Origin of the sequence: Paenibacillus sp. FSL R5-0517 (assembly GCF_037974355.1) — a bacterium.
Taxonomy (GTDB): domain Bacteria; phylum Bacillota; class Bacilli; order Paenibacillales; family Paenibacillaceae; genus Paenibacillus.
Genome location: NZ_CP150235.1, coordinates 749,728 through 807,398 on the forward strand (window position 1 = coordinate 749,728; position 57,671 = coordinate 807,398).

The window sequence follows — 57,671 nt, forward strand, 5'->3', positions numbered from 1 at the left end:
GATCGGCGTCAGCATTTCACTGCTTCCTCCTATTGTATTCAAACCATGCATAACTCCCCAGATAAGAGCGCACATAAGAATAATCAAAATGACCCGGATGGGGGTCTGAAGATAGATCTGTGTGGTCATGAAGTCGCCAACTTCACGGATACATATGGCAGCACCTATGGCGAAATAGAACAGATAAGCAGATGACAAAACAGCTCCTACCCATCGGCCAAGTATTTTTTGGCAGATTTCAATAAGAGACAGATCAGGATGTGTCTGATGAAGTTTGTAAAGAACCCATATAATGAGTAAGCCGATCGGCTGACCGATAAGAGAACAGAACCATGCATCCTGCTTACCGGAAGCAGTAACCACGGAGGGATAGAGCAGAATCATGTCTCCGACCATGACCAGGAAGGTGAGCAGTGTAAATTGCCTAATGGTGATTTTCTCCTTAATTAACATAGACCGTATACTCCTTCACTAAATTCAGCATGGATGACATTCGTTGATGAACTTCAATTATTCATCTATTCCAGGCTCCTTCCCGTAAAAAGTATTCATTCCTGTGAGGAGTTGTTGTGAGTAACCGATGATTTTCTGTTCGACTTGAGCAACTGGATCAGCAGGAGACAGCCGGGCAGAATGATCCCCAGCGTAGTATCCCAATCTACCCAATAGGGAACAACGGTAATTACGATAAAGGTTACGCTTGGTGAGACAAGATTGGCTAATCCAAAAACGAGTAGCGACGCTGGGAGCACAAGCATCCGATACTGCTTAAGCTTGAACAGTTCCGCACAACCAACAATAAAGGCGTATAAGTATATCATCGCTTTGAAGTAAGTGGAGATCAGCCAGGAAGAGGCCATAACAGCTTCAATACGTTCAAAGAAGCTTCCAATACTAATTTTCTGGGATAAAACAAAAGAAGCATATATGTTGTGTTGTGTGAGAAAGGCACCCAAGACCAGCAGGGATATGGTAACAAGTGTTGCCAATACCAGATTGCCTAGGCCTGCTGCGATAAGTACGTCCCTTGTTCGATGAGCCTGCTTGGCAACGTAGGGCAGAATCATCATGATGGGGACGACTTCACCAATTGGATATATAATGCTTACCAGAATGCCCTGTGAAATAGAGACCATATTCGTATCACTTACTGGTTTCAGATTGCTGGCATCAATCTGGGGAAGCAGGCAGAATGCAAGGACGACAATAAACACAATAACGACAGGCATCAGTAGTTCACTGCTTCGACCCATCGCCTCTAATCCGTGGAATACTCCCCAGCCGATCACGATGACAAACATCAGAATGATGATACGAATGGGAGTGTACTGGAAGATTTGAGAGGTCATGAAATCGCCGACTTCTCTCGTATGAGTGGAAGCACCAATAATAAAAAAGAACAGGTAGAAGCAGGAAAAGAGAGTACCTGGCCAGAACCCCAGAATGCTTCGTGCCATTTGTACCAGATTCTTTTCTGGGTGCAAACTGCACAACTTCAGGATCATGGCCAGTAGTGCCATTCCCAGAGGAATGCCTATGAAAGCACAGATCCAGGCGTCTTGTTTTGCGTAGGATGTGATGACTGAGGGGTAGATCAGCATCATATCTCCTACCACCATCAAAAAAGTGAGAGTGGTCAATTGTCTTGTTCCAAGGCGCCCGTGTTCAAGCATAATCGTCCTCTCCTTTTTCTAGGTTCCCGTCAGATGCGCCAAGAATTGATTAACAGGTTCATAGATCCACATGATGATATAGAGCGGACTCGGAAAATCCCACAGGTTTGCTGCGATTATACTAAACCCTGTGGCAATGATGAGCATGCCGCTATACACAGCTGTTTCCCTCCATTCCTTACGGCGGATAAGACCTGGCAGATCAAACAAGCCTATAAGGCCCGCTATGACAATGACAGTAATTGTAATCAACATCCGAGCTCACTCCTTCAAATCCTCCTTGAATGAATCATCCAGTGTACCTACCCGTTTGATCTGAACATTGGCTTCATACGTGACATCCAGGTTCTCAAAATATTGATCCCAATCCTTCTCAATCTTTTTGAAAAATCCAGGATCGGCATGATATACTTCCTGACCAAATCCAAAAATATCGGTATGGAATTTTCGCCGAACCGATTTCACTGATTTTTCCATCAGCTCGATCAGCCGCTCCTCACTGTCTTTTTCCAACTCTTTGAGCGTTTTCATTGAACCAATTCGGATTCCGCACTCAACTGCACCAATGGAAGACACATTTTTTATTTTGATATGAATTATTGGCTGGTCATGGATAACCTTCGCTTTTCGTTTCGTCTTGGTACGAAGGGTTTTGAAAGTCACATTACCGCCTTTTTGGCAAGGTAAGTGACCTATGGTAGATACCACGTTGTTGCGAATATAGTTGTATCCTTTGGATTCATCTTCAGTTAACCAGCCGATTAGTTTGTCCTTCTTGAAGACACTTAATCCCGTCGAATTGAGACGAGCGGGGGACGTGATTGTTGAGATATTATCTTTGCTTCCGCTTCTCGTAGTATTGCCTACAACCTCTACACCGGTGATTACGGGCTGTATTCCGGGAGCCAGCATATACTCCATCAACTGATCGCCAGTGACCGTAGTTGTGGGTGACCAGGTTTTGGCGGAGACGTCGAGGGAATTAAATATCTTCTCTGCAGGTAAATTCTCCAATGGAGTAAGTGTATCCAGTACCTTGGAAGCTGTTGTATTTCGAGCAACGATAACGTAATAATCGGGTCTCGCAGTAGGTTCTCTCATTAATGCTTCAATGACATCGTAGATGCCTTCTTTGCGGGCATATTCCTCACCGAACACCAGTATACGGATATGGGCCATGAATATGCGGCGCGGACTTGTCTCAGTCAGCTTTTGAATTGCTTCAAACAGTGTGGATGCGGAGGCTTCATACTGTGTGACAGGAGTGCCATTCCCTCCGCCCGATTTGGAGGATACTTCATTCGGTACAACGACCTGAGCGCTCACTTTAATCAGATCACCATCCTTATCTACACCAAGACCCAGCATAATGCCAAGTTCATTCAATTCCTGGCGGTCCCAGCATCCGGTAAGGAGAGGGAGCAGGAATGTAATGCATAGGATTAATCGGAAGCACTTGTTCATACATTATTCTCCTTACCGTATTAACGCTTCGTTTTTTTGCTGGCTTGTCTGGTTTTGTTCGGTGTACCTGTAGAGAGTGGACGTGTTTTCATATGGGACCAAGGTACACGAAACAGAGTATCCTTCAGATCTTTCTGAATGAAAGGTGCAAAGGGAGACATATAAGGTACGCCAAAAGAACGCAAGCTGCATAGATGGGTAACCGTAATGAGCAGAACAATGAGAATACCGTAGAAACCAAATGCTGCCGCAAGTATCATCAATACAAATCGCAGAATTCGAACAGAGATGGATAGTCCATTCTCTGGAATGACATAACTGGATATAGCCGTAATGGAAACGATAATAACCATCGCAGCGGAGACAACCCCTGCATCAACGGCGGCTTGGCCGATAACCAGCGTCCCGACGATGGAGACGGCTTGACCAACGGTTTTCGGAATTCGAATGCCTGCTTCCCGCAAAATTTCATAGGTCAATTCCATAAGTATAGCTTCAATGAATGCGGGAAAAGGCACGCCTTCACGTTGAGCTGCCAGACTAATAAGCAGATTGGTGGGCAGCATCTCCTGGTGAAATGTGGTAATAGCGATATAGAAGGATGGGGCCAGCAGAGCGATGAAAAAGGACAGATAACGAATCATCCGAATCAATGTGCTAATATCGGCCCGTTGGTAGTAATCCTCTGGTGACTGGAAGAAATGTACGAACAATGCCGGAACCAGGAGCACAAAAGGCGTTCCGTCTACAATGATGGCTACTCTCCCCTCAAGCAAGGCAGCACAAACCGTATCCGGACGTTCACTGTTGTACACGGTAGGGAATAGCGTACCTGTTTCATCTTGAACAAGTTCTTCGATATACCCGCTTTCCAGAATCCCATCAATATCGATCTCATCGAGCCTTCGCCTTAGTTCCTCCACCACACCTGCATCAACGGTATGTTTCAGATATAAGACAGCAACTCTTGTTTTGGTGATGCGACCAATCTCTCTTTCTTCGATCCAGAGATGAGGGTCCCGAATCCGTTTGCGGATCAAGGCTGTATTCGTACGCAGATTTTCATTGAATCCCTCCATGGGACCCCGGACAACGGTCTGTGAGATGGGTTCACCCACAGCACGGTCTTCCCAACCGGCGGCAGCAATTTTCAATCCACGTACACAACCTTCGATCAGCAGAATGGCCGATCCTGACAGGAGAGCATTGAGCACATCCTCCATGTCATCCACCAGAATGACATTGCTCGCGGCTAAAATATCATTCTGGATGTAGCTTAGATGCTCTTCATCTGCCGAGAACTCCGGGAGTTCATGTGTCTTTAACAGGGACTCCAGGATGGAATGATTCAGGATCTGCACATCCACTAATCCATCAATGTACAACATGACGGCAGGCCATTTATGGAGGCACTGGAGAGGACGCATCATTAAGTCATTGCTGTTCCCCATCACTTGCTTGCAGTAATCCATATTTTCGCTGAGATTCGGTGAGATTTGCCTCTGATCTTGATGCTCCACGTTTGGTTCACTCATACCTTCACCCCCTATACATCCTATATTTGCAAGTTAGTATGACCTGGATGATTTCGGATTATCACAAAAAATGAATGATAGTTCATCATTGTGTTTGAGGAAGTGTGTATTTTGGAGGGAGGAAGTGTTTACAGCGTTTTTTTGAAAAAAGCGATAAAAAAAGAGCTGCGATTATTCGCAACTCCTTGATAACTTATTATCGATGGACGTTTGTCCCAATTTACTTTTGTCTTTGTCGTACAGGGGCTGGCTTGGATACGGCGGATCTTGATGCCCATGCTTTGCGGTAGCGGTAAAGCACGGCAACAATAAGCAATAAGCCAACTCCTCCCACGATATATGCTGCATATTGATGAGCCAGATGGAATACGGCATTCCACTGGGGCCCGAATATTTTGCCAATGCCCAGAAACAGCACAACCCAGAACAGCGCACCTGAGTAGGCGTAGAGAGCGAACTTGCGAAAAGGAACGGCGGCTATACCCGCAAAATATCCGGTGAAATGCCGAACTCCCGGAATGAAATATCCGATGAAGATTAAAGCATTACCATATTTGGCGAACCACTTTTGCGTTTTATCGAGCTTGTCCTGCTTCAGCAGAAACCATTTTCCGTATCGTGTTATAAAGGGCAGTCCTGCTTTGGCTCCAATAAAATAAGTAATTGTCATGCCGATCGTTGTTCCCAGAAAAGCCAGTATGGTGAGGATTCCGAAGTCGAGATGACCCTTGTAGGAGAGAAACCCTGCGTAAGCCATCGTTGTTTCACCAGGAAAGGGAAGTGCGATGAATTCAAGCAACAAGCCAAAAAACAATACGCTGTATCCGTAGGACCCAAACAGATGTTGGACCTTCTCAAGCAATTCCAATAGATTTCACTCTCCTGAAGACGGGGTGGGAGCATGAATCTCTCCAAGGTGTTGTGTATACGTTATACCTGTCCATTATGCTACCTAATCTGAAGCGAAGAATCAATCACACACCATACCAAATTGTGAAAAAATATTAAACAAAAATGCGTCTTTTTTCAAGAAAGCCTCCATATAATTCTAACAAATCTGCTGAAGTCTATCAGCAAATTCACTAGAGACGGTGGAGGGCGATTCGTAAATGGTACAGAGACCGGAATTAAGAATCAAGGGAGAAGGGGAAATTCCCGTAACATCCATACATACGTTTTTATCTGGACAATGGTCTGTCATTCTCGTGCGAATTGCGATATTGCTATGTGTGTTCGCTGTATACGCTGGCACCGCGTATGCATCTTCTGCTTCTGGCTCAGATGATTCGATCAGGGAAGATAAGAATACGCAAGACAAGGTCGTCTATCTGAGTTTTGACGACGGACCGGGTAACCATACCCGAGAAGTATTGGATATTTTGCGCAAAGAGCAGGTTCTGGCCACTTTTTTTGTGCTGGGTGAGCAGGCAGAGCGTTATCCCGAGTTAATCCGGTCGCTGGTGGAGGATGGACATGCTCTGGGCAATCATACGTTTAATCATCAATACAAACAGCTGTACAGTGATTTTAAAGTGTTCTGGAACCAGATCAAGCAGACAGAAGACGTGCTGGAGCGTATAACTGGTTTCCGTCCGAATCTGGTGCGAGCGCCAGGAGGTACCTACGGACATTTTGACCAGAGTTATTTTGATCTGCTGCAATTGGGTGGATACACCGTCATGGACTGGAACGTCGATAGTGGGGATTCCAAACGAAAAGGTGTTCCGGCCACAGAAATCCTTAAAAATTCCACCAAAGTACCTGAAGGAACACGTTCGGTGATTGTCCTGATGCATGATGGAGGTGCGCACGCTGAAACGGTAAAAGCACTTCCGGGTATTATCAAATATTATCGTGATCACGGATACCGTTTTGACATCATAAAGAGTTCGGATCAGCCGGTTCAATTCCGAGTTCATCCCGATGCCAAGTATAAGTCCCGCAAGGCTCCGGGAAAGGCATGGATCGCAGAGCATGTAGAAGGTAATGCTGCGTTGTGGCTCACAAGCAAGAAGCTGAAGATAGAGGTAGGATTGGCTGCGGCAACCTTACAACCTGGAGAATTCCGAATGGATGGGCAGCGAATCATGGTGCCTTTGCGTACATTCATGAAAAAGTTCGGGGGCAGCACGCGCTGGGACCCAGAGACAAGGACAGCCACAGCAGTATGGAAGGAAAGAACGATTCATGCAGACAGTGTGAGCGGAACACTGAGCTCAACAGGGGTAATTGAAACAGGAGCAGTACAGAGTCAGGGGGGAACCATCTGGGTTCCGTTACGTGAGTTACTGGAGCAGATGGGGTTAAAAGTGAATTCCTTAACCAGTAATAAGGCAGAGTGGACGGTAAAGGCGGGCGCTTCCAGGTCCATTTCGGCAATGAATCTCATATTTAAGTATAAAATGATCTGAAGAAAGTCATGCTTGCAGGACTATTCTCTCTACTTCCGGGCAACACTGAATCATAGATTACTATGGTTCAGAAATGCCGATGGACGGAAGGAGATCAGGAGAAATGTCTTATATCCGAATGGAACATGAACATGCGGTTGAATTGTTAAACAGGGTCATGAAACGTGTTGAAAGTGTGATTGTTGGCAAAAAAACAGAGATTCGTTATGTTCTCACTGCAATGCTCAGTGGGGGGCATGTACTTCTGGAAGATGTACCGGGTACCGGGAAAACCATGCTGGTTCGTGCCGTTGCTTCCGCGTTGGACTGCTCCATGGGCCGGATTCAATTCACGTCCGATGTCATGCCGGCAGATGTTACGGGCACTTTAATCTATCATCCACATACAGCTGAATTCAAGTTTCGCCCCGGACCTGTCATGTCCAACGTTGTCTTGGCGGATGAAATAAACCGGGCTTCACCCCGGACTCAGTCTGCCCTGCTGGAGGCAATGGAGGAACGACGTATTACGGTTGATGGAACAACCTATGCCTTGCCACGCCCCTTCTTTCTGCTGGCGACACAGAATCCGTTACAGTTTGAGGGTACGTACCGGCTGCCTGAAGCGCAGCTGGATCGATTTATCATGAGGATTGGACTGGGGTATCCCGATCCGGAACAGGAATTGGAATTGTTAAGTCGGATGCAAGGTAGAGAAGAGCTTGATGAACTTCGCCCTGTCCTGCTTACTGAAGAAGTCGTAGCCATGCAGCGTGAAGTCAAACAGGTACATGTTGACCCGGTCGTCAAACAGTATCTGGTGGCCGTTGCTGTAGCCTCTCGCAGCCTTCCGGCGGTCAGATTGGGCATCAGCCCGCGTGGAACACTGGCCTGGATGGCTGCGGCGCAGTCGTTTGCCTACCTTCAAGGACGCAGTTATGTCATTCCCGATGATGTGAAAGAGTTGGCAGTGCCTGTTCTCTCACATCGAATTCAATTGAAGGCCCAGAACAGAGCGGAGGTTTGGGGACAAGTCCAAGTTATTGAAGAAGCCTTGTCATCCGTCCCTGTTCCTGTACAAATGGCATCACAGGGAAGGGGACGGAGGCAATGACTGCTCTGGGACAACGGATGTTGAGTGCTGTCCTTGTGGTGGCTCTGGCTTCCTTATATCAGTGGCATGGTGGCAAAGCGGCGTTGTTTCTATCCATTATGGCTTGCTTGATGTTCATAGGAGGTCTGCTTCTCCATTGGTTCGGACCACGGCGTATTCACATCCGTCGGAAAATACATGCGAATCGGATTGAGGCAGGCGAGCGGGTGCGGGTTCAAGTCGAACTGGAATTCGAATGTCGTATTCCATTGTTATGGATCGTTCTGTGTGAAAATTCACCTGCAGGTGTTCATCGCAAATTATTTTTCCCGGGAACTCGGCGGAAATTTTCCTATCAATATGAATGTTCCGGTTTACGCAGAGGGGTCTACAGATGGGATACGGGCAGATTGTACTGGGGAGATCTGTTTGGCTGGAATACCCACTCTACAGAGACCGCAGGCGGCACCCCCTTGATTGTTGTTCCTCAAGCATCGGCTTGGGGGGAGGGGGATTCAGCAGAATTCGCAGCGATGATCGAAGGGACTCTGTCGGAGAGAAGAAATAGCCAGGGAAACCGCAGCCCCGAGTTCCGTGAATATCAGCAGGGTGACCCGCTGGGACGTATTCATTGGAAAAGCACAGCCAAAACGGGGCAACTTCAGACCTTTCTGCCCGATACCACAGATCTGGCTTCACTGGGCATCCTTGTGTATGAAGGCGCATCGGGTTATGAGGTAAAACAGCCAGAGACTATGGAAGCACCTGCTTTTGAACGAGTGGTGGGTGCAGCCGCCCGCTGGATTCATACGGCTGAGCGGGACGACATTCCTTATCATCTGTGGATGGAAGGCGGAGATAAGAGTCGTAATGAACAAGATCAATGGCGACATGGGTCATTCCAGGCAGATAATGAGTGTCATGGTCTGGACAGACTAGCAGGAGCACGAATATCCACAGCCCAATCCGTGTCGGTTTCACTCCGAACGGAGATGCTGGATGGACTGGCGCGCGGTTCGCGAATTGTGGTTCTCACAGGCAAGATCGATCAGGTTCTGACCGAATGGATTATAACTGCAATGGGTTCAGGTTATCGTGTAGAGGTGCAATTGGCTGAAACGAACCAGCTAGGATCAAAGGATAGATTCATGACTGGAATTGAGCATGACAGCTCAAGTATAGAGCGGCTTCGTCACACCGGGGTATTGATTCAAGCGGTTACAGACGTTGCGTTATCTTCATTGGGAAAGGTGGAGGTAACGGATGTGGGAGCATAATAAAAACCAGGAACCCAATTCCACTGTGACGGCTGACAAAGCGTCAACAGCCCGTCTGAGATTAGAATCGGTCCATTCTGTAGTTAGGAATGTGAACCACACTTCTCTTACAGAGATAAAGGATGAGGGATCTGTTAGAGTGCCGGTTCTGTATAGGATATTTATTTCGGCCATTTTACTTATACTGTCTCTGGAGTGGATATATCCTGTTACGTCATCAGGTCAGCAGGGCAGTGAACGTTTCTTGTCCGTAATGGCGGGGTTAACTGGAGCATTGCTGCTCGCAGGGTTAATTCGTACAGGGTGGATCACCCGAATACTGATCCGATTATTTATTGCACTCGCTGCGCTATGTCTGATGTATGGAGGAAGTGATCCTGCCCGTTGGGCGGTTGCATACCCCGGAATACTTTCAGCGGATATGGACACCTTTATGGATAACTGGCGATTCCACTCGATTAGTACAGAAACGAGAGGACTGTTCATGATGTGCGGTTGGAGCATGCTCATGGCTTCTGTGCAATCCCTTGTATTGCTGCGTAGAAGCGTTATGCTGTTTGGCAGTGCAACGCTAGTATACTTGCTTCTGCTTGAATCTTTTGCGGGGTTGGATGTATATGCTTCAGTAATACGGTCTGTGTTATGGACTTTTCTAATTCAGGCTCTGCTTCAGCTACTACGCCTCAACGGAGGAGTAACTACCCCGAGTTATCGTGGCAGTCCCTATGGCCGTTGGAGCGTTATAACCATTGTTGCTTCCACAGGTATGGTCCTTTTCTCTGCGTTACCTGGTCAGTTCGCTTCCATACCTCAACCGGAACGCATATCCCTGGAGCAGATGGGTGAACGCATAGCTCGCTGGGCAGGTTATACACAGTACAGTAGCATCCCTGCTGCAACGGCGGTAACGGGATATAGCACGGCAGATGCGCCCATGGGAGCACCTCTGGTGCAGGGGAATGCCCTCTTTTTTACAGCGAAGAGTCCGGAAGTGACGTATTGGCGAGGAGAGACTCGTTCATATTATAACGGTAGTACCTGGAGTGACCCAGAGCAAAGCTTTGAAACGGCCAGTCCTTCCGGACTCCTGCGTTCTGATGGTTGGGAGAATCAAACCTATTGGAAACGTATTCGCCAAACGGTCACGATGAAACGGGAATGGAAAGGGCCGAATCCGTTATTTACCGGGGGAATCCCGCTGAATGTATCGTTTCAAGATAAGAACAGCAATAATAAGGAGAACATGCTTACGTTGTTATCTAATCGAGATTCCGCAACGTTGTGGCTTGCAAACGCCGGCGAAGATCATATGGTTAAAAATTATACGGCAGACGTCATGTTTCCTGTGGCCTCGCCGGAACAGTTACGTCTGTTAGGGAATGCGAATAAAGGGAAAGATCCTGCCTCTATACGGAGGACATATCTGCAATTGCCCACATCTCTCCCGGGTCGGGTGCAGACGCTCGCCAAGGAAATCATTCAAGGCAGTGAGACTCGGTATGACGCTGTACAAGCCGTCAAGACTTATCTGGCTGCTCATGCCGAGTATACGCTCGATACCCGTATGCCACCGCGTGGATCAGATTTTGTGGACGATTTTCTATTCGTCACACGGCAGGGGTATTGTAATCATTTCTCCACTGCCATGATTGTGTTGCTGCGTTCAGAGGGGATTCCTGCACGCTGGGTTAAAGGCTTCGGGTCTGGGATGGCTGACCCGAATATACCAGGTCAATATATCATTTCCCAAGGAGATGCACATTCTTGGGTAGAGGTGTATTTTCCAGGGGCAGGGTGGATGCCGTTCGAGGCTACGCCGGGCTTCACCATGGCGCAAGGCGCGGGTGAAGATGTGGCAGCACTCGCCGGGCCGCAGCCTGTTGTAGAGACTCCGCCGTATATGAGCGGCGGATGGGCTAACGCGGGCGCATGGCTGCTCGCCCGCGCACGGGCCATTGCCGCGGAGCCGGGGCTCGCGGCAGCCCTTGTCGCAGCGGCCCTGCTGGGCGCCGCTGCTGTGATCCGCATGCGACGGCTACGCCCCGCGCTGCGGATCAGGCTGCTGCTGGCTTGGCCGCGCAGCAGCTTTCCAGACCGCGAGCGGCTGCTGGGCGCCGCCGCTCCGGTCTGGGCCGCGCTCGCGCGCCGGTACGGCCCGCGGCCGCCGGGGATGACGCTGCGTGAATATGCAGCATCACCGGCTTTGGCCGCATGCGCGGACGGCGCGGACATCGCGCGGTTTGCAGCCGACTGGGAACGGCTGCTGTACGGGCCAGACCGTCCGCTGCGCGCAGACAGTCTGGACTTCCTGCGCCGGGCACTTCGTTTGGCCCGGCGATTGCAGGCGTTGTAACCCAAGGATGTTACAACATGCAGGCCACACAACCTGCCGGTGATTGCACTCTCGCTATCGCTTCCGATACAGATTGGAAGGTTGCAGCAGCAGATGATCACCACTGGCGCATCTATTCTATTGTGCTTCGGTTGTCCATTGTTGCATGTTACACATAAGACGCCTTTCGCGCTCCGCTGCGAACGAGGCGTCTTTCCACGATCATACACTTGAACCAGCATCTTGCTGCCATGTTTTCTGATCGGAATTTCATATTTAGAGGCATTTGGTAATCCTGTTTTGATATGTCGAAAAAAGGAGTTTCGCCTTTCCTTGACGGTATGTTTTGTCGTTGCGTATAATTAGTTTCATTGAATTGAGGGAGGCACGGTTATGAATAAGCAGAATGAGATTGTGGTTGTCCTTGACTTTGGGGGCCAATACAACCAGTTAATCGCCAGAAGAATCCGGGATCTTGGCGTATACAGTGAGCTTTTGCCGTATAATACACCGGCGGAGAAGATCGCAGAATTGGCACCAAAAGGGATCGTATTTTCAGGTGGGCCGTCCAGCGTATACGCTGAGAATGCTCCACACGTGGACCCGGCTGTCTATGACCTGGGCTTGCCGATCTTCGGGATCTGTTACGGGATGCAGCTTATGGCTCAACAGCTCGAAGGTAAAGTAGAGCGTTCCGAGAAGCGTGAGTATGGTAAAGCAGACCTTGAATTTGCTGCTGGATCTGCACTTGCAAAAGGCATTGAAGGTGAACATACCGTATGGATGAGTCACGGTGACCACGTGGTTACACTTCCTCCAGGTTTCAAATTGGATGCAGGCACGGAAAGTGCGCCAATCGCTGCCATGAGCGACGATGAGCGTAAATTGTATGCTGTTCAGTTCCATCCGGAGGTACGTCACTCAGTTCGAGGTAACGACATGATTCGCAACTTCCTGTTCGAAATCTGTGGTTGTGAAGGCAACTGGACGATGGAAACATTCATCGATGACACGATCAAAGACATTCGTGAAAAAGTGGGCGACAGTAAAGTACTGTGTGCTCTTAGCGGTGGCGTAGATTCTTCCGTTGTTGCTGCATTGCTTCACAAAGCCATTGGTGATCAACTGACATGTATGTTTATCGACCACGGTCTGTTGCGCAAAGGCGAAGCTGAAAGTGTAATGGAGACGTTTGTTGGCAAATTCGACATGAAAGTTGTCAAAATTGATGCTCAAGAACGCTTCATGTCCAAGCTGGCTGGCGTGGATGATCCAGAACAAAAACGTAAAATTATCGGTAACGAGTTTATTTACGTATTTGACGAAGAGTCCAAGCAGTTCGATGATTTTGCATTCCTGGCGCAAGGTACACTGTACACGGACATCGTGGAAAGTGGCACAGCGACTGCACAGACGATCAAATCCCACCACAACGTGGGCGGTCTGCCTGAGGACATGAACTTCAAACTCATCGAGCCACTGAGCACGTTGTTCAAGGATGAAGTACGTAAAGTCGGTACCGAGTGTGGCCTGCCGGACGAAATTGTACACCGTCAGCCATTCCCTGGTCCGGGTCTTGCGATCCGTGTTCTGGGTGAGGTTACTGAAGAGAAACTCAAAATTGTTCGTGATTCGGACTACATCCTGCGCGAAGAGATTGCCAAAGCCGGCCTCGACCGCGAAATCTGGCAGTACTTCACAGCCCTGCCGAACATGAAGAGTGTCGGCGTTATGGGTGATGCTCGTACGTATTCCTACACTGTAGGTATCCGTGCCGTAACATCCATTGACGGTATGACTGCGGACTGGGCACGTATCCCTTGGGATGTGCTGGAGAAAATCTCCGTACGGATCGTTAACGAAGTGGATAACGTCAACCGTATCGTTTATGATGTAACATCCAAACCACCTGCAACGATCGAGTGGGAATAGGATATACGCCTTAACAATAGATTGAAAAAAGACTCTCTTTTATCTGCGGTGTTTAGCAAATAGAAGGGAGTCTTTTTTATTGCGTACCGTACCGTATGAGTAAACATTAATCCAGGCGCTGTTCCTTATTAATAATCTCTAGAATTTCATCCCATTTTAAAGTTCATTTCATGATTCTTTCAGGTCCAGGCTGTACAATAAGGATATACTAAGAGCTAATATGGCTACTGAAAGGAGATTGAATGTATGCGTAAAACCGACTATATGAGCAAATGGAAAATGGGCATTGGAAGTGCATTTCTGATGGTGATGTTGGCAGGGTGCGGTTCAGGTATGCAAGACCTGGCTTCCGGTTCAGGAGACTTTCCACTTGTGAACTTAGAGGCAGCGGATGCTTCTTCCGATCAGACCAGAAACCCGGACTTAACAACGAACACGAATCAGGAACAACAAGAGGGACAGGATGCTCCACAGACAGAGATTTAACTAACATAGGACTGATCCGGTAAAAAAAGCTCCGGAACATGTCGCCAATTGCTCCATATACCTAATTAACATTGACTATTCACCTGATTGCCAAAACGCATCAGAAACATAAGCTGGCCAGATTAGAGCGCTTTTCGCCCTTTGATCAGGCTAGCTTTTTTATGTTAAACTGCTGAACTTTCTAGTCTGACAGAATGAACATATTCCCTAGAGATTTCACCGAAAAAAGCGCATACAATTGGGTTGTAAACCGCTGAACTGGTTCAATCTGTTAAATAATACGAACGATATTATAGGATATCGATATTAACATTCGTTTTTATGATTGACAAAAACATATTGCCCTCCTAAAATAGTGATGGGAAACAAACAAATAGCGCATACTAATTCGTATAATCTCGGGAATTGGCCTGAGAGTCTCTACGAGATCACCCTAATGATCTGGCTACGAAGAGGAGAAGGCTGAGCACAGGAATTCTACATGATTGCGGGACATCACGCACATTAGAATTTTTTTTGTTCTTAGTAAATGGCATCGTGCCGCTCCTTGTCAGCTGAACCCTGGGTGAAGAATATTCATCAGGGTCATTTGTCGTTTTTCAATATGGCTTCAACATCTCTAAGGGGGAGTTAGTGAATTATGGATCGTTTTTTTAAATTAAAAGAAAACGGAACAAATGTTAGAACGGAGATTGTTGCGGGTCTTACTACCTTTATGACAATGGCTTACATTCTTTTCGTAAATACGTTGTTCTTGGGACAGGCCGGAGCGGGTATGTCGGATAATGCAGTATTCTTTGCAACAGCCGTCGGTGCCGGATTAATGACTATTATTATGGGATTGTTCGTGAATATTCCAATCGCGCTTGCACCAGGTATGGGATTGAATGCGTACTTCATGACTGTTGTTCTAAGTTCGAACGGGGCGATTACTTGGCAGGCTGCTCTCGGAGCGGTATTCCTTTCCGGTATCGTGTTCATTATTTTGACCGTGACAAAGATTCGGCAAATGCTGCTTGTGGCAGTTCCGCAGTCGATCAAAATGGCCATTACGGTGGGTATCGGTCTCTTTATTACCATCATCGGTTTCAAACTTGCTAATCTCGTGGCGGTAACCGTTAATGTCGCACCAGACGCAGACCTGAGTCAGCCGATTCCGGGTAGCAGTTTTAACCTGTCATTGGGCAACTTTGTAACACATCACGATGCATTGCTGGCTCTGATTGGTTTGCTCCTGATTGCTATACTGATGGTTATGCGTGTCAAAGGCGCTCTGCTGATCGGGATCGTAGTAACAACGCTGATTGGTATTCCAATGGGTGTTACGAATCTGAGTGGTCTTTCAGGCGCAAGCTGGTTGCCTAACTTCAGCGATCTGGCAGTTGGACAACTGGATTTGAAAGGTGCTATCAGTCTCGGATTGTTCGAGATCATCTTCATCTTCACCTTCGTTGAATTGTTCGACACGTTCGGTACGATGGTTGGTACGGCAACACGTATGGGGATTATGAAGGACAAGAAAAAAGGCGAGAAAACGATCGGTAAAGCGATGCTCGTCGATGCAGTTGGTGTCAGTGCAGGTGCTGCACTGGGTACAAGTACAATTACGGCATACGTTGAAAGTGCTTCAGGCGTTGAGGCGGGTGGACGTACAGGACTGACTTCGGTAACGACAGGTTTGTTGTTCATTTTGGCCCTGTTTATCGCTCCGCTTGCGCTGGTTGTTCCATCCGCTGCGACAGCTCCGGCATTGATCATCGTGGGTGTGCTTATGATGAGTCAAGTACGTAGCATCGAGTGGGATGATTTCCTGCAAGCTTTCCCAGCGTTCCTTACCATTGTATTGATGCCTTTCACAGGCGGAATTGCAAACGGGATCTCCGCAGGTATCGTATCTTATGTGATTCTGGCGGTGTTCAGTAACTTGGTTACAGAGCGTAAAGTTAAAATTCACTGGCTCATGTGGATCTTGGCAATCATTGTAGTCTGCCGATACGTATTTATTGGCGGGGAGTAAGCATACAATAGTTGTGAGGAAGAATACTGTATTAAGTATGTAGTCTTATATATGAAAGAAAAGCGGAAGCCACGGGATCTAAACCCGGAGCTTTCGCTTTTTTTGTTTTCTTTTCTTGAGTAAAATGAATTTCAAAATTGTTTTCCTTCTATAATAGAAGGAATGAGTATAATGCTCTATGATCTGTTGATTAATTATCCAATGAGATCATACAGTTAGCATGTTTCTATAAGTATGAAGATTCTATACTATTCTTTCTTTTAAAATGAAGGATAATAGTGAAGTGAACTTCTCGTGATCTGAATGTCATTAGCGCAATTGTGGTAGCGTGTATAGAAAAGGAGTTTTCTCTACAATAGGATTGGTTAATCGTACGGGGGGGGGATTCATACGTATCATACGTCCGACACTGAGGAAATGCTTGTTAAAGGACTATGGATAATATATTTGAAGAAACTAATCTTATTCGAAAAAAAAGACTTGCATCCGATAACTGTACATGGTATATTCTAATTCCGGCCAAGAAAACACGAGATACACGGTGCGGCAAGCGAATGAAATGAGCTTCGAAAGAAACTTAAAAAAAGAGCTTGCAAAGTTGGTTCGGACATGATATTATATAAGAGTTGCTGAAGAGAACGACATTCGGTAACGAAACAAGTTTGATCTTTGAAAACTGAACAACGAGTGAGTAAACATTCTGCTTGCAGAATGAACGCGAAAGTTTGAAACAAGCCTTGGCTTGAATCGACTGGAGCACAAATGAGATGTTTAATCTCGTCAGATTCAAAATGAGCTTATCGCTCTTTTCAATACTTTATTGGAGAGTTTGATCCTGGCTCAGGACGAACGCTGGCGGCATGCCTAATACATGCAAGTCGAGCGGAGTTGATAAGAAGCTTGCTTCTTTGATGCTTAGCGGCGGACGGGTGAGTAACACGTAGGCAACCTGCCCTCAAGTTTGGGACAACTACCGGAAACGGTAGCTAATACCGAATAATTGTTTTCTTCGCCTGAAGGAAACTGGAAAGACGGAGCAATCTGTCACTTGGGGATGGGCCTGCGGCGCATTAGCTAGTTGGTGGGGTAACGGCTCACCAAGGCGACGATGCGTAGCCGACCTGAGAGGGTGATCGGCCACACTGGGACTGAGACACGGCCCAGACTCCTACGGGAGGCAGCAGTAGGGAATCTTCCGCAATGGGCGAAAGCCTGACGGAGCAATGCCGCGTGAGTGATGAAGGTTTTCGGATCGTAAAGCTCTGTTGCCAGGGAAGAACGCTTGGGAGAGTAACTGCTCTCAAGGTGACGGTACCTGAGAAGAAAGCCCCGGCTAACTACGTGCCAGCAGCCGCGGTAATACGTAGGGGGCAAGCGTTGTCCGGAATTATTGGGCGTAAAGCGCGCGCAGGCGGTCATTTAAGTCTGGTGTTTAATCCCGGGGCTCAACCCCGGATCGCACTGGAAACTGGGTGACTTGAGTGCAGAAGAGGAGAGTGGAATTCCACGTGTAGCGGTGAAATGCGTAGATATGTGGAGGAACACCAGTGGCGAAGGCGACTCTCTGGGCTGTAACTGACGCTGAGGCGCGAAAGCGTGGGGAGCAAACAGGATTAGATACCCTGGTAGTCCACGCCGTAAACGATGAGTGCTAGGTGTTAGGGGTTTCGATACCCTTGGTGCCGAAGTTAACACATTAAGCACTCCGCCTGGGGAGTACGGTCGCAAGACTGAAACTCAAAGGAATTGACGGGGACCCGCACAAGCAGTGGAGTATGTGGTTTAATTCGAAGCAACGCGAAGAACCTTACCAGGTCTTGACATCCCTCTGATCGATGCAGAGATGTATCTTTCCTTCGGGACAGAGGAGACAGGTGGTGCATGGTTGTCGTCAGCTCGTGTCGTGAGATGTTGGGTTAAGTCCCGCAACGAGCGCAACCCTTGATCTTAGTTGCCAGCACTTCGGGTGGGCACTCTAAGGTGACTGCCGGTGACAAACCGGAGGAAGGTGGGGATGACGTCAAATCATCATGCCCCTTATGACCTGGGCTACACACGTACTACAATGGCCGGTACAACGGGCTGTGAAGCCGCGAGGTGGAACGAATCCTAAAAAGCCGGTCTCAGTTCGGATTGCAGGCTGCAACTCGCCTGCATGAAGTCGGAATTGCTAGTAATCGCGGATCAGCATGCCGCGGTGAATACGTTCCCGGGTCTTGTACACACCGCCCGTCACACCACGAGAGTTTATAACACCCGAAGTCGGTGGGGTAACCGCAAGGAGCCAGCCGCCGAAGGTGGGATAGATGATTGGGGTGAAGTCGTAACAAGGTAGCCGTATCGGAAGGTGCGGCTGGATCACCTCCTTTCTATGGAGAATCGTTTCCTGTAACGGAAACATTCAAATACGCAGCTTAGCTGCAAAACTACTCACTCGTTGCTCAGTTTTGAGAGCTCAAACTCTCAAACAGCTTGCTTTTGCATGGAGCTTGTTCTTTGAAAACTAGATATCGAAACGAAAGTAAATGCGAATTAGAACATTCCTTTTTAGCTGAACTTGTGTAAACAAGTTTCAATAAAAACGGTAGTTAATTGCTGTTGCGATGGTATCGACTGGGAGCGACTTTTGGCTTTGGACGCAGTCCAAAACAAGGGAAGCGAGCGATCGAAACCGGAGCAATTTGGTTAAGCTACTAAGAGCACACGGAGGATGCCTAGGCGCTAGGAGCCGATGAAGGACGTGGCGAACAACGAAACTGCCTCGGGGAGCTGTAAGCAAGCTTTGATCCGGGGGTGTCCGAATGGGGAAACCCAGCTGGGGTAATTTCCAGTTACTCACAACTGAATACATAGGTTGTGTAGAGGCATACCAGGGGAACTGAAACATCTAAGTACCCTGAGGAAGAGAAAACAATAGTGATTCCGTCAGTAGCGGCGAGCGAACGCGGAGAAGCCCAAACCAGAGAGCTTGCTCTTTGGGGTTGTGGGACGTCTCACATGGAGTTACAAAGGAGTCAGTTAAACGAAGAGGTCTGGAAAGGCCCGCCAAAGAAGGTAAAAGCCCTGTAATTGAAAGTTGATTCTCTCCGAGACGGATCCCGAGTAGTGCGGGGCACGTGAAACCCCGTATGAATCCGGCAGGACCATCTGCCAAGGCTAAATACTTCCTAGCGACCGATAGTGAAGCAGTACCGTGAGGGAAAGGTGAAAAGCACCCCGGAAGGGGAGTGAAATAGAACCTGAAACCGTGTGCTTACAAAAAGTCAGAGCCCGTTTTAGGGGTGATGGCGTGCCTTTTGTAGAATGAACCGGCGAGTTACGTTCCCGTGCAAGGTTAAGGTGAAGAGCCGGAGCCGCAGCGAAAGCGAGTCTGAATAGGGCGATGTAGTACGTGGACGTAGACCCGAAACCGGGTGATCTACCCCTGTCCAGGGTGAAGGTGCGGTAACACGCACTGGAGGCCCGAACCCACGCACGTTGAAAAGTGCGGGGATGAGGTGGGGGTAGCGGAGAAATTCCAATCGAACTCGGAGATAGCTGGTTCTCCCCGAAATAGCTTTAGGGCTAGCCTCGGAAAACAGAGTCGTGGAGGTAGAGCACTGATTGGGTGCGGGGCCCGCAAGGGTTACCAAGCTCAGTCAAACTCCGAATGCCATAGACTTACTTCCGGGAGTCAGACAGTGAGTGCTAAGATCCATTGTCAAAAGGGAAACAGCCCAGACCATCAGCTAAGGTCCCCAAGTGTGTGTTAAGTGGGAAAGGATGTGGAGTTGCACAGACAACCAGGATGTTGGCTTAGAAGCAGCCACCATTGAAAGAGTGCGTAATAGCTCACTGGTCGAGTGACTCTGCGCCGAAAATGTAACGGGGCTAAACACACCACCGAAGCTATGGCTTGATGCTTTGCATCAGGGGTAGGGGAGCGTTGTATAAGGGTTGAAGGTGTACCGTAAGGAGCGCTGGACATTATACAAGTGAGAATGCCGGTATGAGTAACGAAAAGATCAGTGAGAATCTGATCCGCCGAAAGCCTAAGGGTTCCTGAGGAAGGCTCGTCCGCTCAGGGTAAGTCGGGACCTAAGGCGAGGCCGAAAGGCGTAGTCGAAGGACAACAGGTCGAAATTCCTGTACCACCGTAAGCCGTTATGAGCAATGGGGGGACGCAGTAGGGTAGTGACGCGGACTGATGGATGTCCGTCTAAGCAGTAAGGCTGATGTGTAGGCAAATCCGCACATCATAAGGCTGAGCTGTGATGGGGAGCGAAAATTGTAGTAGCGAAGGTCATGATCTCACACTGCCAAGAAAAGCCTCTAGCCAGGTGAAGGTGCCCGTACCGCAAACCGACACAGGTAGGCGAGAAGAGTATTCTAAGGCGCGCGGAAGAACTCTCGTTAAGGAACTCGGCAAAATGACCCCGTAACTTCGGGAGAAGGGGTGCCCCGGTAGTGTGAATAGCACGAGGGGGCCGCAGTGAAAAGGCCCAAGCGACTGTTTAGCAAAAACACAGGTCTGTGCGAAGCCGTAAGGCGAAGTATACGGGCTGACGCCTGCCCGGTGCTGGAAGGTTAAGGGGAGTGGTTAGGAGCAATCCGAAGCTGTGAACCGAAGCCCCAGTAAACGGCGGCCGTAACTATAACGGTCCTAAGGTAGCGAAATTCCTTGTCAGGTAAATTCTGACCCGCACGAATGGCGTAACGACTTGGGCGCTGTCTCAACGAGAGATCCGGTGAAATTTTAATACCTGTGAAGATGCAGGTTACCCGCGACAAGACGGAAAGACCCCATGGAGCTTTACTGCAGCTTGATATTGAATTTGGGTACGATCTGTACAGGATAGGTGGGAGCCTTTGAAGCGTGAGCGCCAGCTTGCGTGGAGGCAACGTTGGGATACCACCCTGATCGTATCTAGGTTCTAACCTGGTACCGTAATCCGGTGCGGGGACAGTGTCAGGTGGGCAGTTTGACTGGGGCGGTCGCCTCCTAAAGAGTAACGGAGGCGCCCAAAGGTTCCCTCAGAATGGTTGGAAATCATTCGAAGAGTGCAAAGGCATAAGGGAGCTTGACTGCGAGACCTACAAGTCGAGCAGGGACGAAAGTCGGGCTTAGTGATCCGGTGGTACCGCATGGAAGGGCCATCGCTCAACGGATAAAAGCTACCCTGGGGATAACAGGCTTATCTCCCCCAAGAGTCCACATCGACGGGGAGGTTTGGCACCTCGATGTCGGCTCATCGCATCCTGGGGCTGAAGTAGGTCCCAAGGGTTGGGCTGTTCGCCCATTAAAGCGGTACGCGAGCTGGGTTCAGAACGTCGTGAGACAGTTCGGTCCCTATCTGTCGTGGGCGTAGGAAATTTGAGAGGAGCTGTCCTTAGTACGAGAGGACCGGGATGGACGTACCGCTGGTGTACCAGTTGTTCCGCCAGGAGCACCGCTGGGTAGCTATGTACGGACGGGATAAACGCTGAAAGCATCTAAGCGTGAAGCCCCCCTCAAGATGAGATTTCCCAGTATGTAAGACCCCTTGAAGACGACGAGGTAGATAGGCTGGGGGTGGAAGTGCAGCAATGCATGGAGCTGACCAGTACTAATCGGTCGAGGGCTTATCCAATAGCAAGTTGTAATTCGCATGTTTCGTTTCGAATCTAGTTTTCAGAGAACGATCTCTGAAATGAAAATTGGTACATCACAGAATGTGTGTATGATTTTCAGTTCCATATCTGATTTCAAGAAGCTATGCTTCGACAAATCGCGTTTGGTGGCGATGGCGGAGGGGTTCCACACGTACCCATCCCGAACACGACCGTTAAGCCCTCTAGCGCCGATGGTACTTGGACCGCAGGGTCCTGGGAGAGTAGGACGCCGCCAAGCAATCGAAGGACACACTTGATCATATCGAGTGTGTCTTTTTTTATTTTAATCCTAAATACTTATATAAACCTTAACAGCCCTGGTAAATAACCAAGGCTGTTTTTTTATTTCAATATTTATGAGAATGATAAATAACTTTAAAAGGATCATTTCTCTATCAGGGATTTAAGTACAACATTTGTCTAGCTTTTCATTTGATTGCAAGCATTCTCAAGGATTGAAAGGGAGTTCTGCAATGCATGCTGGGTTTCCGAATCAATGATGACGCCTTGTTTGTTCATTTTCAATGTAATATGAGGAATGGTTAAACAGCCCTCCTGTAGAACTTGTGCATTGATCATGTTTAGTGTCAGCAATAAGGAAGCATGGGCTTTGTCACCTCCCATGGGGCTTGGGGAAGCAGCGATGGCAATAGTGGGTTTATTGAGCCATTCTCCAGAAGATACAACCCAATCTAGTGCGTTTTTTAAGACCCCGGGAACGCCATTTCCATACTCTGGCGTGCAGATAAGGACACCGTCCGAATGCTTAAGTTGGGCTCTCAAGTTCTGTATGTACACTGGACCCTCCTCGACATCGAGATCAGGGTTAAAATGTGGCAGATCATTTAATCCATCATATACTTCAAACTTAAGGTTAGTGTGAGCCAGCTTAATTATGGCGTGCATTAGTAACGTATTGGAGGACTGATTACGCAGACTTCCGGAAATGGCAAGGATATTTAATTCTTTCATGGGTATAGGTCATCTCTATTCTTTAGTAATGTAGGGTAATCTGTTTATTTTCCCCCTGTTGGAATGAACTGTCTATAAAAAACGCATTTAATTAAGACATTCTTCATGTTAGTCAGGGGATATTCACAATTCTTCATCAAAAATGCATGCCATCGTTTGTATCGCTCTGGGTAATAAATGAAGAGATCATTTTAAAATAAACAACTAACGAAAGAATCATAATAAATTTTTTATAAAATTAGTACCAAGTACTAAGACTTAGTGCTATAATGGTGAAAAACCAAATGAGGTGAATGCCGATATGAATCATCAATCAAAGGCAACGATCACGGCAATGGGAGCATATGTACCGGATCGAATATTAACGAATGCTGATCTGGAGAAATTAGTCGAGACAAGTGACGAATGGATTGTGCAACGTACAGGCATGAGAGAGCGGCGAATTGCAGCTGAAGATCAATATGTATCTGACCTGGCTACGAAGGCTGTAGAAGATATGATAACTCGTTATGGAGTTAGTGTAGAAGATGTGGATATGATTCTTGTGGCTACCAGCACACCTGAATATGCTTTCCCAAGTACGGCATCCAGAGTACAGGCTAATCTTAAGATCCACCACACGGGTGTACTTGATCTAAATGCGGCATGCGCTGGTTTTTCCTACGGGCTGCAGCTTGCTGACAGTCTGGTGACCAGTGGAATGTACCGCAAAGTGCTAGTTATCGGCGCAGAGACGTTATCCAAAATTACGGATTACACAGACCGCACGACTTGTGTCCTGTTTGGGGACGGAGCTGGAGCCTTCTTGGTGGAGAGAGCTGCACATGATGAAGGTGACTTTATGGCAGCGATATCCGGTACGCATGGAGAAGGCGGTATCCATCTTTATAAGAGTGGTCTGTCTTCAGAGATGGATGGAGTGCCTTTACAGGGCGAAGGTTGTTTGGTTCAGAATGGACGAGAGGTATATAAGTGGGCTGTACGGACGATTCCAGAGCAATTGGATAAGCTTATAGCAAAAGCTGAATTAAGACCTGAACAGATTGACTGGTTTGTCCCGCATAGTGCCAACATGAGAATGATTGAGGCTGTTTGCGAACGTGGCCCGGTCCCTTTGGAACGTACTTTAACCAGCGTCGAGTATCGTGGAAACACATCTGCTGCCTCCATTCCGCTTGCTTTACAGCTTGCAGTGGATGAGGGGAAATTGAAAGAAGGACAGACTGTAGCTCTATTTGGTTTTGGCGGTGGTCTGACTTACGCAGGTCTGGTGCTGAAGTGGGGCGTACCGGACAAAGTTTAGTAATGGATAACATACGACTGTATGTAACACAAAAATAAATAGAGAAAATAAAAGAGACCACCCGGACTCCATGCAGTCATGAAGAGGGTGGTCTCTTTAGTGAGAACTTGTTTAAATAAAATGATATGAATGCATCTGTTTTTTGTGTTAAAAGGAAATGCTTAATCCCATAAATATTTTACGGCGTAAGCTTAGGCGCTTGGCGGTGATGTGTACCTTGTTCGTAGCTGTAAGCCAGCTTGATCAAAGTTCCTTCATCAAAGGCACGACCCAAGAACTCCATGCCTACAGGCAGACCATCGGTTGTGAAACCAGCAGGAACCGTGATCGCCGGGAAGCCGGAGAATGGACTCAAACGGTTGTTACCACCAGAGTTTTGTCCTTCGCCAATAACACCAGCGGCTTGTGTGGACGTAGGATAGATGATGGCATCCAGATTATTATCTGCCATTACTTTCAGCAAGGATTCACGTGTAACTTGGGTACGTTTCAGGACGATATCCTTATATTCGGTAGTCTCCAGGGTTTGGCGTGCATCCCGAGTCTTCATGGATTGTTCTTGGGACTTATCAAACTCTCCGGAAGCGATGATCTCGGACAGACTGTGGTATGGAGCATCTGCACCCAATGATTCCAAATAGTCATTCAGCTGGAACTTGAATTCATATCCACTAAGGCTTGGGTATTTGTTGATCTCAGCCAAGTTCGGGATAGAAATTGGAACTGCGGTAGCGCCAAGTGATTTCAATTCTTCAACAGCTGTGTTGATTACGTCAGCAACGGCTTTTTCTTCAGCTTTGGTACTTGGGATGAGTTCGGTGGCCACACCGATGCGCGCACCTTTCAGTCCATTTACATCCAAGAAGTCAGTGTAGCTGGAAGGGATTTTCCCAACCGCGTAAGCTGTAGCGACATCTTTTTTGTCATAGCCGGCTGTAGCATCCAGCATGATTGCGGCATCACTTACGGTACGAGCCATTGGTCCACCGACATCCTGTGTCAAAGCCAATGGGATAATGCCTTCACGGCTGGATAGTCCGATGGTTGGGCGGATACCCACAAGGCTGTTGAAGCTGGAAGGGATTCGGATCGAACCGCCAGTGTCTGTACCCATGCCAGCTGCGGCAAAGTTAGATGCAATGGCAGCGCCTGTTCCACCGCTTGAGCCACCTGGATAGTGGTCCAGGGCGTATGGATTCAATGTTTGTCCACCCAATGAGCTGGATGTTGTGATGCCAAATGCGAATTCATGCAGGTTTGTTTTGCCCAAGATAATGGCGCCAGCTGCTTTGAGTTTCTTCACTTGTTCAGCATCGTGAGCTGGAATGGAATCCTTAAGACAGATACAACCTGCAGTTGTCGGCATGTCATTGGTATCGAAATTGTCTTTCACCAGAATTGGAACGCCATGCAGAGGTCCGCGGGCACCTTGAGCTGCACGTTCTTCATCCAATTGCTCCGCGATTTGGAGCGCATCCGGGTTCAGGGTTAATACTGCGTTGATGCTTACACCCTGATCATCGTATTTTTCGATGCGGTCCAGATATTTCTGAACCAATTCTTTTGATGTCAGTTTTCCTTGCGTCATAGCGGCCTGGAGATCCATAATGGTTGCTTCCTCCAGGACAAACGGTTTTATGTAATTATAGATGCGATCTTTCAGTATGGAGAGGTCATTCTCGGTAAGTACAGCATTTGGAAGGAAGAGGGATTCCGTATAGCCTTTCATCAACCCCGCAGTGTTCAATGCACCGACAGCACCTGCAAAGGTGGATTCATCCGGGACATCCTTGAATGATTCGGTAGTCGAATCCAGCTTGAGCCATTGTTGCAAGGCAACCGCAGCATCTTTACGTTGTACGGTTGTTCCGGAGAGCTTGTCCATGGTAAAAGGAACACCTGCAAGTGTAGCGGCTTCTTCCATGGCTTGAACAAATGCTGCCGGCGTAGCAGGCGCTTTCCCTTTGGAGACAGCTGCTACTGTTGTTTTGCTTGTAGGCGTTGCCGTTGCGGCTGATGCCGAAGGTAATGTTCCTCCCCATGTTGTGGCAACGACAGCTCCCGCCAGTAACAAAGCCCCACTTTTTTTCAATACAGATCCATGATAAGTCATGCATCCACGCTCCCTTCCTGTGTCTCATTGATGTGTGTTAACAGCGATTCTGTTTCTATGCTTTTGACACATTGTATAGTTATGTTAGGTAATCTTACAAGGTTTATATTTATCCAAAAAAACGTATACATCAATATCGATCGGTATAAAACCTTATCCATGCTTCTATTTACTTGATCACAGTAAAACTATTAATTATTCTTATGTAAATAAATGTGACATGAATTCGATATATTGATTAAACATTAGAAACAGAATGGGAGTAAGATGAGGGAATGGAGATCACAGAGCATACCTTTAGTGCGAGATGATATAATGAAAAGATAGGAATAAAAGAGACATAACGTTCTACCAGAGAGGAAGAGATATGAAGTGAAGACATTAGTACTCGCAGAAAAACCATCTGTAGCACGCGAAATAGCCAGAGTTATGGGCGCGCGTGATAAACATAAAAGTTATATGGAAGGCCCGAAATATATCGTTACCTGGGCGCTGGGGCATCTGGTTGGATTAGCTGAGCCAGAGGATTACGATAAGAAGTATGCCACATGGAATCTGGAGGATTTGCCGATTCTGCCAGAGCGTACGAAACTGAAGGTACTGAAAGAGACCAATCATCAATATAAAGCCGTACAGCAGTTGATGAAACGTCAGGATGTGGGCGAGCTGGTCATTGCCACAGATGCGGCCCGTGAGGGTGAATTGCTGGCCCGTTGGATCATGCAGATGGCGGGGTGGAAAAAATCATTCAAACGTCTATGGATTTCATCTCAGACAGATAAGGCGATCAAAGACGGATTTGCTTCGCTAAAGCCAGGCAGTCAGTTCGACCGTCTCTATGAATCAGCACGTTGCCGGGCAGAGGCCGACTGGATGATTGGACTTAACGTGACTCGTGCGCTAACTGTTCGTTTCAATGCGCAGTTGTCTGCTGGACGGGTGCAAACGCCGACCTTGGGCATGATTATGGATAGAGAAAATGAAATTAATGGGTTTCGCTCTCAGGAGTATGAGACGTTAACGGCAGATTTAGGCGATTTTCAGGCTGTGTGGCGGGCAGCAGGGGGAGATTCACGCATTTTCAACCCCCAAGAAATGCAAGAATTGAAGAAACGGGTAGACGGGCGCAAGGGCACGATTGCCCAAGTGAAGAAAAGTGAGAAAGTAGAGCCACATCCACTGGCATATGACCTGACGGAACTGCAGCGGGATGCCAACCGGAAATATGGTTTCTCGGCAAAGCAAACCTCAAATGTCCTGCAACGTCTATATGAACAGCACAAACTTGTGACGTACCCACGTACGGACAGCCGATATCTGACTGCCGACATGACAGCTACTTTGAAAGAACGTCTGGACAGTGTAGCCATTGGACCTTATGCGTCTCTGGCACGTCCTTTGCTGCGTAAAAATCTGAATATCACCAAACGTATTGTGGATGACAGCAAAGTGACCGATCACCATGCCATTATTCCCACGGAGCAAACGGTACTTCTGAATCAATTGAACCCGGAGGAACGCAAATTGTACGATCTGATTGTACGTCGTTTTATCAGCCTGTTCTATCCGGCAGCGAAGTACGATTCGGTTGCAATCACGGTTCAAGTGGGGAATGATTCCTTCCATGTCAAAGGTACAACGGTGAAAGAAAGTGGATGGCGCGAAGTATACGGCGGTGATTACAGCGATGACGACGATGACCGTGCTGACGATGCAGCAGACCATGAGCGCACTCTTTTGCCAGATGTGCAGCAAGGACAGTCCGTGACGGTTCAGCGTTGCCATATTAAAAGTGGACGGACGATGCCGCCCAAACGGTATACCGAAGCCGCTTTACTTTCCCAGATGGAAAAGCATGGACTCGGCACTCCGGCTACACGGGCGGATATTATTGAGAAGCTGGTCAGTTCCGATACGATAGATCGTCAAGGCAACAGCATGCATCCAACCGGCAAAGGAAAACAGTTAATTGAACTGGCTGCTCCGCAGCTGCGTACACCGGATCTGACTGCCCGCTGGGAAGCTGAACTGGAGCGCATCGCTCGTGGGCAAGGACAGCCAGGCCCTTTCCTGGACAGCATTCGTTCTATGGCCAAAGAGCTGGTGTCAACGGTAAAAGGCAGCAAAGCAGAATACAAGCCACATAATGTGTCCAATAGCCACTGCCCTGACTGCAATGCGCGATTGTTGGAGAAGAAGGGCAAGCGCGGCAAGTTCCTTGTATGTCCTACGGAGGACTGTGGATATCGTCGTTCGGCCGAGAAAAGATTGTCCAATCGTCGTTGTGCGCAGTGCCACAAAAAGATGGAAATCAAAGAAGGCAAAGCGGGGCTATACGTGCAATGTCTGCCTTGTGGTATTACAGAAACATTGAATAAAGACAAACAGCATGTGAACAAACGCGATCAGCAAAAACTCGTGAAACAATATGCGAAGCAGGAGTCCATTGGGTCTAACCTTGGAGAGCTGTTGAAGGCGGCTATGGAGAAAAAGGGAGAGTAGAGCAAGCTCTGAGTTAGGGCAGATCTCATGTAACGCTAGTTGCGAATAACTGGCGCTATGGAAAGTGATTGCTGCGTGTGTACCTAATCAACCATGTGATGGGGTATAAGATCCTCTGTTTTCAGGCAACGTAAGCCAAGGAGGTGATACCCATATGCCGCACAACAAACCCGAAAAGATCCATAACCAGCAGAACAAAGATAGCATTAGGGAAGAAAACATCGATGTTCGTCCAGCCAAAGCAGCCAAAAGAGTACCCAGTCTGAACGGTATTCCTAAGCAGGAGTCCTAAAATTATCTAAACTGTCGATCTTAACGCGTGCCTCGCAAAATACTTGCGGTTCCCCACCGGTGCGTTGAACATGTCTCTAATGAGGACTATAATGGAGACAGGGAGATGTCCCGGGACAGGGGGATCGCTAGAATTATATGCAAACCGGACTTATATTGTGGTTTTTATTTATTAATGTAGTGGGTTATCTGGTGATGTCGGATGATAAGAGGCGTGCACAACAGCGTCGTGACCGTACACCCGAACGGACGTTATTCTTGCTTGCTTTTATTGGCGGTGCTTTGGGAGTCTGGATCGCGATGTATCGGAAAAGGCATAAGACCAAACATCCCAGCTTCACCATTGGCATTCCGTTGTTATTGTTCCTGAATGCGGTAATCTATGGTTATTTTATTCAATGAACACTTGGAACAAATGCGTAATCGTTCATCGTCACCGTAAGGATTTATATGTAAATTCATTCGTATAAATGGTTCATTGTGGCTCCGGTACGTTTAAGGAGTTATATGGTTATATTAGTTTAATGGATGTCAGACCGAAGCTTGCTTCGCGTGCTCTACATATAAAGGAAGGGACGGGATTCACATGTTATTCTCCAAAATATTAGTGGCTTATGATGGTTCCAAAGCTTCAAATAAAGCACTTGATCGTGCAATTGAGCTAGCCAAAGTGTCCCCGAATGCTGTACTGGATGTCATTCATGCTTTTGATTTCCCGCGTGTATTCATCGGTGAGGGATTGGCGCCTCTGCCACCTTCACTTAATAATGACTACTACAATTTGGCGGTGCAAACAACAGATGAAGCGAAAGAACGACTTCAGGCTGCTGGTGTAACGGCCAATGTAGATCTGATTCAAGGAGCGGCTGCGGAAGTGTTGCTTGATTTTGCCAAAGAAAATGATTCGGATATCATTATTATTGGCAGCCGCGGACTCGGTGGAATTCGGGAATTTGTCCTGGGGAGTGTCAGTCACAATGTGGTGCAGCATGCTCAGGTTCCAGTACTGATCGTAAAATAATGGATGCAGTGTGTACGCACTGAAAAGCAGGAAGCCGGTTGCCTTCGAGAGATTGAAGAGGAGCCGGCTTTCTTTTATGGGATGAAATGGATGTCTAACCGAATTTAATGAAGCAATTCCCGAACATTATATTTGTCAATATGTTAAATGTTCGTCTTTAAGTTGACATTAGCTGTAGGGGATTGTTAAAATGTTAGATGTGTCGATCAGGTAAGAATAAGGTCGAGTAGGAACGAAATGTGTAATAATAGATTACAAAAATGAACAAAAATAGTTTGATAGATATTTGCTCGTATAACGCCGGGAATAGGGCCCGGAAGTATCTACCCGGGAACCGTAAATTTCCGGACTACGAGGAGATACGGCTGAGAGTCGCATGCAACCAGATGCGGACAGCAAGCCCCCTTTTGGCATGCCCAAATGAGGGATACGTATTTCTTGGAGTCCGGTGTCCGAAGAAAATGTGATGTTTTCGCGGGTAGCGGATTTTTTCATTTCACATGTAATAAGAGTTTCTTATTGGTCAGATGTAATCAAAAAAGCTCAGACGGGAGTTGGATGTATTCATGTCACTGCAAGTCGCTGTAATTATGGGCAGTAAGTCGGATTGGGAAACGATGAAACATGCGTGCGAGGTGTTGGACGAACTGGAAATTGGATATGAGAAAAAAGTGGTCTCCGCCCATCGTACACCGGATTTGATGTTCGAATACGCAGAGCAAGCAATTGATCGAGGATTCAAGGTGATCATTGCAGGCGCAGGCGGGGCAGCACATCTACCCGGTATGGTTGCAGCCAAAACGATGCTTCCAGTCATTGGCGTACCGGTTCAATCCAAAGCATTGAACGGTCTCGATTCCCTGTTGTCCATTGTTCAGATGCCAGGTGGTATTCCCGTCGCAACTGTAGCGATTGGGAAGGCAGGGGCAACGAATGCAGGATTGCTGGCAGCTCAAATGATCGGTGCTTTTGACCCGGATGTCCAACGTCGCTCTGAAGCTCGAAGAGAGCGCATCAAACAAGAAGTACTCGAAAGCAGTGAAGAACTATGAGTAGAGCCGCGAACCAATCCGGCATAGCAGGAGAACTGAAAAATGTCCTGCTACCGGGGAAAACAATCATCGGCATTCTTGGAGGCGGACAGCTGGGACGTATGATGACGCTCGCAGGAACGGCAATGGGGTATCGATTTGTTACCCTTGATCCCGCTTCGGATGCGCCTTGTGGTCAAGTTGCTCGTCAGATTGAAGCGGGATATGACGATGCCAAAGCTGCGCTTGAACTGGCTCGGCAATGTGATGTTATTACGTATGAATTCGAAAATGTGGATGCAGAAGTCGCTGGACTGCTCGAGCGTGAGTCCTACGTTCCGCAAGGAAGTGCGTTGCTGTACACCACACAACATCGATTACGTGAAAAACGTGCAATTGAAGCCGCTGGAGTAAGAGTTGCGCCTTATCGTGAGATCACTAGTGCGGATACGATGCTTGCTGCTGTAAGTGAACTTGGCGTGCCTTGTGTACTGAAGACGGTGACTGGAGGTTACGATGGCAAAGGCCAGCGCGTAATCCGAGAGGCGAAGGAGGCTGTGGCTGCGTATGAAGAGCTCGCAGCTACAGGTGCGGAACTGGTGCTGGAACAATTCATCAAGTTTGAATGCGAGATTTCGGTCGTCGTAGCGCGCAGTACCAATGGAGAGATCAAAACGTTCCCGCCAGCGGAGAACATTCATGTGAATAACATTTTGCATGCTTCCATTGTACCGGCTAGAGTTGCTGCAGACATCCAGATTGAAGCGCAAAAGCTGGCAGCAGCGGTAGCAGAATCGATGAAGGCTGTCGGGCTGCTGGCAGTGGAACTGTTTGTGGCGGCGGATGGAAGACTGTATGTCAACGAACTGGCGCCAAGACCACATAATTCCGGTCACTATACGATGGAAGCTTGTGCCACTTCTCAGTTCGAACAACATATCCGTGCGATCTGCGGATTACCACTTGGGGACACTTCGTTATTGAGCCCAGTCGTTATGGTCAATGTGCTTGGAGAGCATCTGGAAGGCATTATCGCCAGAACAGGGCAACCTGATGCAGAAGCGATCGAACTCGGTGTGATTCCCAAGCTTCACATATATGGTAAAACCGAAGCGAAAACAGGACGTAAGATGGGGCATGTGAATCTGCTTTGTCAGGATGTTGAAGAAGGATTGCAATGGATTGAACAAACTAACCTCTGGAGGAATACAAATTCATGATTGAACGTTATAGCAGACCCGAAATGAGAGCCATCTGGACCGAAGAGAACAAATTCCAATCGTGGCTGGAAGTTGAAATATGTGCATGTGAGGCGTGGGCCGAACTGGGTGTAATCCCTAAGGAAGAAGCAGCATTGCTTCGTCAGAACGCATCTTTTGACATCGACCGCATCTATGAGATTGAAAAGGAAACACGTCATGACGTAATCGCATTTACACGTACGGTATCTGAAAGTCTGGGTGCGGAGCGGAAATGGGTGCACTACGGACTGACTTCCACAGATGTCGTGGATACGGCTCTGGGTTATGTACTGCGTCAAGCGAATGAGATTCTGGAGAAGGATATCGTGAATTTCATTGAAATTCTTCGTGAAAAAGCACTGACTTATCAGCACACACCAATGATGGGACGTACGCACGGGGTACATGCAGAGCCAACAACATTTGGACTGAAAATGGCGTTGTGGCATGAAGAGATGAAACGGAACCTGGAGCGTTTCCGTCATGCAGCAGACAACGTACAATACGGCAAAATCTCAGGCGCAGTAGGAACGTACGCGAACATCGATCCATTTGTCGAAGAATTTGTCTGCGAGAAGCTGGGCACGAAACCTGCGCCAATCTCCACTCAAACATTGCAACGTGACCGTCACGCGGAGTATATGGCTACACTGGCATTGATCGCAACGTCCCTGGACAAGTTCGCAACAGAGGTACGTGCACTGCAGAAGAGTGAATTCCGTGAAGTGGAAGAAGCTTTTGCTAAAGGTCAAAAAGGATCTTCCGCGATGCCGCACAAGCGTAACCCGATCGGTAGTGAAAACATCTCTGGCTTGTCCCGCGTCATTCGCGGACATATGGTATCGGCATACGAGAACGTAACGCTCTGGCATGAACGCGACATCTCGCACTCTTCTGTAGAACGTATCATTCTGCCGGATGCAACGATGTTGCTGAACTACATGTTGAACCGTTTTGGTAACATCGTGAAGAACCTGACGGTATTCCCTGAGAACATGAAACGCAACATGGAGCGCACCTTCGGCGTGCCATTCTCTGGCCGTGTAATGACGAAGCTGATCGACAAAGGCTTCAGCCGTGAGCAAGCATACGATACCGTTCAACCACGTGCGATGCAAGCATGGGAAGAACAACGTCAGTTCCAAGATATCGTGAAATCCACTCCGGAAATCACGGAAGTACTGAACGAAGAGGAAATCGCAGATGCGTTCAACCCGTCATGGCACTTGAAGCACGTAGACACCATCTTCAAAAAACTAGGTTTGAACGACTAATATATTAAGGCTTTGAATTAGTCTACTCCCTAAAAGTATAGGTTAATTATGTGTTCACGCTGGAACGGAGAAGGCAGAAAAAACCTGAAGAAGCAAAGCGCTCGCCTTTATCACAGGATTTTCCCCTTGAGAAAGGGGATCAGAAAAATCCGGGGATAACAGCGATCGGAAGGTTGTTCTGTATTCGGAGTGGCCCCGCGTGATGAGGGGAATTGGACGTATACTTTACATCTCCTGAAAGAAGGTGAACCCATGGCACTGTCCACTGCGGCAGATCTCGTTAAAGCACCTCTGTTATATAAAGGAAAAGTACGTGAATTGTACGATCTGGGTGAACATTTTCTGATCGTGGTTACCGACCGAATCTCGGCATTTGATTATGTGCTGGACCCGGCAGTTCCCGAGAAAGGAAACGTACTGAACAAGCTCAGCAGTTTCTGGTTTGAACTGACAGGCAGCATGATGGAGAATCACGTGATTCATACCGATGTGAACAAATTGGGTGATCTCGTCACAGACCCAGAATTGCTCAAAGACCGCATCATGGTAACCCGCAAAGCAGAACGCATTGATATTGAATGTGTCGTGCGTGGATACATCACTGGTGGTGGATGGAGACAATACGAGACGAGCGGTGAAGTAAATGGCATTAAACTGCCTGAAGGGCTGCGCAAGAACGCCAAACTCGAAGTTCCCATTTTCACCCCGGCAGCCAAAAATGATGTAGGGCATGACGAGGACATTTCGATGGATCGCATGAAAGAACTGGTGGGCGACGGACTTGCAATGGAGCTTCAGGAAAAAAGCCTGCGCCTGTACGAATTCGCTCGTGATTACTGTGATCAGCGTGGCATCATTCTGGCAGACTGCAAATTCGAGTTCGGCATTGTGGATGGCAAGGTCATCCTGATTGATGAAATCTTCACCCCTGATGCTTCACGCTTCTGGGCCAAAGAGAATTATGAACTCGACATCGAGATCGATAGCATGGATAAAGAACCAGTACGCACCTATCTCGCCGGAACGGATTGGGATAAGAACAGCAAACCGGATCCACTCCCGCAAGCCGTAGTTGAAACAACAACCGCCAGATACGTCGATATTTATAACCGTCTAACGGCACAATAAATTTAATTGTTTTCACGTAATGGTCAGTCTCGACCATTACACACCGTGCAACGTAAAAGGTTTAAGCCTTAAAAAAAACGTCGCATGGACTAGCGGAGGGGCGGAATTGTTCTTAAAGGAGCGATAGGTTTCGCCTTGTCCCCGGGTTTTGACCGCAGAGCGGGCCAAAACAATCCAAAAACCTGGGGACAACAAGCGACCAGAAAGAACAATCCGCCTGGGAGCAAGCACTAGACCATTACACACCGTGCAACGTAAAAGGTTTAGGCCTTTAAAAAACGTCGCATGGACTAGCGGAGGGGCGGAATTGTTCTTAAAGGAGCGATAGCGTTCGCCTTTGTCCCCGGGTTTTGACCGCAGAGCGGGCCAAAACAATCCAAAAAACCTGGGGACAACAAGCGACCGGAAAGAACAATCCGCCTGGGAGCAAGCACTAGACCATTACACACCGTGCAACGTAAAAGGTTTAGGCCTTTAAAAAACGTCGCATGGACTAGCGTAGGGGCGGAATTGTTCTTAAAGGAGCGATAGCGTTCGCCTTTGTCCCCGGGTTTTGACCGCAGAGCGGGCCAAAACAATCCAAAAAAACCTGGGGACAACAAGCGACCGGAAGAACAATCCGCTCCGGAGCAAGCTCCACACCCCATTTTTAACAGCGTAAAGCATTTATCCCGTTCATTACTGAGGAGGAACATAAGGATCATGATCAAAGCAACCGTATATGTCACTATTAAGCAAAGCGTACTCGACCCGCAAGGCGTAGCTGTTCAAGGAGCCCTGCATTCCATGGGATTCAACGAAGTGGAAAGTGTACGGATCGGTAAAGTCATGGAACTCAACCTGGATACAACAGATCGTGCGGAAGCGGAGAAACGTTTGAAAGTCATGTGTGAAAAGCTGCTGGCCAACACCGTTGTTGAAGATTACCGCTACGAATTGGAGGGTTAATCTCATGAAATTTGCAGTTCTTGTGTTCCCTGGCTCCAACTGCGACATCGACTGTTACAAGGCAGTGGAAGATGCGATTGGACAAGAGGTTGATTATGTATGGCACACGGCTACAGATCTTTCGGCTTATGATTGTATTTTAGTTCCAGGTGGTTTCTCTTATGGTGACTACTTGCGCTGTGGAGCGATTTCCCGCTTTGCACCGGTAATGAACGAGGTAGCGAAAGCTGCTGAACAAGGTAAATATATTTTGGGTATTTGCAACGGATTCCAGATCCTGACGGAAGCAGGATTGCTTCCAGGCGCGTTGATCCGTAACACTTCCCTGAAATTCCGTTGTCACGATACGGTATTGAAAGTGGCGAATGCAGATACACCATTTACACGTGACTATGCACCGGGCGAAGAGATTATCATCCCGATTGCTCACGGTGAAGGCAACTATTATTGCGACGAAGAGACGCTAGCGAGTCTGCAAGCGAACAACCAGATCGTATTTACGTATGGTACCAACCCGAACGGTTCCCTAGGTGATATTGCAGGAGTCTGTAACGAGGCTGGAAACGTGGTCGGCATGATGCCGCACCCAGAGCGTGCAGTGGATTCACTGTTTGGTTCGGAAGACGGCAAACGTATGTTTACATCTATTTTGAAAGCATGGAGGGATCGGCATGACGCAGCAGCTATCCGCTAAGGAACCGACAGCAGAACAGGTCGCAGAACATAAACTTTACGCACAAATGGGCGTATCTGACAGCGAGTATGAGCTGATCTGTGAGTTCATGGGGCGCAAGCCAAACTACACAGAAATTGGTGTGTTCAGTGTAATGTGGTCCGAGCACTGTGCTTATAAAAACTCCAAGCCATTGCTGCGCCGTTTCCCAACCACTGGACCACGTGTCCTGATGGGACCTGGTGAAGGTGCTGGTATCGTGGATATCGGTGATAACCAGGCTGTTGTATTCAAAATTGAAAGCCATAACCATCCTTCCGCGGTTGAGCCTTATCAAGGTGCGGCAACAGGTGTGGGCGGCATTATCCGTGATATTTTCTCCATGGGCGCAAGACCGGTTGCATTACTGAACTCCCTTCGTTTTGGCAAGCTGGAGAGCGATCGCGTTAAATATTTGTTCGAACATGTTGTAGCGGGTATTGCTGGATACGGTAACTGTATCGGTATTCCTACCGTTGCAGGCGAAGTGATGTTTGATGAGAGCTATGAAGGCAATCCGCTGGTTAACGCGATGTGTGTGGGTCTGATTGATCATGACAAAATTCAGCGCGGCGTAGCTAAAGGTGTAGGGAACCCGGTTTATTATGTAGGGCCACCAACAGGCCGAGATGGTATTCATGGAGCAACCTTTGCATCGGTTGAACTGACGGAAGAATCCGAGTCCCAACGGACAGCGGTTCAGGTCGGTGACCCGTTTATGGAGAAACTGGTCATGGAATCCTGTCTGGAATTGATCGACACGGGCATCGTGCTCGGAATTCAAGATATGGGTGCTGCGGGTCTGACATGTTCGAGTGCAGAGATGGCAAGTAAAGCGGGTAACGGTCTGGAATTGTATCTGGATCAGGTACCACAACGTGAAGAAGGCATGACGCCTTACGAGATGATGTTGTCTGAGTCCCAAGAACGCATGTTGTTCGTCGTTGAGCCGAAGGATGAGGCACAGGCGATGGAAATCTTTGAACGTTGGGGCGTAATCTGTGCCAAAGTTGGTAAAGTAACGGATGATGGTCGTCTGAAATTGATCCACCACGGCGAAGTGGTTGGAGATATGCCAGTAACGGCACTGGTTGACGAATGTCCAGTCTATGACAAACCTTCTTCTGTACCTGCTTATTATGAGCAAAGTGCTTCCATCGACACGCTTCGTTACGACGAAGTGTCGGATCTCGGTGGAGCGCTGAAACAAGTGCTGGCTTCACCAACCGTAGCGAGTAAAAAATGGGTGTATGATCAATACGATTACATGGTGCGTACAAGTACTGCCGTTCGTCCAGGGTCGGATGCTGCCGTAGTTACGATTCGTGGCACACGCAAAGGTCTCGCAATGACAACGGACTGTAATGGACGTTATGTGTATCTTGATCCTGAAGTTGGTGGACGGATTGCCGTAAGTGAAGCTGCGCGTAACATTGTATGTTCTGGTGCTGAGCCACTGGCGATCACGGACAACCTGAACTTCGGTAACCCGGAGAAGCCGGATATTTTCTGGCAAATGGAGAAAGCGGTAGACGGTATGGCAGAAGCTTGCCGTGTGCTGGATACGCCGGTCATCGGTGGTAATGTAAGTCTGTATAATGAAAACGCCAAAGGCTCCATCTATCCAACGCCAGTTGTCGGTATGGTAGGTCTCGTTCATGATACGGATCATATCACGACACAAGCATTCAAATCCGAAGGTGATGTTATCATCCTCCTCGGTGAGACCAAAGCTGAACTCGGCGGCAGCGAGCTGCAATACGCGGTTCATGGTCAGACGGAAGGTCGTCCGCCAGAACTGAACTTGCAAACGGAAAAAGCGTTGCTCAGCACCGTGCTGGAAGCTATTCAATCCGGTCTTGTTCGCTCGGCACATGACTTGTCTGAAGGTGGCCTGGCTGTAGCACTCGCAGAATCTTGTATCAGCGGTAATGTAGGCGCACAGGTGAATGTGGAGACTGCACTGCGTGCAGATCACGCCCTGTTCAGTGAGAGCCAATCCCGTATCTTGTTGTCGGCTACGCCAGAGCAAGCGGGTAAACTTGAAGCATTTGTACGTGAGCGTGGTGTACCTGTAGCTGTGATTGGACGTGTAGAAGGAAGTAACCTGACGATTGAACTGAACGGAACATCAGCCGTGAGCGAACCTGTAGGAGGTTTGGCTCAGGTCTGGGAGGATGCGATTCCATGTCTCATGAACTGATGACAGGACCGTTGTGGACAGGCGATTATTATAATGAAGGGTCCGGCAAGGAAGGACTCGACAAATTGAAGGAAGAATGCGGCGTGTTCGGGGTGTTCAGACACCCTGACGCGGCTTCGCTCTCCTATTATGGACTGCATGCGCTGCAACATCGGGGCGAAGAAAGTGCGGGCATGTGTGTGAGTGATGGCAGCCAGTTTAACTATCATCGTGGCATGGGTCTGGTGAAAGAAGTATTCACCAAAGACCTGATGCAGACGTTAACCGGGGATATTTCCATTGGGCATGTCCGGTATTCAACAAGCGGTGACAGTAAACTGACGAATGCACAGCCATTGGTGTTTAAATACCGTGATGGCGATCTGGCAGTAGCGACCAACGGTAACATTGTAAATGCACCAACGATCCGGCGTGAGCTGGAGCAGAGCGGTTCCATTTTCCAAACAACAAGTGATACCGAGGTTATTGCGCATCTGATTGCACGTTCCTCCAAAGGGCTTGTGGAAGCAGCAAAAGAGGCATTCCAGCGCATTGTCGGCGGTTATGCGTTTCTGATCATGACCAACGACAAGTTGCTCGTGGCTTCCGATCCACACGGACTACGTCCGCTGACGATGGGTAAGCTGGGAGATGCGTATCTGTTTGCATCCGAGACTTGTGCACTGGAAACAATCGGCGCAGAGTTAATTCGTGATATTGAACCCGGTGAACTGCTTGTACTGGATGCCGATGGTCTGCACGAAGATCGCTTTGATCATCACAAACACCGCAAGGCATTATGTGCGATGGAATATATATATTTTGCACGTCCAGATAGTGATATGAATGGTGCGAATCAGCATGCTGCCCGTAAACGGATGGGAAGCCGGATGGCGATTGAGTCGTTTGTAGATGCGGACTTGGTTACGGGGGTACCAGATTCCAGTATCTCAGCGGCCATTGGTTATGCGGAGCAAACGGGTATTCCGTATGAGATGGGTATGATTAAGAACAAATACACCGGACGTACGTTTATCCAACCAAGCCAGGAATTGCGGGAGCAGGGCGTGAAGATGAAGCTGAGCGCTGTGCGTCGTGTTGTCGAAGGCAAACGTGTGGTCATGATTGACGACTCGATTGTACGGGGAACGACCTCCCGCCGGATCGTGAACATGCTGCGTGATGCAGGAGCAACGGAAGTTCATGTACGCATTACATCGCCACCTTTCAAAAACCCTTGTTTCTATGGCATCGATACACCGGACAGCCGCGAATTGATCGCTTCACAGCTGTCGGTGGAAGAGATCTGCCGTGAAATTAATGCGGATTCTCTGTCGTTCCTCAGTCCGGATGGACTGATTGCATCCATTCAGGGAGATAATCAGGATGATCCCAAGGGCGGACTTTGCCTCGCATGTTTTGATAATGATTACCCAACCCGTCTCGACTTTGGCGGCGAAGAGAAATTCGGCTGCAGCTGTTAATCCATGCGGATGAGAAAGAGTTATAACGAAGGTGACGTGTTCCTGATTCCGATGAAGGACGGCCGATTTGCGGTATGCCAGGTGGTATGCGCACTTAAAGGCCGTTTCAAAAAGGCATTTTCGTTCGGCGTGATGAGCATTCAGCGTGACGAAACCGTAAGTTTGGAAGATGGCGAATTTCTCTTCTATTCCTTTGGGAAGCGTAGAAGCAACATCATATTTACTTCTCCGGCCAATATCCGAAACGGATCGTGGAGGATCGTGGGTAACACACCTTTGACGCCCGAAAAGGAAAAGCTGAAAGTGTTTCAGTGTGCCGGACATTTATACTGCGGTGATGAGTACATTCGTAACCTCCCGATAGAAGAGTATAGTCAGTTTAATACGCTCGGCGTAGCCGGATTTGAATTGGTACAAAACCATCTGTTAGAGATGGAGCAAGGATAGGTAGGTTGGACTTAACATTGACACGATAAAATCTGGAGATAACGGCAATCGAAAGGTTGTCCAGTCATCGAAGGGGAACGTGTTAATACGCTGGTTCAATTTTTATAAGATATGAAGGGTGTGATGGTTGTGTCCGAAGCATATAAAAAGGCCGGCGTCGATATCGCGGCAGGTAATGAAGCGGTTGAACGGATGAAAAAACACGTGAAGCGTACCTTCCGTCCGGAAGTGATGACAGATCTGGGTGGATTCGGTGCCCTGTTCGGTTTGAACAAAGATAAATACGATGAGCCAGTGCTTGTATCCGGTACGGATGGCGTAGGTACCAAGCTGAAGATTGCATTTGCGATGGATCGTCATGACACGATCGGAATCGACGCGGTAGCCATGTGTGTGAACGACATTGTGGTACAGGGTGCAGAACCACTCTTCTTCCTTGACTATCTGGCATGTGACAAAGTTATCCCTGAGAAGATCGAAGCTATTGTTGCGGGTATCGCTGAAGGCTGTCACCAATCGGGTTGTGCGCTGATTGGTGGCGAGACGGCAGAGATGCCGGGCATGTACAGTGAAGGCGAATACGATATTGCCGGATTCACGGTAGGTATCGTGGACAAAGCGAAGATCATCAACGGCACAACCATCACCCCTGGCGACACTGTGATTGGATTGGCCTCTAGCGGTGTACACAGTAACGGATTCTCGCTGGTACGCAGACTTTTGTTGGAAGATGCGGGACTTGATCTGCATGATGAAGTAGCGGAACTGGGCGGTAAGCTGGGGGATTCCCTGCTGGAACCTACGAAAATCTATGTTAAACCCCTGTTGTCCCTGCTGGAAAAGGTAAAAGTAAAAGGCATGGCACACATTACAGGTGGTGGCTTCATCGAGAATATCCCACGTATGTTGCCGAGCAACGTGAATGTGGATATTAACTACGGCTCTTGGCCGATCCAGCCGATTTTCAACCTGTTACAGGAAAAAGGATCTGTCTCGAACCGTGACATGTTCACCACCTTTAACATGGGTGTTGGGCTTGTACTGGTCGTTAATGAAGCAGATGCAACGGAAGCACTGCAACAACTGAAAGCATCTGGTGAAGAAGCGTACATCATTGGACGTGTTACTGAAGGAGACGCGCGAGTAACCTTCACGGGAGCGGATGTTTAATGGCGAACTACCGCATAGCTGTATTTGCCTCGGGTGAAGGGACTAACTTTCAGTCATTGGTCGATGCAGTACGGAACGGTGGGCTGAATGCATCCGTAGATCTGCTCGTGTGTGATAAACCGTCTGCACGTGTTGTGCAGCGGGCACAGGATGCAGGCGTGGATTGTCATCTGTTTACTCCGAAAAATTATGCTTCCCGTGAAGCCTATGAGGCTGAGATCGTGGAAGTGCTAGAATCCAAAGAGATCGACTTGGTCGTTCTTGCCGGATATATGAGATTGTTGACTTCGGTTGTGGTGGATCGTTACGCAGGGCGGTTGGTTAACATTCATCCGTCCTTGCTGCCGGCATTTGCAGGCAAGGATGCGATTGGACAAGCACTTGAGTATGGTGTGAAAGTGACGGGTGTGACTGTGCATTTCGTAGATGGAGGTATGGATACTGGCCCGATTATTGCCCAGCATCCGGTTCCCATTCTGCCAGAGGATACGCCTGAAACGATCAGCAAAGCCATTCATGCGGCCGAACAGCAGCTATATCCTGAAGTGGTATCTTGGTTCGCTCAAGGGCTGGTTCAATTGGATGGGCGTCACGTCACTGTTAACAAACCGGTTTGATATAAGTTGAAATTTTTTTACACATTAACGAAGAGGACAGAAGAAACCTGAAAAAGCGAAGCGTTCGCCTAAGAGCTTTCTGAAAGAAAGCTGCTTCGGAAGCATAGGCTTATCACCGGATTTTCCCTTTAAGAAAAGGGAATCAAAAAATCTGGATAACAGCGATTAGAAGGTTGTTCTGTCATCGGAGTGTCCTGTGTAAACATCTTAGTTCCACTTATATAACAGAAGTCGAATATTGGTACGCATTTTGTGATATTTCTCGGGAAATAAATCGGCTGTGTTTCGTCAGGAAACGCGAAGCTATGGGACATTAAAGGAGGAGCATATTGTGAGTATCAAAAGAGCGTTGGTCAGCGTATGGGATAAAACAGGCATCGTGGACTTTTGCCGCGAGCTGTCGCAAATGGGTGTGGAGATTATTTCGACAGGAGGTACAAGCAGCCTGTTGTCGAAGGAAGGCGTACCTGTCATCGGAATTTCGGATGTGACCGGATTCCCGGAAATTATGGACGGACGTGTCAAAACATTGCATCCGGCAGTGCATGGTGGGTTGCTGGCTGTTCGTGACAGCGAAGAGCATAAGCGCCAGATGGAAGAGAACGGACTGGATTATATCGACCTCGTTGTCGTGAACCTGTATCCCTTCCAAGATACTATCGCCAAGCCGGACGTAACATACGAAGACGCGATCGAGAACATTGATATCGGTGGTCCTACCATGCTTCGTTCTGCTGCCAAAAACCATGCTTTTGTTAGTGTCGTTGTTGACACAGCAGATTATGGGCAGGTGCTTGAAGAAGTTCGCAGCAATGGAGATACCACTCTCGAAACACGCAAACGGCTTGCGGCAAAAGTGTTCCGCCATACAGCGGCTTACGATGCAGTTATTTCTGACTATCTCTCCAACCTGAATGGTGATCCATTACCAGAGCGTCTGACGGTTACTTACGAAAAACTCCAGGATTTGCGTTACGGCGAAAATCCACACCAGCAGGCGGCATTCTACCGCAAACCGCTGGCTGCTCAAGATACGTTGACAACAGCCGAGCAATTGCATGGCAAAGAGTTGTCTTACAATAACATCAACGATGCAAACGCAGCATTGCAGATTGTGAAAGAATTTGAAGAGCCTGCGGTTGTCGCGGTTAAACATATGAACCCATGCGGCGTAGGCATTGGCGCAAGTATCTATGAAGCTTACAGCAAGGCATATGCTGCAGATCCAACGTCCATCTTTGGTGGAATTGTGGCAGCCAACCGCATTATCGATAGCGATACAGCGGGCAAATTGAGCGAGATTTTCCTGGAAATCGTGCTTGCTCCTGACTTTACGCAAGAGGCACTCGATATCCTGACGAAGAAGAAAAACATTCGTTTGCTCAAAACGGGTGAACTGAACGCTGCTCGTAAACGGGAGAGCCAATTCGTGGTAACTTCCATCGACGGTGGTATGATCGTACAACAGTCCGATGTACATTCCATCGAAGCGAGCGAACTGAACGTGGTAACGGATCGTGCACCATCGGAAGAAGAACTGAAACAGCTGTTGTTTGGCTGGAAAGTAGTTAAACACGTGAAATCCAACGCGATTGTACTAGCTTCGAATGACATGACAGTAGGTGTGGGCGCTGGACAAATGAATCGTGTGGGTGCAGCCAAAATTGCGATTGAGCAAGCTGGCGAGCAAGCAAAAGGTGCTATTCTGGCATCGGATGCGTTCTTCCCAATGGGGGATACGCTGGAACTGGCAGCAAAAGCCGGCATTACAGCGGTAATTCAACCTGGCGGTTCGATCAAAGATGAAGAATCCATCAAAGTAGCCAATGAATACGGAATTGCCATGGTCTTCACAGGCGTTCGTCACTTCAAACACTAGAGCGTAAAAGGTTCAAATAAGGGGTGTCGCCAGTCATACTTATGACTTATGGTACACCCCCTATTTTTTAGGTTGTTCAATACGCAGTAGCGTAACAAACAATGTTATGCACGGAGGGGGAAACAGAGCGAATGGATATTCTGGTAGTAGGCGGCGGTGGCCGGGAGCACGCAATCATCTGGGCGCTGGCGAAGAGTCCAAAGGTAGGCAAGATTCACTGTGCACCGGGAAATGCAGGTATTGCTCAGCTCGCTGAGTGTCATGCGATTGCAGTGAATGAATTCGATCAACTAACGGCTCTTGCTGTAGAGCTTCAAGTAGGATTAGTGGTTATTGGTCCGGATGATCCGCTGGCGGATGGGATCGTGGATGCATTTGACTCCACTGGTATTCCGGTATTCGGACCTCGTCGCAATGCAGCAGAGATTGAGGGAAGTAAAACGTTCATGAAGGATCTGCTGCACAAATACAACATTCCAACGGCAGCCTATGAGAAATTCGATAACTACGAACAGGCTCAAGCATACCTGAATGAACAAACCATTCCGGTTGTCATCAAGGCAGATGGACTGGCAGCGGGCAAAGGTGTGACGGTAGCTTATTCCCGTGCTGAGGCTGATCAGGCACTTCGCAGCATCATGGTGGATAAAGTGTTTGGTGAAGCGGGAGCGAAAGTGATCATCGAGGAATTCCTGGCAGGTCAAGAAATGTCCATTCTGGCCTTTGTTGATGGGGAAACGGTTCGTCCGATGGCCGCAGCACAGGATCACAAACCCGTGTTCGATAATGATCAGGGGCCAAACACAGGCGGTATGGGGACATATTCACCATTGCCACATATCCCGGCTTCCATTATTGAGGAGGCTGTGGAAACGATCATCAAACCAACGGCTAAAGCAATGGTGTCAGAGGGACGTCCATTCCAGGGTGTATTGTTTGCCGGATTGATGATCTCGCCCGATGGTAAACCCAAAACGATTGAGTTCAATGCACGTTTTGGTGATCCCGAAACACAGGTTGTTTTGCCGCGTCTGAAGAGTGATTTGTTTGATATCTTCTGGGCAACTGTCCATGGCAAGCTGGCTGACATTGAGATTGAATGGAGCGATGAAGCTGCTGTATGTGTGGTACTTGCTTCAGGCGGATATCCGGGTCCTTATGCCAAAGGTGTAGTTATTGAAGGACTGGATCATGTGGATGATGCGGTGGTATTCCACGCAGGTACATCGCGTAATGAAGCAGGAGACTGGGTCACCAACGGTGGACGAATTCTGGGCGTTGTGGGCCTTGGTGCTGATATTGCCGAAGCTAGAAACAAAGCCTATGCACAGGCGGAGCATATCCAGTTCGATGGCAAACATCAGCGGACGGATATTGCTGCTAAAGCACTGGTATAGAATGAACAAAGAGTCCGTAAAGATGTGTACCGGAAAGGTATTTGCATCCTGCGGGCTCTTTGCTTCGTATATAGATGTATCTTGTGTAAACGATCGGACTTGTTCATAGGTGAAAGATAGGGGAAAGAGACGAAACAGGATTAAACCTGGATGTTCAGGATGTTTAATGCCCAGAGGTACAGGGTAGTATTTTTAGAAATCGGACTATACTAAACTTGTGAACAATATCACATTATAAGGCCATATTATTCATATTATATAAAGTACGTAACATACATAGAGACTAATTTGTGAACATTATACTGTAACCTTGTTCCAAACCATAACGTGCAACTGGATGGTTGAGAGGGAAACATGGTATACTTTTCGGAAACAGGAATGAGTACGAGGGGAGGTGGATATCTATTGGGTAGGCGATATTGTAAATTGTCCAAATGGCGAATCTAGGTGGAGTTAAGCGAGGAACAATTGACAGCATGAGGGGTAACCCGATTTGAATGAAGAAGTTTCTGCAAGTCATTGACTTCATCTTGAATTCCTGTTTTGTAATTTTACAAGGTCAAAACGTAAGACTTATACAAAAATTATCATTGAAATCGATTTTATATAAGGCAGACGTCGTGTTGAAAGACTAACAGCGGATGAATGGTTAACACAGTTAACGGATCACGCTGTAACTATCTCTGGAGGTGAATCCCTGAGAATCGGGGAAATCATTGGACATAATTACCATATTGAATATCGCTTTACTTATTATCTTGATTGCATTGACTGCATTTTTCGTAGCATCGGAGTTCGCTGTAGTCAAAATTCGTACATCAAGAGTGGATCAACTGGTTGCCGAGGGCAATAAAAAGGCCGTACTCGCCAAAAAAGTTGTCTCGGACCTGGATTATTATCTGTCAGCCTGTCAGCTCGGTATTACAGTCACCGCTCTGGGACTGGGAGCACTCGGAAAACCGACGGTTGAGAGATTGTTATACCCGGTATTCAATTATTTAGATGTGCCTGCTTCAATCTCATCCATTGCCTCATATGCAATTGCCTTTATCCTCGTCACATTCTTGCATGTGGTTGTTGGTGAGATGGCACCCAAAACATTGGCGATTCAGTTTTCGGAAAAACTGACGTTATTGCTCTCGCCGCCTTTATATTGGTTTGGTAAAATCATGTATCCGTTCATCTGGGCACTTAATGGAGCCTCACGTGTTATTCTGCGGGGATTCGGTGTGAAGCCTGCCGAACATGATCAAGCCTACTCGGAAGACGAGATCAAGATCATCATGAACCAGAGTTATGAAGGTGACGAGAACAACAAGACCAAGCTTTCTTATCTGGAAAATGTATTTGTATTCGACGAACGTGATGCCAAAGACATCATGGTACCACGTACGGAACTGGTGACATTAGATCAGGATATGACCTATGACGATATTATTCCTATATTGGATGAACATAACTATTCACGTTACCCTGTCATCGAGGATGGGGACAAGGACCGCATTATCGGCGTCGTGAATGTGAAGAAGATTTTGCCGGATATGGTTGCTGCAAGATCGTATCAACTGAGCGAGTTCGTTCGCGAGATCCCATTCGTTTCTGAAGTTACACGTATCCAGGATGCGATGATTAAAATGCAGCAGGAACGTGTACACATGGCCGTGGTTGTGGATGAGTACGGCGGTACTTCGGGAATCATTACGATGGAGGATATTCTGGAGGAGCTGGTCGGTGAGATTCGTGATGAATTCGATGCCGATGAGGTGGCTGATATTCAGGAGACCGGAGAGAATCAATATCTCATTAATGGTCGGGTCCTTTTGGATGAAGTGGAGCGGCAGTTTGGGCTTAGCTTTGAAGGAAATGAAGAGATGGATACCGTAGCCGGATGGATTCAGTACCAGAAGGGTGTGGGTGTGGAAAAAGGAGACACGGTAGAACACGGTGATTATGTCTGGACCGTTGTGGACGCCGAGAACTATCACATCAAGCAAGTTCTTCTGGAACGAGTGAATGGCGCTGAAGTTGAGGAAGGTGCAAGCGATCTGGCGTGATCTTAGCCGAAAATCTTGTGAAACTTCAAATATTTTGACAACGTAGCTGTGTAGGGGACGGAATCGATTCTGAAGAAGCGCAGCGTTCGCGTTTGCAAACCAATTTTAAACCACTGAAAACAACAATCAGCGAAATTGGGAGGCAATGGCGATTGGAAGAACGAGCCGTCACCGGAACTTCACTCGTGCACCTTATTTTAAATTTTAATGGAGGTGAATCCCTCAACCTGAGGGAAATCATTGGACGGAATAATAGCCTTGAATTTATTTTTAGTAGCCGTATTTATAGGTCTGACAGCCTTTTTCGTTGGAGCCGAATTTGCAATTCTTAAAGTACGGATGTCCCGAATCGATCAATTGATCTCGGAAGGTAACAAAAAGGCAGTACTGGCCAAAAAAGTGGCGCACAACCTGGATTATTATCTGTCGGCATGTCAATTGGGGATTACCATTACGGCGCTCGTATTGGGAGCCTTGGGTGAACCTACCGTTGAGAAAATGCTGCACCCGCTATTTGAGCGCATGGAAGTGCCGGCGGCATTGTCTACCGTGCTTTCCTATGGTATTGCTCTCGCGATTATTACGTTCCTGCACGTGGTTATTGGTGAATTGGCACCGAAAACACTGGCGATTCAGTTTGCAGAGAGAATGACGCTGCTGCTGGCACCACCACTGTACTGGTTCGGTAAAATCATGAATCCGTTCATCTACGGGCTGAATGGAGCTGCTCGTCTGTTGCTTGGCATATTTGGTGTAAAACCTGCTGGGCATGATACCGTTCACTCGGAAGAAGAGCTGAAGCTGATTATGGCACAGAGCTATGAGAGTGGCGAGATCAACCAGACGGAGCTGGACTATCTGAAGAACATTTTTGCTTTTGATGAGCGTTTGCTTCAGGAGATTATGATTCCAAAAGATAAAATCGTTACCTTGAATAAAGAAATGCCGCTTGATCAGATCATTGAGACGCTGAATCGACACGAATACACGAGATATCCTGTTATTGCAAATGGAGATCAGACGCATTTTGTTGGTTTCATCAACACCAAAGAAATGCTGACAAGTGTGGCTGCAGGCCGTGCCTTTAATATGGAGACATTTGTCCATAATACGCCGAGTTTCTCCGAGCGTTCTCCGATCAAGGACGTGCTGATTCAGATGCAGCAAAGCCGTGTACACATTGCAACCGTGAAAAACGAGGCAGGTGTTACGGTAGGTATGGTTACGATGGAGGATATCCTTGAAGAGATTGTCGGAGATATCAAGGATGAATACGAGCACAAAGATTTGGTGAATCCTCCAAAAAGAATGAAATTGGTTTAAGCAGCAGTGTTAAAAAGAAATTACAGCATTAACGAAGTATCGAAGTGAAGCAACGTAATTCTTCTAACGATAAAAGCAGGTTCCCGATGTGATCGGGGCCTGCTTTTTGGTTTACATCTTAATTTTAAAATAAAAGCTTGCATATTGAGTTGCAATGGATTAATATAAATTTAAAGAATCTTAATTTAAAGATAAATAACAAAAGCAATACAATAAATAAAAGAAGCGCATCTAACTTATGATACTACTAAAAACCAAGGGAGTGGAGATTATGTTCAGAACTTCAGGCATTCATCACATTACAGCTTTTGTAGACGATGCACAGAAAAACGTTGATTTTTACGCAGGCGTGTTGGGTCTCAGATTGGTAAAAAAAACAATTAACTTTGATGCACCAGACGTGTATCACTTGTATTATGGGAATGAGCAGGGTGCACCGGGCACAATCATCACCTTTTTCCCACAGCAGAATTCAAGAAGAGGTGTTATTGGTTCAGGTCAGACTGGAGTTACTGTATATGCGGTACCTGTAGGAAGCTTGTCTTTCTGGAAAGAACGTCTTACTTCCTTCGACATTCCGTATGAAGATAAAACGAGATTCGGTGAGCAGTACATTCGTTTCTTCGATAAAGGTGGCCTGTTGCTTGAACTGGTTGAGCGCGAAGGTGGTCAGTCAAGCAGCTGGAGTTTCAACGGTGTGACGCCGGAGCATGCCATCAAAGGATTCGGCGGTGCGGTATTGTTCAGCCACGTTCCTGAGAAAACCATGGATGTATTGGTGAGCAAACTCGGTCTGGAGCAGGTTGGTGAAGAGAACGGACTCCTTCGTCTACAGGCAAGCGGCGATATTGGCCAGATCATTGACATTCAGTCTACAGGCATTCAACGCGGGATTGGCGGAGCCGGAACGGTTCACCATATTGCATGGCGTGCCAAAGACTACACGGAGCATGAGCAGATTCAGCAGGATCTTGAACAATCCGGGTATCATCCAACACCAGTCATTGACCGTCAATACTTCAACGCTGTGTATTTCCGGGAGCCGGGAGGCATACTGTTCGAATTGGCTACCGATCCTCCGGGATTTGCACGGGATGAACCCGCAGAGAGCATGGGTGAGAAACTGATGTTGCCTGAATGGTATGAACCACAGCGCGAACAGATTGAACAATTGTTGCCACGAATTGAAGTACGTGAATGGAAAGGAGAGTCCAAATCATGACCACAACTAATACAATGAAACATATCTATAAAGCAGGTGCTCAGCCGGATGCGCCAACAATCCTGTTGCTTCATGGCACAGGCGGAACCGAGAACGATCTGATCGGTCTTGCCGAGATGATCGCGCCAGGAGCTGGCATACTTGGGGTGCGAGGTAACGTATCGGAGAACGGGATGCCCCGTTTCTTCCGCCGCTTGTCCGAAGGTATTTTTGATGAAGAAGATCTGATTGCTCGTACGGCAGAGCTGGGATCTTTTGTAGATGCAGCTGCGGTGGAGTATGGTTTCGATCGGTCCAACGTGTATGCACTGGGCTACTCTAACGGTGCCAACATTGCGGCAAGCCTGATCTTCCATCAAGCGGATGTATTCAAAGGTGCAATTCTGCATCATCCAATGGTACCGCTGCGTGGTCTGGAATTGCCAGATCTGAAAGGTCTGCCTGTGTTCATCGGTGCAGGGGAGAACGATCCAATTGTACCCAGACGTGAAACTGAGGAACTTGCTTCGCTGCTCAGTGGTGCAGGTGCCGATGTAAACCCGTATTGGGAGCGTCAGGGTCATCAGTTGACTCGTACCGAGGCAGAAGCTGCGGCAGCTTGGTTTAAGACACAGGCGTAAGTTGGGTATTTTCTTATTGAATGAGCGGTATGATTAATCCCAAATATTGTGAAGCTAAAGCAATAAAAAAACAGTCCTGATGAAATTGAAATCGGGCTGTTTTTTATTTTATTTTTGGCTTGTGAAGCAAACGAAGAGTTGCTGTTATGTAAGCGTGACGAATGGGGTAAACATTTGAATAATCAATAGTTGAAGATGTATTCTTGTTATATTACTTAAATCCAACTAAAGATTTACATGACAACGGAAAATACAGAAAAAACTTGAAGAAACGAAGTGTTCTGTCATCGGAGTGCAGTGTAAATTGTACTAACATCATGAACTGGAGGGGTTAATGTGGAACGTAACATCAAGGAACTGGTACAGCGGATGACACTGGAGGAGAAAGCGGGTATGTGCTCGGGGCTGGACTTTTGGCATCTGAAAGGGGTGGAGCGTCTTGGCATTCCTTCCATCATGGTGACGGACGGACCTCATGGGTTACGCAAGCAGGATGGCAGTGCAGATCATCTCGGTCTGACGTCGAGCGTGCCCGCAACCTGTTTCCCGTCTGCGGCAGGACTGGCTAGTTCATGGGACAAGGATCTGGCGCGTCAGGTCGGAGTAGCCTTGGGTGAGGAATGTCAGGCTGAGGATGTAGCGGTATTGCTTGGGCCGGGTGTGAATATTAAACGTTCCCCACTGGGCGGACGTAATTTTGAATACTTTTCCGAAGATCCGTTGTTATCCACGCAGATGGCTACAGGTCATATTCAGGGTGTACAGAGTCAGGGCGTGGGTACGTCTCTCAAACACTTTGCAGTCAATAATCAGGAAGAACGGCGCATGTCGATTGATGCGGTAGTAGATGAACGGACGCTACGTGAGATCTATCTGGCGAGCTTCGAAGGTGCGGTGAAGGATGGACAGCCGTGGACGGTGATGTGTTCCTACAATAAGGTGAACGGTACGTATGCTGGTGAGAATGAATGGTTGCTTACCGACATCCTGAAAGACGAATGGGGACACGAAGGTCTTGTGGTATCCGACTGGGGCGCGGTCAATGAACGTGCAGACGCCCTTGCGGCAGGACTGGAACTAGAGATGCCAACAAGTGGTGGAATTGGTGAACGTAAAGTGATTGATGCCGTAGAGAGCGGACAATTGCCGCTGGACAAGCTGGATCGAGCGGTGGAGCGTCTCCTTACGCTGATCTTCAATGCCGTTGATCAAAAGAAAGAAGGGGCTACATATAACAAGGATGAGCATCACCAACTTGCGCGCAAGGTGGCAGCCGAGAGTATGGTTTTGCTGAAAAATGAAGAAGGTCTTCTGCCGCTGGGGCGTGAAGGCAAAGTGGCGTTAATCGGAGCATTTGCGCGCAAACCCCGCTTCCAGGGCGGTGGCAGTTCCCACATTAATCCGACCAAAGTGGATGATATTGTGGAAGAGATGACACGGGTGGCTGGCGAAGGTGTAACCTTCTCCTATGCCCCAGGTTATCGGATTGAAGCGGATGATGTGGATGAGACATTGATGCATGAGGCTGTCCAGGCAGCGCAATCAGCGGATACCGCTGTAGTGTTCGTTGGATTGCCGGATCGTTATGAATCCGAAGGGTATGATCGTTCCCATCTGCGCCTGCCTGACAATCATATCCGGCTGATTGAAGAGATTGCGAAGGTTCAATCACGCGTCGTCGTTGTGCTGAGCAACGGATCTCCAGTGGAGATGCCTTGGCTGCCGAAGGTGCAAGCGGTGCTCGAAGCGTATCTTGGTGGACAGGCGGTTGGTGGAGCGATAGCTGATCTGTTGTACGGAGAGGTGAATCCGTCCGGTAAACTGGCAGAGACATTCCCTGCCAAACTCAGCCATAATCCATCTTATCTGAACTTCCCGGGCGAAGGGGATCGTGTCGATTATCGGGAAGGTATCTTTGTGGGTTACCGCTATTATGACAAAAAAGAGCTGGAGCCCCTGTTCCCGTTTGGTTATGGACTGAGTTATACCACATTTGAATATGCCGACCTGAAGGTAGATCGCACGGAACTGACCGATCAGGATGAGGTGAATGTGCAAGTTCGGGTCACTAATACCGGAGACAGAGCGGGCAAGGAGATTGTACAACTATATGTCAGCGACGTAGAGAGCACAGTTATTCGTCCAGTCAAAGAACTGAAGGCTTTTGCCAAAGTAGCGCTTGAACCGGGAGAGTCAAAAGTAGTGAGCTTTACACTAAACAAGCGTTCATTCGCCTATTACAATGTAGATATGAAGGACTGGCATGTTGAGACTGGAGAGTTCGAGATTCAAGTGGGCAGTTCCTCACGGGACATCCATGTGCAAACACGGGTGAATGTAGAGTCTACAGCGACATTCCTTCCAACCTATACGCGTAACAGCACATTGGGGGATATCCAGCGTGATCCGGCCCATAAAAAGCTGCTCGAACAGGCTTTGCAACAATTCCAGGAAGCCAGCGGGTTCGGTGGCGAGGATGCGGGTGATCATGCAGATATGATGGATGCAATGATGAAATATATGCCACTGCGTGCACTGGTTGCGTTTAGCGGTGGGGCCATGACGGAAGAAGCGATGAACGAGCTTCTGGAGCAGCTGAACAACAAGGATCATGGTATTCGGGGATAAGGGGCAGTAGCCTTAAACCGAGTATTCAACCATCCTTGGATTAAGCGAATGTGCAATCCGTGCAGGAACTGCGCACGAAGCAACAAGAAGGTGTATGTGAGGACCAGCCGCATAGTGGCTGGTACAGTTACCCGATCCGATTGTGGATCGGGTTTTCTTTTTGCATAAGGAAAAAAGGGAGAAAACGGTGGGATGGGTGGTGATCCTTGCAACGTGACATAAAGCGATGGAAACGACAGGACGGCTGTAACTTTGATGAATCAACATGGTTGTGGTAAAGGATGGAGTATTCTATAATGGAGTAATTGATAATCATTTTCAATTAGATCGGTGAAAGTTGACTATGGATGTAATCAGGAGGGGAATATGAATCCTAACTCTAGCTCACATACGTTTGGCTCAAGTGCGTTTGTTCAGACCCGCGATGGTCGCAAATTACATTATATGTCCAGGGGAACAGGAGAATTTACGGTTGTATTTGAATCCGGCATGGGTGCCTCCAGATCGAACTGGGGATTAGTTGCACCAGCCATTGCTGAGCATGCACGCGCCGTCGTGTATGACAGGGCAGGGGCGGGACGAAGTGATGTAGACGCGGCTCCCCGTAGCCTTGAACGCATTGCAGGGGATCTTGGGGAACTGTTGACTGCGCTGGGTCCGGGGCCTTTCATTCTGGTTGGACATAGCTGGGGAGGTCCGATCGTACGGGCAGCGGCGGCTGCACATCTGTCTCGATTACGTGGCATTATTCTGGTGGATCCATCAGACGAGCATTGCGAAATGTATTTTTCCAAACTTACTAAGATGAGCTTTGCCTTCAATGGTTTCCTTATTCCAATCATGGCACGTACGGGTTTATATAGGTTGCTCGGCAGCAAAGCGGGAAGCATTCAGCCTGACGATGTGGCGGCGGATCACCTCAAGGAAGATTTTACTTTACGAGCAGCCAGCACGATGCTTGCGGAGGGCAAAACATTTCTGACTGACATGGCAGCGCTGCTGGAACATCCTCCGGCTCTGGGTGATCTGGAAGTCAGCGTGATCTCGGGTACGAAACCGGGTAAGGGAGAGGGGAAAATCAGACCTGCACTCATCAAGGCGCATCGCCAGACGGTGAGCAAGCTATCCAATGCAAGATGGAGTGGGGCAGATCAATCGGGACATATGGTTATATATACAGACCCTCAGGTCATTATCGATGAAATTGTACGAATGATAAATGATGTAAGCTCAAGCGCAAGAACAGAACAAAAGTGATACAATACAAAGAAAAGCAGTGCGCGACATTGCTAGACCATAAAAGCGGAGTGTGGAGACAACATGAAACCAGTTGAACAAGAACCAACGGGAACCACAAATCCCGGCCGTGCCAGTGTTGGCATGGAAGATATCGTGCGTGCACATCATGTGCTGCGTGAGGTCATTGTAAGAACGCCGTTGCAGCGGGACGCTGTATTGTCGGCCAAATATAACTGTAATGTGTATCTGAAAAGGGAAGACCTTCAAGTGGTGCGCTCGTTCAAAATTCGGGGTGCCTATAATATGATTCGCAGTCTGACACCAGCCGAGATGGAGAAGGGTATTGTCTGTGCAAGTGCGGGCAACCATGCCCAAGGCGTCGCTTTTAGCTGTAATGCCCTTGGAATTAACGGCAAAATCTTCATGCCGAGTACAACCCCGAACCAAAAGGTGAAACAGGTAAGACGTTTTGGTGGTGACAACGTTGAAGTGGTGCTGATCGGGGATACGTATGATGATGCGTATGCTGAAGCGATGCGTGCATGTGACGAACAGGGCATGACGTTCATCCATCCTTTTGATCAACCGAAGATTATTGCAGGTAATGGTACAGTAGCGATGGAAATCATGGAAAGTCTCGATGAGAATGCCGACTATGTGTTCGTGACGATTGGTGGCGGAGGGCTGGCGGCCGGTGTGGGAACCTACATGAAAACCGTGAGTCCGGAGACACGAATCATTGGTGTTGAGCCACTTGGGGCAGCTTCCATGAGTGAGGCGATGTTCCGCAAACAGGTTGTAACGCTGGATGATATTGATAAATTCGTGGATGGCGCAGCGGTGAAGCGAGTTGGCGACCTGACCTATGATATCTGCAGCAGCATACTTGATGACATTGTGAAAGTGCCGGAAGGCAAAGCCTGCACAACCATTCTGGAGCTCTATAATGAAAATGCAATCGTGGTTGAGCCTGCCGGTTCCTTGGCAGTTGCGGCGCTGGAGCAGTATCGTGAGCAAATTGTGGGCAAGACGGTGGTCTGTGTCATTAGTGGCGGGAACAACGATATTGACCGGATGCAGGAGATCAAAGAACGTTCTCTCATCTACGAAGGTCTGAAGTATTATTTCATGGTTAATTTCCCACAGCGTGCAGGAGCTTTACGTGAATTCCTGGAGGAAGTTCTAGGGAAGAATGATGATATCACCCGTTTTGAATATACGAAGAAGCATGATAAGGAAAATGGCCCTGCCCTGGTGGGCATTGAGCTGATGTACAAGGAAGATTACCAACCGCTCATTGAACGTATGAACCGCAAAGGTATCGCCTATACTGAGCTGAACAAAAACCTGAATCTGTTCAACATGTTAATCTGATGAATTATTCAAGAAGGCAGTCAGACATGCAGTCGGAGGTGAAATGAAGTATGCAATCAGATCACCAAGAAACATCTCCTCTAATCAGACCAGGGCGCATAGAAGATGTAGATCAAGTCATTCCGTTGCTGTACCAGGCGATAGGAGATATTGCTTACGCGCTTGCGGGTGAGGCGGATCATGATAAGGCGATGCAGATTTTGCAGGATTTCTATGTACAGGAAGACAATCGGATTAGCTATCGTCATGTGACAGTGATGGAGCAGGATGGACTTGTGGCGGGAATTCTCGTAGCCTATGATGGCGGTGAAGCGGATCATCTGGACCAGCCGATTCTGAATCGCCCTGGACGAAGTCGGGATGAGAAGTATGCTTTGGTTAAAGAAACCCGCCCGGGTGAGTATTATCTGGATACTCTCTCGGTAAGTGAAGCTTATCAGGGGCAGGGCATCGGCCGGGCACTGATGGCTGCTTTTGAGCAGCAGGGCAGAGATCTGGGTCACTCGCAGGTATCCCTGATTGTAGAACGGGACAATGGCCGTGCGCTAATGCTCTATGAACGGCAGGGATATGTCAAAGACGATGTCATTGTCATCGCAGGACATGAGTATAATCATATGGTCAAGCCACTTCAATAGAGCAAGAAACCAAGAAGAAACCGCTACAGGGAGATCCTGTGGCGGTTTTTTGTTGTAATGATACGTTGTAACGTAGCCTAAATATTTAGGCCTCAATGTTAATGTGGCAAGGAACAGATTACTCAATAATTCGCATAATCGCTGACCGGCACATGCTGCTCCAGCCATTTCTCGACTTCAGCCGTTTTCTCATACTTCGATTCTTTCACCACATCCATAAAGGCATCCAGCTTAGTCAGGAACTCACTATCAACGGATGCAAGACGCTGCAAGACGCCGTTGTAGCCTCTTTGGGCGTTCGCAACCATTTTGTTCGTGTCATAATCAAACAGCGGTGTATTGTTCAGCCCATAAAAAGTATACAGGGTATAACTGTTTAACAGATTATGCACCTGCTTGGCCCGATTTGATTTCGGATAGAGTTCCAAAAATTTTTCCTGGCTGAGTGCTCGAAGGAGAATTTCCTGATAGCCAATGATTAGAGCTCCGTCATCCGCAGGCAATTTTTTCGTTTCCTTCGTCATGATACTGATATAGCTTGAGATATCTGCTGTAATATCAGATGAATATTTCACGAATGCCGCATAATTCATTATGGGATAGAGGGAGCCTTCGAGCATGACGAGGCGGTAGCCGCTGTCACGGGCTTCTTTTAGCAGTGCACGCAGATCGGAGTCCTGGGTACGCTCTATGAGTTTGGTGAAGCTATCATTCATCTTGTATGCCTTGAGCATCTTGTCCTGAACGTTAGGAACGAGCAGGCGGTCCGTCATGGCACTCAGCGCCTTCAGGCGAGCATTCTCCAATTGAAGCACCATCAGGGTGGCGTGATATTTTGTTACTTTTTTGATATGAGATTCGAGATAAGTATCCGCGGCAGGCAGGCCGTTCTTTTTGTAGAGTATGGACTGAAATGTTTGATATATGGTTGTTGAACTGGCAGTTGTGACTTTGGAATCTGTACTGGAAGAAGCGGCAGAAGCAACTCCGGATAATGGAGCGACAGCCGATTGGAGCAGCATAAGGACGGC

43 protein-coding genes, 3 rRNA genes and 2 riboswitches (2 of these 48 only partly in view) are annotated in these 57,671 nt (G+C 48.0%); of the genes, 37 read left to right on the forward strand and 9 right to left on the reverse strand.

Annotated features, from left to right (window positions below; genetic code table 11):
* The 6 genes from MKX40_RS03505 to MKX40_RS03530 form a co-directional block, all read right to left on the reverse strand.
* A protein-coding gene (locus MKX40_RS03505; RefSeq protein WP_339239455.1) for an endospore germination permease crosses the window boundary here: on the reverse strand, positions 1-453 show its 5' end (the start). It extends 675 nt beyond the left edge of the window; the window shows 453 of its 1,128 coding nt (coding positions 1-453); its start codon is at positions 451-453; its stop codon lies beyond the left edge, outside the window.
* A gap of 95 nt (positions 454-548) precedes the next feature.
* Positions 549-1,673 (reverse strand): endospore germination permease, encoded by a 1,125-nt coding sequence (locus MKX40_RS03510; RefSeq protein WP_339239456.1) that lies wholly within the window; start codon positions 1,671-1,673, stop codon positions 549-551.
* An 18-nt stretch (positions 1,674-1,691) separates the two neighbouring features.
* Positions 1,692-1,928 carry a hypothetical protein gene (locus tag MKX40_RS03515; protein ID WP_339239457.1) on the reverse strand — a complete coding sequence of 79 codons (237 nt, stop codon included), beginning with the start codon at positions 1,926-1,928 and terminating at the stop codon, positions 1,692-1,694.
* 6 nt (positions 1,929-1,934) lie between these two features.
* On the reverse strand, positions 1,935-3,137 hold the full coding sequence (locus tag MKX40_RS03520) for a Ger(x)C family spore germination protein (RefSeq protein WP_339239459.1): 1,203 nt from the start codon (positions 3,135-3,137) through the stop codon (positions 1,935-1,937).
* A 20-nt stretch (positions 3,138-3,157) separates the two neighbouring features.
* Complete coding sequence (locus MKX40_RS03525) at positions 3,158-4,672, reverse strand: spore germination protein (RefSeq protein WP_339239460.1); 1,515 nt, start codon at positions 4,670-4,672, stop codon at positions 3,158-3,160.
* 220 nt (positions 4,673-4,892) lie between these two features.
* A complete protein-coding gene (locus tag MKX40_RS03530) occupies positions 4,893-5,540 on the reverse strand; it encodes a DedA family protein (protein WP_339239462.1) in 648 nt (215 codons plus the stop codon).
* A 241-nt stretch (positions 5,541-5,781) separates the two neighbouring features.
* Here MKX40_RS03530 and MKX40_RS03535 point away from each other — a divergent pair, with 241 nt between their 5' ends.
* From MKX40_RS03535 to rrf, 11 genes are all read left to right on the forward strand, one after another.
* Complete coding sequence (locus MKX40_RS03535; RefSeq protein WP_339239464.1) at positions 5,782-7,083, forward strand: polysaccharide deacetylase; 1,302 nt, start codon at positions 5,782-5,784, stop codon at positions 7,081-7,083.
* A gap of 103 nt (positions 7,084-7,186) precedes the next feature.
* Positions 7,187-8,176, forward strand: a complete 990-nt coding sequence (locus tag MKX40_RS03540; RefSeq protein ID WP_339239465.1) for a MoxR family ATPase — start codon at positions 7,187-7,189, stop codon at positions 8,174-8,176.
* Positions 8,173-9,432 (forward strand): DUF58 domain-containing protein, encoded by a 1,260-nt coding sequence (locus MKX40_RS03545; protein ID WP_339239466.1) that lies wholly within the window; start codon positions 8,173-8,175, stop codon positions 9,430-9,432. The genes MKX40_RS03540 and MKX40_RS03545 overlap by 4 nt, the downstream gene beginning before the upstream one ends.
* Complete coding sequence (locus MKX40_RS03550; RefSeq protein ID WP_339239468.1) at positions 9,419-11,785, forward strand: transglutaminaseTgpA domain-containing protein; 2,367 nt, start codon at positions 9,419-9,421, stop codon at positions 11,783-11,785. Before MKX40_RS03545 ends, MKX40_RS03550 begins: the two co-directional genes overlap by 14 nt.
* A 17-nt stretch (positions 11,786-11,802) precedes the next feature.
* Complete coding sequence (locus MKX40_RS03555; RefSeq protein WP_339239470.1) at positions 11,803-11,943, forward strand: hypothetical protein; 141 nt, start codon at positions 11,803-11,805, stop codon at positions 11,941-11,943.
* Positions 11,944-12,157: 214 nt separating this feature from the next.
* A complete protein-coding gene (gene guaA, locus MKX40_RS03560; protein ID WP_339239472.1) occupies positions 12,158-13,696 on the forward strand; it encodes a glutamine-hydrolyzing GMP synthase in 1,539 nt (512 codons plus the stop codon).
* A gap of 246 nt (positions 13,697-13,942) precedes the next feature.
* A complete protein-coding gene (locus MKX40_RS03565; RefSeq protein WP_150364231.1) occupies positions 13,943-14,182 on the forward strand; it encodes a hypothetical protein in 240 nt (79 codons plus the stop codon).
* A 368-nt stretch (positions 14,183-14,550) separates the two neighbouring features.
* A riboswitch (purine riboswitch) is annotated at positions 14,551-14,650 on the forward strand.
* Positions 14,651-14,822: 172 nt separating this feature from the next.
* Entirely contained in the window at positions 14,823-16,199 is a 1,377-nt protein-coding gene (locus MKX40_RS03570; protein ID WP_253430011.1) for an NCS2 family permease, read from the forward strand.
* Positions 16,200-17,016: 817 nt separating this feature from the next.
* Positions 17,017-18,568 (forward strand): 16S ribosomal RNA (locus MKX40_RS03575).
* Between the two features lie 314 nt (positions 18,569-18,882).
* A 23S ribosomal RNA gene (locus MKX40_RS03580) occupies positions 18,883-21,808 on the forward strand.
* 143 nt (positions 21,809-21,951) lie between these two features.
* Positions 21,952-22,068, forward strand: a 5S ribosomal RNA gene (gene rrf, locus MKX40_RS03585).
* Together the 16S, 23S and 5S rRNA genes form the textbook arrangement of a ribosomal RNA operon.
* Positions 22,069-22,250: 182 nt before the next feature.
* Here the strand turns inward: rrf and MKX40_RS03590 are convergent.
* Positions 22,251-22,802: an NAD(P)H-dependent oxidoreductase gene (locus tag MKX40_RS03590; RefSeq protein WP_339239474.1), complete on the reverse strand. Its 552-nt coding sequence runs from the start codon at positions 22,800-22,802 to the stop codon at positions 22,251-22,253.
* Between the two features lie 301 nt (positions 22,803-23,103).
* Between MKX40_RS03590 and MKX40_RS03595 the strand changes: the two genes are divergently transcribed.
* Complete coding sequence (locus MKX40_RS03595; protein WP_339239475.1) at positions 23,104-24,105, forward strand: ketoacyl-ACP synthase III; 1,002 nt, start codon at positions 23,104-23,106, stop codon at positions 24,103-24,105.
* 178 nt (positions 24,106-24,283) lie between these two features.
* Here MKX40_RS03595 and MKX40_RS03600 read toward each other — a convergent pair whose 3' ends face one another.
* Positions 24,284-26,218 (reverse strand): amidase family protein, encoded by a 1,935-nt coding sequence (locus MKX40_RS03600; RefSeq protein ID WP_339239476.1) that lies wholly within the window; start codon positions 26,216-26,218, stop codon positions 24,284-24,286.
* A gap of 372 nt (positions 26,219-26,590) precedes the next feature.
* Between MKX40_RS03600 and MKX40_RS03605 the strand changes: the two genes are divergently transcribed.
* The 25 genes from MKX40_RS03605 (at position 26,591) to MKX40_RS03725 (ending at position 56,640) form a co-directional block, all read left to right on the forward strand.
* Positions 26,591-28,720 (forward strand): DNA topoisomerase III, encoded by a 2,130-nt coding sequence (locus tag MKX40_RS03605; protein ID WP_339239477.1) that lies wholly within the window; start codon positions 26,591-26,593, stop codon positions 28,718-28,720.
* 154 nt (positions 28,721-28,874) lie between these two features.
* The gene (locus MKX40_RS03610; RefSeq protein WP_278296959.1) at positions 28,875-29,012 is read left to right on the forward strand and encodes a hypothetical protein; all 138 of its coding nucleotides are present in this window, start codon (positions 28,875-28,877) and stop codon (positions 29,010-29,012) included.
* Between the two features lie 137 nt (positions 29,013-29,149).
* Positions 29,150-29,413 carry a DUF1294 domain-containing protein gene (locus MKX40_RS03615; protein ID WP_017690702.1) on the forward strand — a complete coding sequence of 88 codons (264 nt, stop codon included), beginning with the start codon at positions 29,150-29,152 and terminating at the stop codon, positions 29,411-29,413.
* A 184-nt stretch (positions 29,414-29,597) separates the two neighbouring features.
* Positions 29,598-30,032, forward strand: a complete 435-nt coding sequence (locus MKX40_RS03620; RefSeq protein ID WP_339239478.1) for a universal stress protein — start codon at positions 29,598-29,600, stop codon at positions 30,030-30,032.
* Positions 30,033-30,302: 270 nt separating this feature from the next.
* A riboswitch (purine riboswitch) is annotated at positions 30,303-30,404 on the forward strand.
* 194 nt (positions 30,405-30,598) lie between these two features.
* Positions 30,599-31,084: a 5-(carboxyamino)imidazole ribonucleotide mutase gene (purE, locus tag MKX40_RS03625; protein WP_017690699.1), complete on the forward strand. Its 486-nt coding sequence runs from the start codon at positions 30,599-30,601 to the stop codon at positions 31,082-31,084.
* Positions 31,081-32,283: a 5-(carboxyamino)imidazole ribonucleotide synthase gene (gene purK / locus MKX40_RS03630; protein WP_339239479.1), complete on the forward strand. Its 1,203-nt coding sequence runs from the start codon at positions 31,081-31,083 to the stop codon at positions 32,281-32,283. The genes purE and purK overlap by 4 nt, the downstream gene beginning before the upstream one ends.
* Positions 32,280-33,578, forward strand: a complete 1,299-nt coding sequence (gene purB, locus MKX40_RS03635) for an adenylosuccinate lyase (RefSeq protein ID WP_339239480.1) — start codon at positions 32,280-32,282, stop codon at positions 33,576-33,578. Before purK ends, purB begins: the two co-directional genes overlap by 4 nt.
* Before the next feature lie 252 nt (positions 33,579-33,830).
* Positions 33,831-34,706, forward strand: a complete 876-nt coding sequence (locus MKX40_RS03640; protein ID WP_339239481.1) for a phosphoribosylaminoimidazolesuccinocarboxamide synthase — start codon at positions 33,831-33,833, stop codon at positions 34,704-34,706.
* A gap of 702 nt (positions 34,707-35,408) precedes the next feature.
* Entirely contained in the window at positions 35,409-35,654 is a 246-nt protein-coding gene (gene purS, locus MKX40_RS03645; RefSeq protein WP_017690695.1) for a phosphoribosylformylglycinamidine synthase subunit PurS, read from the forward strand.
* A gap of 4 nt (positions 35,655-35,658) precedes the next feature.
* Positions 35,659-36,348, forward strand: a complete 690-nt coding sequence (gene purQ / locus MKX40_RS03650; RefSeq protein WP_036606071.1) for a phosphoribosylformylglycinamidine synthase subunit PurQ — start codon at positions 35,659-35,661, stop codon at positions 36,346-36,348.
* Positions 36,326-38,569 carry a phosphoribosylformylglycinamidine synthase subunit PurL gene (gene purL / locus MKX40_RS03655; RefSeq protein ID WP_307414987.1) on the forward strand — a complete coding sequence of 748 codons (2,244 nt, stop codon included), beginning with the start codon at positions 36,326-36,328 and terminating at the stop codon, positions 38,567-38,569. The genes purQ and purL overlap by 23 nt, the downstream gene beginning before the upstream one ends.
* On the forward strand, positions 38,554-40,032 hold the full coding sequence (gene purF / locus MKX40_RS03660) for an amidophosphoribosyltransferase (RefSeq protein WP_339239482.1): 1,479 nt from the start codon (positions 38,554-38,556) through the stop codon (positions 40,030-40,032). Before purL ends, purF begins: the two co-directional genes overlap by 16 nt.
* 3 nt (positions 40,033-40,035) lie before the next feature.
* On the forward strand, positions 40,036-40,479 hold the full coding sequence (locus tag MKX40_RS03665) for an immunity 26/phosphotriesterase HocA family protein (RefSeq protein WP_339239483.1): 444 nt from the start codon (positions 40,036-40,038) through the stop codon (positions 40,477-40,479).
* A gap of 129 nt (positions 40,480-40,608) precedes the next feature.
* Entirely contained in the window at positions 40,609-41,649 is a 1,041-nt protein-coding gene (gene purM / locus MKX40_RS03670; protein ID WP_339239484.1) for a phosphoribosylformylglycinamidine cyclo-ligase, read from the forward strand.
* Positions 41,649-42,266 carry a phosphoribosylglycinamide formyltransferase gene (gene purN, locus MKX40_RS03675; protein WP_339239486.1) on the forward strand — a complete coding sequence of 206 codons (618 nt, stop codon included), beginning with the start codon at positions 41,649-41,651 and terminating at the stop codon, positions 42,264-42,266. The genes purM and purN overlap by 1 nt, the downstream gene beginning before the upstream one ends.
* 331 nt (positions 42,267-42,597) lie before the next feature.
* The gene (gene purH, locus MKX40_RS03680) at positions 42,598-44,145 is read left to right on the forward strand and encodes a bifunctional phosphoribosylaminoimidazolecarboxamide formyltransferase/IMP cyclohydrolase (protein WP_339239487.1); all 1,548 of its coding nucleotides are present in this window, start codon (positions 42,598-42,600) and stop codon (positions 44,143-44,145) included.
* 131 nt (positions 44,146-44,276) lie between these two features.
* A complete protein-coding gene (gene purD / locus MKX40_RS03685) occupies positions 44,277-45,542 on the forward strand; it encodes a phosphoribosylamine--glycine ligase (RefSeq protein WP_339239488.1) in 1,266 nt (421 codons plus the stop codon).
* Between the two features lie 716 nt (positions 45,543-46,258).
* A complete protein-coding gene (locus tag MKX40_RS03690) occupies positions 46,259-47,596 on the forward strand; it encodes a hemolysin family protein (RefSeq protein WP_339239489.1) in 1,338 nt (445 codons plus the stop codon).
* A 240-nt stretch (positions 47,597-47,836) separates the two neighbouring features.
* Positions 47,837-48,919 carry a hemolysin family protein gene (locus tag MKX40_RS03695; RefSeq protein WP_339239490.1) on the forward strand — a complete coding sequence of 361 codons (1,083 nt, stop codon included), beginning with the start codon at positions 47,837-47,839 and terminating at the stop codon, positions 48,917-48,919.
* Between the two features lie 268 nt (positions 48,920-49,187).
* Positions 49,188-50,141 (forward strand): ring-cleaving dioxygenase, encoded by a 954-nt coding sequence (locus MKX40_RS03700; RefSeq protein ID WP_339242907.1) that lies wholly within the window; start codon positions 49,188-49,190, stop codon positions 50,139-50,141.
* Positions 50,142-50,155: 14 nt separating this feature from the next.
* Positions 50,156-50,761 carry an alpha/beta hydrolase gene (locus tag MKX40_RS03705; RefSeq protein ID WP_339242908.1) on the forward strand — a complete coding sequence of 202 codons (606 nt, stop codon included), beginning with the start codon at positions 50,156-50,158 and terminating at the stop codon, positions 50,759-50,761.
* Between the two features lie 336 nt (positions 50,762-51,097).
* Positions 51,098-53,389: a glycoside hydrolase family 3 C-terminal domain-containing protein gene (locus MKX40_RS03710; protein WP_339239491.1), complete on the forward strand. Its 2,292-nt coding sequence runs from the start codon at positions 51,098-51,100 to the stop codon at positions 53,387-53,389.
* 366 nt (positions 53,390-53,755) lie between these two features.
* On the forward strand, positions 53,756-54,646 hold the full coding sequence (locus MKX40_RS03715; RefSeq protein WP_339239492.1) for an alpha/beta hydrolase: 891 nt from the start codon (positions 53,756-53,758) through the stop codon (positions 54,644-54,646).
* A 63-nt stretch (positions 54,647-54,709) separates the two neighbouring features.
* Complete coding sequence (gene ilvA / locus MKX40_RS03720; protein ID WP_339239493.1) at positions 54,710-56,002, forward strand: threonine ammonia-lyase IlvA; 1,293 nt, start codon at positions 54,710-54,712, stop codon at positions 56,000-56,002.
* Between the two features lie 50 nt (positions 56,003-56,052).
* The gene (locus MKX40_RS03725) at positions 56,053-56,640 is read left to right on the forward strand and encodes a GNAT family N-acetyltransferase (protein WP_339239494.1); all 588 of its coding nucleotides are present in this window, start codon (positions 56,053-56,055) and stop codon (positions 56,638-56,640) included.
* A gap of 122 nt (positions 56,641-56,762) precedes the next feature.
* Here the strand turns inward: MKX40_RS03725 and MKX40_RS03730 are convergent, their stop codons facing one another.
* Positions 56,763-57,671: the 3' portion of a hypothetical protein gene (locus MKX40_RS03730; RefSeq protein WP_339239495.1), read on the reverse strand. Its footprint extends 60 nt past the window's final position; only the last 909 of its 969 coding nucleotides appear in the window; its start codon lies beyond the right edge, outside the window — the gene reads right to left on this strand; the stop codon is at positions 56,763-56,765.

What these genes read in the sequence shown, in the direction of transcription:
- MKX40_RS03595 (WP_339239475.1), top strand. Translation starts at nt 23,104, where the DNA reads ATGAATCATCAATCAAAGGCAACGATCACGGCAATGGGAGCATATGTA.
- purQ (WP_036606071.1), top strand. Translation starts at nt 35,659, where the DNA reads ATGAAATTTGCAGTTCTTGTGTTCCCTGGCTCCAACTGCGACATCGAC.
- MKX40_RS03665 (WP_339239483.1), top strand. Translation starts at nt 40,036, where the DNA reads ATGCGGATGAGAAAGAGTTATAACGAAGGTGACGTGTTCCTGATTCCG.
- MKX40_RS03620 (WP_339239478.1), top strand. Translation starts at nt 29,598, where the DNA reads ATGTTATTCTCCAAAATATTAGTGGCTTATGATGGTTCCAAAGCTTCA.
- MKX40_RS03705 (WP_339242908.1), top strand. Translation starts at nt 50,156, where the DNA reads ATGAAACATATCTATAAAGCAGGTGCTCAGCCGGATGCGCCAACAATC.
- MKX40_RS03525 (WP_339239460.1), bottom strand. Translation starts at nt 4,672, where the DNA reads ATGAGTGAACCAAACGTGGAGCATCAAGATCAGAGGCAAATCTCACCG.
- MKX40_RS03515 (WP_339239457.1), bottom strand. Translation starts at nt 1,928, where the DNA reads ATGTTGATTACAATTACTGTCATTGTCATAGCGGGCCTTATAGGCTTG.
- purF (WP_339239482.1), top strand. Translation starts at nt 38,554, where the DNA reads ATGTCTCATGAACTGATGACAGGACCGTTGTGGACAGGCGATTATTAT.
- MKX40_RS03615 (WP_017690702.1), top strand. Translation starts at nt 29,150, where the DNA reads ATGCAAACCGGACTTATATTGTGGTTTTTATTTATTAATGTAGTGGGT.
- MKX40_RS03550 (WP_339239468.1), top strand. Translation starts at nt 9,419, where the DNA reads ATGTGGGAGCATAATAAAAACCAGGAACCCAATTCCACTGTGACGGCT.
- MKX40_RS03540 (WP_339239465.1), top strand. Translation starts at nt 7,187, where the DNA reads ATGTCTTATATCCGAATGGAACATGAACATGCGGTTGAATTGTTAAAC.
- MKX40_RS03715 (WP_339239492.1), top strand. Translation starts at nt 53,756, where the DNA reads ATGAATCCTAACTCTAGCTCACATACGTTTGGCTCAAGTGCGTTTGTT.
- MKX40_RS03570 (WP_253430011.1), top strand. Translation starts at nt 14,823, where the DNA reads ATGGATCGTTTTTTTAAATTAAAAGAAAACGGAACAAATGTTAGAACG.
- purE (WP_017690699.1), top strand. Translation starts at nt 30,599, where the DNA reads ATGTCACTGCAAGTCGCTGTAATTATGGGCAGTAAGTCGGATTGGGAA.
- ilvA (WP_339239493.1), top strand. Translation starts at nt 54,710, where the DNA reads ATGAAACCAGTTGAACAAGAACCAACGGGAACCACAAATCCCGGCCGT.
- MKX40_RS03600 (WP_339239476.1), bottom strand. Translation starts at nt 26,218, where the DNA reads ATGACTTATCATGGATCTGTATTGAAAAAAAGTGGGGCTTTGTTACTG.
- MKX40_RS03610 (WP_278296959.1), top strand. Translation starts at nt 28,875, where the DNA reads ATGCCGCACAACAAACCCGAAAAGATCCATAACCAGCAGAACAAAGAT.
- MKX40_RS03535 (WP_339239464.1), top strand. Translation starts at nt 5,782, where the DNA reads ATGGTACAGAGACCGGAATTAAGAATCAAGGGAGAAGGGGAAATTCCC.
- purL (WP_307414987.1), top strand. Translation starts at nt 36,326, where the DNA reads ATGACGCAGCAGCTATCCGCTAAGGAACCGACAGCAGAACAGGTCGCA.
- MKX40_RS03545 (WP_339239466.1), top strand. Translation starts at nt 8,173, where the DNA reads ATGACTGCTCTGGGACAACGGATGTTGAGTGCTGTCCTTGTGGTGGCT.
- MKX40_RS03510 (WP_339239456.1), bottom strand. Translation starts at nt 1,673, where the DNA reads ATGCTTGAACACGGGCGCCTTGGAACAAGACAATTGACCACTCTCACT.
- purB (WP_339239480.1), top strand. Translation starts at nt 32,280, where the DNA reads ATGATTGAACGTTATAGCAGACCCGAAATGAGAGCCATCTGGACCGAA.
- MKX40_RS03520 (WP_339239459.1), bottom strand. Translation starts at nt 3,137, where the DNA reads ATGAACAAGTGCTTCCGATTAATCCTATGCATTACATTCCTGCTCCCT.
- purN (WP_339239486.1), top strand. Translation starts at nt 41,649, where the DNA reads ATGGCGAACTACCGCATAGCTGTATTTGCCTCGGGTGAAGGGACTAAC.
- purK (WP_339239479.1), top strand. Translation starts at nt 31,081, where the DNA reads ATGAGTAGAGCCGCGAACCAATCCGGCATAGCAGGAGAACTGAAAAAT.
- guaA (WP_339239472.1), top strand. Translation starts at nt 12,158, where the DNA reads ATGAATAAGCAGAATGAGATTGTGGTTGTCCTTGACTTTGGGGGCCAA.
- MKX40_RS03565 (WP_150364231.1), top strand. Translation starts at nt 13,943, where the DNA reads ATGCGTAAAACCGACTATATGAGCAAATGGAAAATGGGCATTGGAAGT.
- MKX40_RS03555 (WP_339239470.1), top strand. Translation starts at nt 11,803, where the DNA reads ATGCAGGCCACACAACCTGCCGGTGATTGCACTCTCGCTATCGCTTCC.
- MKX40_RS03590 (WP_339239474.1), bottom strand. Translation starts at nt 22,802, where the DNA reads ATGAAAGAATTAAATATCCTTGCCATTTCCGGAAGTCTGCGTAATCAG.
- MKX40_RS03725 (WP_339239494.1), top strand. Translation starts at nt 56,053, where the DNA reads ATGCAATCAGATCACCAAGAAACATCTCCTCTAATCAGACCAGGGCGC.
- MKX40_RS03640 (WP_339239481.1), top strand. Translation starts at nt 33,831, where the DNA reads ATGGCACTGTCCACTGCGGCAGATCTCGTTAAAGCACCTCTGTTATAT.
- purS (WP_017690695.1), top strand. Translation starts at nt 35,409, where the DNA reads ATGATCAAAGCAACCGTATATGTCACTATTAAGCAAAGCGTACTCGAC.
- purD (WP_339239488.1), top strand. Translation starts at nt 44,277, where the DNA reads ATGGATATTCTGGTAGTAGGCGGCGGTGGCCGGGAGCACGCAATCATC.